Below are 57,671 nucleotides of genomic sequence, written 5' to 3'. Positions count from 1 at the left end.
TTAAATATAGATTTTGCGTACTATGATTCTTCTGTTCAAGAAATTAAAGAGCTAAATATGCAAAATAGTGATATTTCATCTAAATACTTAAAAGTAGTGGATTGCTTAAGCAAAAGAGAAAAAATAGAAGAAATCATCCCTGTATTAAATAAAATAAATGAGGAGTTAAAAGAAATTAATCAACATTTTGCATTTAGGGTTCGTGATGAGGTTATCTTTTATATTTTATATGCAATGGAAGAGGAATTAATGAACATTTATGATGCTTTAGATCATGCTATAAGACAAAAGATATTACCAAGAGTTCAAGGAAGTAATATTAGTGTAAAGAGCGTATTAATTAATTTGTATAAGTTATTTAGTGAAGACTTTTCTAGTGATTTAGATGTCTATGACAATAGTGTTTCAGAAAAGATATTTAGCCACATAAAAGAAAATAAGGTTAAATATCCCCTCAGCTCAAAAAAGGTTGCTAAAATGATTAGGAGGTTCGATCTAGATGGATTCACAACCTTCTGGGAATAGAAAAGTTGAATTACTTACAGTGGATACACAAAAGCTATCTCTTACCATAAAGGGGAAGTATGAAGATCCACCTAAAGTTTATGTAGAAGAGATATTTGATGATGGTGTCATTGTAAATTGTGTTGCACAAGATGAAATAATAGATGTACATTCATATAGCAAATCTCCTCTTTTTTATGAGTATGAAAATTATGAAATAGTTATAGAAAGTAAGGGAGATTATAATATAGAATTTTTTCATGAAAATAAATTAATAAGAGAAAGTGTATCTTATCTCACAAAAAGTAAAAGAATTTTATCTGGTGTTATAAACTTTTATAGTGATATTGGACTTTCAGATATAATAATAAAGGTTAATGGTAAGGAATATGTAATATTAAGAATTGAAGTCTTTCCTAAAAAGCTTGATTATAAGAAGGATTATTATGAGATACTTTTAGATGTAAATGAAGAGGTTCATAATCTAGCCTTTGAATTTTTGAAGAGAACTTATTTAAATGTTGGATACACAAGTAAAGAAGGAAATAGTCTTGCGGAATATTATAGCATTTTAAAAACTATATTTAATAAATTAACAACTTCTATAAATATAATAATTAGTAAGCCTCATCATCTATTACAAAAGGAAGCGGATATAGTTCCTTATCACAAGATAAAAAAGGTAACAAATGAAACTATAAAGTGGTTGAGTAAAAATAGTAGTAATTTAGCAAGGATCAATGATAGAGTAGTTCCTATAAAAGCTCTTCAAGTTAAAAAGAGTGTAACCTTAGATACTCATGAAAATAGATTTTTAAAATATTTAATACTATCCATAATATCAAAACTTAAGGAGATAAAAAGAAAGTATTATAAATTAGATAGGAAAAAGGATAATGCTTTAATAGGCAACTTTGATAATATGATAGGTATATTAAATGGATATATAAACAATTCATTTTTAAAACAAATGGGGGAATACAAACCTAAACAAAGTTTATCTCTTGTGCTCCAAATGGGAGCTGGATATAAGGATGCTTATAAATGTTATTTAATCCTGAAAAAGGGGCTGACCTTATATGGAGATGTATTTAAGCTTTCCATGAAGGATTTAGCTTTATTATATGAATATTGGTGTTTTATAAAAATCAACAATATACTTAGAAAAAAATACAAAATGATAAAAAATGATATGATAAAAATAAGTACCAATGGAATATTTGTGACTTTAGAAAAGGGAAAGCGATCTGAAGTAATCTATAGGAATCCTAAAAATGGAGAAGAATTTATCATAGCATATAATAAATCAATGGGATCACAAACGGTTTCTCAAAGGCCAGATAATATCTTTAGCATAGAAAAGGAAGGAAATAGTAAAGTCAGATATAACTATATTTTTGATGCTAAATATAGATTGAACTATGCTAAAGAAGGAACTTCTTATAAAAAGGCATATGGTAAACCAGGCCCAGAAGAAAGTGACATCAATACAATGCATAGATATAGAGATGCTATTATATTTAATAATAAAAATGATAATGAATATGAAAGAGATATATTTGGAGCTTTTGTATTGTTCCCATATAAGAATGAGAAAGAATATAGAGAACATGATTTTTATAAAAGTATAGATACTGTAAATATTGGAGGTATCCCATTGCTTCCATCTTCTTCAACAATTTTAGAAGAGTTTTTAGATGAATTAATTGAGGAGTCTTCTTACTCATCCTATGAGAGAAGCCCTAATCAGAGGGGTAAGGAATATTACCTTAAGGATAGCTATTTTAATAATAGAACTGTGTTTGTAGGAGCTTTAAGAAACAAAGATCAATTAGAAGTAAATCTCAAAAACAAGTTTTATCATACTGCACTATCTAATGTTAATCTTCAAAAACACAGCATAAAGACTATAGCAATTGCACAATCAAAGACATTGTTTAAAGAAGATGCTGGCATTAGATACTATGGCATAGTTAAAGATATAAAAATTGTTCCAAGAAAAGAAATAAAAGAACTCCCTAAAAACTCAGATGAGCTATATGTAAGATTTGAAGTTGATCAGTGGAAGGAATTAAAGATTCCTCTGAAGGTAGAAGGATATCAGGTAAGAAAAATCTTATATACAACAGATTACTTACTACACAATTCAGAGATAGTGACAGAGCTTTTAATAAAATCAAAAGATGAATTTAGAATATGGAAAGAGCTAAAGAGAATAAATGAAGAAATAAGTGGAATAACGGATTCACAAAATATTGGCGATAACACTAAGCTAAGTGGTTTTAAAGTGAAAGACGCGGATATCTATGTGGATAGTGATAAAATCATAGTAATTAATAAAGGGAATATTTGTGGAGAATATACCTTGGAGGAGTTTAGGAAGTATCCTGGGGCAGTGGTGAAGGATATTAGGGGGAAATGCTAAGGAAGAAGTTTTTGCCTTAAGAATAAATGATGGCAAATTAATAATTTAAAGTACAAGTGGCGATAAAAGTTTTTTATCGCCATTTATATTTTAAACTATTAGATTATAAGTAAATTTAATTTAGATAAAGTTAAAGAAAAATGTATTTAAAATATTAATAAAATAGGACAATAAATAAGATAAATTATACTTATATATTACCATTAAAGTTAAAATGAAAAAGCTTGCAATAAAAAAAGGGAAGTCTTTAGTGGTGTGCATATTTATAATCTTTAGTCCATAGGAGGTTTTATCGAAAGGGAAAAAGAATTTTACTCCATTTCTAGTAAAACTATCAGCTACTAGATGAAAGCAATATCCTAATGCAAATGCTGATATAACAGTTTTATTCATAAAGTAAATTGGTATAGATGCTAATATTAATCCTAAAAAAGAATGAGCTATATTTCTATGACCACTACTATAGAAAGTTATAATAGTTATAAAAAATATAGAAAGACCTAGTATAAAACTTTTACTAAAAGTAAGCAGATCTAAATAGTAGCATAGTGTAAAAATAACAGCTAGTATTGGAAAAATGAATTTGTTAGCAATGTATTGGTGGTCTATATCCACAATAATGGAACCCATGGTTGAAAATAGTATACATGGAATAAGACTTGTTAAAGGTGGGTGGATTATTAGTACTACTGCCGAAGCACCAATAGCACTATGTGTTTGAATATACAAATATAATTACCTCAAGAAATTGATTCACTATATATTTATTATTTTTTATAATTCAATATAACTGAAATATATATAAATTACATTATGGGTGGTTTTAGAATAATATATTTTATTGTAATTCATATATCCAAAATTATTTTAATAATTATAGTATGTAATTAATTTTTTTGGAGCATGAATTGCAAGTAAGACTATATGAATTTTTTAAGGCTTATAATAATGATCTAGTCAAAGGTAAAAACATATATTATGCTAGAGGTATTTCTGAGGCTAATGGAATTATCAAAGAAAGTTTTATGAGAGGTAGTAGAGAACCCGTAGATGAGTACATTTATAATACAAGTACGCAGATAGATATAAGAGGAAGTAGTTGGAGAAGTATTCCATTAAACTTTTTGCAAAATTTTTTACAGATATACTCAACAAACTATAATAGTGGCTTTAGTGACTTAAATTATCTTGAAACTAGAATTAGTATTGAAAGATCAATGTTAAATACCACACGTAGAGTTAATGGACTTCAAGTATTGATAGAATGCTTAATAGATGTAAATGATAATAAATTAATTATTCTAGCTTTTGGCAAGAATTACAACTTAGATCTAGAAGCAAGTATAATAAAAGGTCTGTTAACAGAATTTAATACTGAAGATAATATTACAACACACGAAATTGAACAGTTTACCTATTGGGAGCTAACTAAAGGACATGAAGAAACAATCAATTTTAATCAAGTAAATCCTATATCTAGAAATAGTTTAATTGAGGTGGCAAACAGATTAGTAAATAATAAGTAATTTCTTCAATAAATTATAAACACAAATAAGCATCAGCTAAAATTAAAGCTGGTGCTTATTTTCAGTTGAATATAACAAGTATACATAACAAATGATACATCTTTTAGTATATAAATTTAATATTGTAACATAATACTAAATAGTACCAAATTGTGTTATATATGACAATATATCAGGGCGTTAATTTGCACGTATAGAAAGCTTATTTTTTTATTTGACAAAATATAAGGAGATGCATGAAGTGAGAGACAAAAAAGTTATTGCTGAGAATTTAATAAAGTATGGGCACGTTGAAAAAGTGTGGAATGCTAATCGCACTAAGATATTGAAATTTCAACAAGAAATTTGGCATGATGGATTGAAAGATCACAAAGTAATTACGGCTCCGGAAATAGATATACTTAAAAATAAAGTTAGAATACAAGTTGATAAGTGGAGAGAAAAATGGAATGTAGTACTAGAGAAAAAACGGATAGAAGAAATAAAAAATACTAAAACAGAAGAAGCTATTAAAAGAACAAAAGAAGTAGAAGAAAAATTATCAGAAATAGAAGATATACTATTTAGTACTTTAAAAGTTAGCCATGTCATGGAATGGGAACAGCTTAAGATTAAGGGTGAGTTTACTGAAACTTATCCAGTAAAACCAAGTGAACCTGATTATGATATAATACCGGTTGCTCCAGATAAATATGGTATAGAATTTCAGCCAAAATTAAATATTTTTACGGGTATGTTTAGATTTTTGGAGAAGAAAGCAATAGCTGAAGCAGAGCAGATTTATAAAGAGGCTTATAATAAGTGGCAAATAATCTATGATGAGAAAACTCAATTTAATAATAAATTAAAGGCAGATTATCAAAAAAGTATGGGTGATTTTACTGCTAAAGTTGATGAGTGGAACAAGAAAAAAGAGGAGTATGTGGCAAAACAAAATGAAGTCAATTCAAAAATTGATAGGTTAAAATTACATTACTTATCTTATGATATTTCTGCAATTCTTGAATATTGTGAAATGGTATTAAATAAATCGGTGCTTCCTGATATTTTTCAAAAGGATTTTCAATTGGATTATAATCCGGATACAAAGATTTTAATTATTGAGTATATGCTGCCAAGTATTGAAAGTTTTCCGCGTTTAAAAGAAGTTAAGTATATATCTTCAAAAGACGAAATGAAAGAAAGTTATCATAATGATTCCTACATAGAAAGACTCTTTGATACTACTGTTTATAGATTAATTTTAAGAGTATTACATGAAGAATTTGAGGTAGATGTAATAAATGCAATAGATGCAATTCAATTTAATGGTTGGATTAACTATTTAAATAAGGCAACAGGAAATCGAGAAGATGTGTGTATTGTAAGTATCCAAGTAAAAAAAGAGGATTTTAAAGTTATAGATTTAAAAAATGTAGACCCTAAATCTTGTTTTAAAAATCTTAAAGGTATAGGTAGTTCTAAGCTTGCAGGTATTATACCTATTAAGCCCATCTTAACATTAGATAAGAATGATAAACGCTTTGTTGAATCATATGATGTTGCTCATTTAATAGATGACTCAACAAATTTAGCTGCAATCCCGTGGGAAGATTTTGAGCATCTTATCAGACAGTTATTTGAAGATGAATTTTCTGTTAATGGTGGTGAAGTAAAGGTTACTCAAGCAAGTCGCGATGGAGGTGTGGATGCAGTTGCCTTTGACCCTGATCCTATTAGAGGTGGAAAAATTGTAATTCAAGCAAAACGATATACAAACACAGTTGGTGTATCTGCTGTTCGAGATCTATATGGAACATTAATGAATGAAGGTGCAACAAAAGGTATTTTAGTAACTACTGCAGATTATGGACCTGATGCGTATGAGTTTGCTAACAATAAACCTATTACTCTGCTTAATGGTGGAAATTTATTATACTTACTTGAGAAACATGGACATAAGGCAAAAATAGACTTAAAAGAAGCAAAAATTTTAAATGCAAATACTTAATAAAGTTAATTTTTAAGTGAATTTATGAAAGCCAATGCTTGCTCAAGCACTGGCTTAAACTTTTCACATAATAATATTAACAATAATCAATATTTACATATTTTAATGTGTTTCCAATTTTATTTCATGGGGTCAGACCCCATGGCGAGAGGCTTGCCTCGAGCTTGCTATTTAAAGCCTTTGGAGTACAGCAGAAAAATATTAGGAGCAGCGGAGTCATTAATATGCTACTGGCAATATACATAATTTACTAGTTTATAAGACATACTAATTTTGTATAAAAACAGAAGGAGTGTGGCTTATGTTTAAAAAAATAAATCCAGTATTTTATCTTATTTTAGCAATGGTTATTTTAAGATATTTTAAATTATCAATTATTATAGCTCTTATATATATGATATATTGGAGGTATAAAAAATATGGCATTGACAAGGAATTGTCAAAAGGGATGCGTATATTTGTTTCTGGTATAGAAGGAGAGCATGATGTAAATGATATTCTAAAGCAAGTTAGATTAGAAAATGTATTATTATATGATACTAACTTAAGCTATGATAATTGCGAAAGTCAGATTGATCATATTTTGATAACCAAAAAAGGCGTTTTTAATATAGAAACGAAGAATTATGCAGGAATTATAAGCATAGATGGTAATGATATATGGAAACAAATAAGTAATACAGGTCAAAAAAATATAAAAAGTTTTGCACGTCAAGTATTACAACATAGACACACTTTAGAAAAAATTTTAAATAATAAATATAAAATTAATGATTTAATAGTTATTGCTAATAAAGATACTCAGATTATAGGTCCAGAATATTCAAAGGTTCCAATAGTGAAAATTGATAGACTTAATGAATATATAGAAAATTTTCAGGGGTATTATGATGATTATAACTTAAATGAAATAAGTGAAATTATCAAACAATATCGGATATCATTTTTAAAGAAAGTTTTGAAAAAGCTTAGATATATTATTATAAATAACAGACAAGTAGCTTATTTCATAATTTCAAGCATCATAATATTTTTCTGGATTATTTCATCAATCCCTAATAGCCTAATTGAGGATAATAAAAGTAAAGATGTGTCTAATAATGTCATTAGCGTATCTAATATAAACAAAAGCATGAACTTAAATGATTTAAATACTAAAGTTGATATTATAAAGCTATCAAGATATGAGAACAAAATTGTAATTAATCTAGATATTACAAATAATGATACAAAAGAGCCTATAGATTTGTACTTTTTTAAGTTTTTTGTTTCAGATAATAACAATCAATGTTATGAACTTGATTGTTATGTAGATGATAATTTTACGATGTATGGTGAAATAATACCTTCAGAGAAAAAGCAATTAACATTACAATTACATAATGTTAATGACATTAATGTTAATAAATTAATAATTAAGTATGACGATATTTTAAGTAATAAATTTGAAAAAGAGATTAAAATTGCCGGTATGTAATAAATACCAATTATTAATTTATATCAAATATTGAATAATATATTAAAAAGTTTATATTCAGAAATACTAATAAAGTAGATAGTTACTTAGGGTAAATTCTGAAGTAACTATTTATTTTTTATATAAAGAAGCTTAATCTCTGCTCTCGGTCGCAAAGCTATCTGGCTCATCTTGTAAAATTTTATAAATTTGGAAGTTGTCCTAAAGATTAAATACTTATCATCAATTTTTTAATAATGCAAGGAAAGCAGCAGATTTCTCTATTTAGGAGTGATTACAAACTCATATACAATTTAGATGTATTTATATAATGGCCACAAGTTCTCAGAAGAGAGCTTGTAGTCTTGCGTAGGTTTTATAGTAACCAGTGGAATAGGTTTTGCCTTTCACAACCATCCAAATTTTCTATCAAAGTATGCTTTTTTTCTAAAATAAATTATCTTTGTGTTATCTTCAGCTATATCTAAATTAAATTTAGATAGCCTTTTCTTTAAGCCACTATAAAAGGACTTTGCTTCATGTTCATACTCAAAACAGCACACAAAGTCATCTTACAAGGCCAATAATATGTTACATCCTTCCCTCTACAGAAATTACTCTGCTTCATTAGTACTATGATGTAATCCGACTACTTATCCGCCTTCTGGTTTCTTTATTTATTCATACATCATACTTATCTCTGAGTATAAGAACAGATGAGTTTTCCGAAGTTGACGTAATATAACGATATCTAACGTGTCATGGACTCCAGGTAAACTGATACAATATTGCCAATAACAATTATATATTTAAAGGAAAAAATATAAGTCCATTAAGTTATAAACAAAAGTTTAATTTTTGTAAAGAAAACTTAACGTGAATATTGAACTATAACTTAAGCATTTTTATTTATTTGAGAAGGAGAGTATATATTTTCCAGTAGGTGCAATAATAAAAATGGAGGTGGTTTAGTTGAAACAATTTATTATAATAGCGTTAATATTTGTCGCTTTAAAAATTTATAGTAAACTTCTTAGGATTCTTAATGAAAAACTAAATAGTTTTCATAAAAAAGAATGGTTTAAGTATGCTTTCCTTTCAAGAAAACATTTAGTACAGCTATCTATAGGGGATTTTGAGGATTGGTGTAGTGATTTTTTAGTCAGATTGGGTTATGCAGGTGTTACTATTACACATACATGGGATGATAACAAATTTAAAACAATCACATGTGAGAATAAAGGAAATAAAGTTTATGTTTGGTGTAAGTTAACAGATGAGATAAAAGAGATAGAAGATGATTATGCTATATTAGGTAGGCCGGAACTCCAACAATTTATTGGAACTATGGAGCACGACAATATTACTGAAGGTATAGTTATTACAACCGGAGATTTTAATAACGGAGCATTAGAGTATTTAGAAAAGCTGCCAGATAGGTTATCAGTTACTTGGTATGATGGAGTATCTTTGACTAAGGCTCATAGAAAGCTAAGAGAGCAAGAAGTATCTTTGATACTACAACAAGAAAATAGTATATAAGGGGGGAACTGTATGAGAACTTGGGATGAAATAAAATTAATTATTGTAATATCTGTTATAGGATATGCAATATTTTTAATCATAGAGACCATTAAATATAGTAGATTAAGAAGATTATTTACCTTAGATATTAATAGGCTAAAACATGGTATTGTTCGAGTAAATGATTTACATGATAATCTTACACCTAATGAATTTGAACATTGGTGTGGAGAATTCTTAGAAAAGGAAGGCTTTTTAGATGTATTTGTAACTGCTAAAGGACCTGACGGTGGAAAAGATATTATTTGTAGAAAGGGCAATGATAAGTGTTATGTAGAATGTAAAAGATATGCCTATAGTGACAATGCAAAGTTTAAAGTAGATGACAATATAGTCAGAAAGCTTATAGGTGCTATGGTTGGTGATAATATAACTAATGGTATTATAATAACAAGCGGTGTATTTACTGATGAAGCTATAAATTATATAATAACTTTACCTTCAAGATATAAATTTGATTTTTATGATGGTAAGGATTTAGTTGAAGAGTATGAAGTTTTAAGGACTTTAAAACTATGTAGATAAAGTATTCCTTAGAGAAATCTAAGGGATATTTTAGTACAAAAAAATTTTTACAAACCAATTAAGTGTTATCAATGGTTTATAGATTTACTTGCCGAATTGAAGTTGTTTTTAGCAAGTGTGTCCAGCAAAGCATGTTCACATAAAAGTACTTGGTTCCACCCTCAAAATGTCACAATTTTAGAAGATGTCCATAAATAAAAGAGGTAGCCCCTGGTGCAAAATCCCAAGGGACTATCTCTTTTTTTTTATAAGGCTGGATTATAAATTTAAATACAGTTTAGGAGATATTTATATAATGGCAGCACCCCCCAGTGAATGGACTTACTGCCTTGCATAGATTAAAAAGGGTCACTATTTTACTTCAGGATAATTATAATGTTATTTCAGTTTTTTCTCTGTCTACTACATAAGCACCGCTTTTACTAGCGAGATCTCCGTCTTTTGTTTCAAAGACATTTTGGGCAATTATAGTGTCCATAAGGGTATTAGCTTCAGCAGCAGTTACTGCATCTTTTATATTGTTTACTGTGATGCTGGTCTTCTTTCCTCCAACATTCACAAAGGATAAAACTAAACTCTTAGCCATAAATCATTCCTCCTTTTTATTAGCCTAAAACACTGTCTTCTTGTTTCTTAGTATATAAAACTGGATTTTTAAGTACTGGAGATATTGCCTGTGCAACAGCATTTAAAGCATCATCAGTAGCAGTAGTTTTAATTTTGGAGAATCTTTGACTTCCAATGACATCCTTGCCCTCGTCATCAGTTCCCACTACATATTCAAGAATTAAAGACTTTTTAACCATATCAGCTGTAACAGCCATACTATCAACTCCTTTCAATTGCATGATTTATAGAAATCTGTGATTTCGTTATAAATCAGTACATCTCAATTCGTTTGAGATGTTTCACTATTTAATATGCAGAAAGAAGAAAAGTGAGAAAAAATTAAATATTATTTTAAATCTTCTCTAAGCATTTGCAGCACCTTGTGCATTTTATATCTTCCCTGATGATAAGTAATTCCTTTTAGCTCTGTATATTCTTTTAGGCTTTTCTTATCAAAATACACCCATTTTATTAAGTCCTTTTCTTCTTTATTTAGGAGTTTTAAGGTTTCTTTTAACCTTTTTATATCTTCCTTTTTTACATAGTCCTCCTCTAAGTTAAATTTATCTTCTATGCTGTCAGCTAGAGTTAATCCACCACCAGTTTCAAAATCCATACTGTATTCTCCGTTATGCCGAGCTTCTTGTCTTATAAGATAATAAAAGTTTCTTTTGATTGAAGCTAGAGCATAATAATTGAAATTTTTATTTAACGGCTTGTACATCTTTATGGCTTTCATAAGACTTACATAACCTATTTGAATTAAATCATCTATATCATACCCCTTTACATATATACAGTGGGCCTGCTTTACAATGTAGGGCTTAAAATATATAAATAAATCTTCTAAAGATTTTTTATCTCCTCCTTGGGCTTTAAGAGCTGATTCTTCTAAATCCATATATAAATCTCCTTATATCTAGTTATTTATTTTTTATATAAGAAAATACTTCAGGAATTAACTTAGCTTCTTCTGGATGACTTTCCTTCCATAAAAGCATTCTATAGGAGATATGTTCTCTAAATCTGGTTATTCTTTTTTTAGAGGTTTCCTCATCAATTTTTTCAACAGCTGCATAAAATTTTGTTGAAATATCTCCATAATGCAAAATAAAATTTAGTACATCCTTATCAGTACTCGTAAGTTTATTCATTACAGAAGTTGGAATGGGGTTGTAGGATATATAGTCCCATAGAGATTTTGTGTAATGAGCCATTTGAGCTATTTTATCCATATATATTTCCTGTGCATAGGAGCTCTGAAGAGGTTTATATATACGTTTGCATAATCTTAAATATAGTGCTCTTTTTTTATTTTTTATAAAGTTATTAACAGCTGTCTTTGAATAGCACAATATTTCTACAAAGCTTTTAGGTTCGGTTTTATTTAATAAACCATAAACTTTTAAATATATATCAAGTTTTAAATCCTCTTTATCATAATAAGTAAATAAATCTTTATTATATTCTCTATTAACTTTAGCATTAACAAACTCAATCATTTGTTTAGTGTAATCTAAATACTCATCTTCTTCTAACACTACTAATTCTTTTACAATTGATTCAATTTCACCATAATTCATAATTAACACCCCTCAGCTATAATTTTACAAATTAAAATAAAATTCTCATATATAACTATATAAGACACTTCGGCTTTAAAAAAAGGGACAGAATTATAAAAAAAGAATAAAAAAAATTAAAAAGAAGTTTTTTTAGGTTTTTTGTCCCATTTTTTCTAAGTTAAGTGTCATATATATACAAATAGAAACAATTGAAATGGATAAGAGCTGTGATAAGTACTAGGGAGAATATAAAATGTGCAAAGAAAAGTCATTAAATAAATTCATGGAGAAAAGCCTATAACAGTTTGTCTAAAATTAGAAAGTGAAGTGATGAATATCTTATATGTAGAATTTAATAAGAAGGTGTAGAGTATATACTAGCTTTAATTAATAGTACAAAATCCAGCTTATAGTAGATGCTAGGGCATAGGTATTAATACCTATGCCTAATTACCATTATGATTAGCCACCATCGTTTTCGTTTGTGTATTTATAGGTTCCATTTTTGTTAGTAGTTCTGTTTGTTTTTGCTTTCATTTCTTTATCGCCACAATCTAGTGCATCAGACATTATAGGAATTAAATTTTTGTCGCCCACAGCTAGTGGCTTACCTAGCATCGAATTTGTATCTGCGTTCCGGGAAAAATTATTAGTATCCATAATAAAACCCTCCTTATAAAAGGCTTCTTTTATAGTATGGAGAGTGTTGATCAAAGTATTAGTTGAAAGTTATTGATAAGTTACTAATTTTTGGGTGATGGTGTAAAAAATTATAATTTAAAACTTAGGATTAATTTAAAAAGAAAATTTATATAACAGATATTTTATTGAAAAATTTTAACTTTTTACAGCAATCTTTATATTTTTGCATATTAAATATATAGGTAGAAATTTTTTGGAGGTGGATTACTTATGGCACTATATAGACAATTACAATTATCATTTTGGGGAGATGCTTTTGTTATGGATTTGACACCAGAGGAGAAGTTTTTTTACGTTTACTTGCTTCAATGCACTAATACTAAACAATGTGGGATTTTTGAACTTCCTAAAAGAACTATTGAATATGAGACAGGCTATAATAGGGAAACTGTGAGCAAGCTACTAGAGAGATTTATCACCTATGGCAAAATAGAATACTCAGAGGAAACAAAAGAAATAATGATTTTAAACTGGATAAAATACAATTTTATAAACAGTCGAAACACAATAAAATGCATAAATAAAGAAATAAAAGAAATTAAACATAGAGAATTTGTGGATAAGCTCTATGAGCTATGTGAAAAATTAGGATATCCTATACATTTAATTTTTGATGGAGTAGAGGACTTTCAGGAAAAAATAAGGGGCTTGCAAGGGGCTTATAAGGACCTAGGGGAAGAAGAAATTAAAGAAGAAATTGAAGAAGTAGAAGAAAAAGAAGAAGCAGAAGAAATAATAGTGAGCTCTGCTGCTGATGTTTATGGGGATGAGGCTCATGAGGAAGAAAATACAGGTATCGGTGAAGTTGTACAGGTGTTTAATAACAATATTCACCCAATAACTCCTATAGAGTTTGAAAGTCTTAAGGGTTGGAGTGAGGACATGAGCTGTGATTCTATAATTTTGGCAGTTAAAGAGGCAGCCTATCATAATGCTCGAAGTATGAAATACATAGACTCTATTTTAAATAATTGGTATAGTCTTGGTCTTACAACGGCAAACAAAGTTTTAGCTTATCAAAGGGACTGGAAGGACAAAAATAAGGATAAGTGCAGTGAAATTAAGTTCCAAGGCGCTAATGCTGAAGCTTATGTATACGTAGAGTAGGGGTGACTTAGGTGGATATCAATAGGTTTTATAATCTAGAGGCAGAGGTGAACATTTTAGGTGCTATTCTTAAGGACAATGAAGCAATTTTAACTGTTATTGACCTTTTAGATAATGATGATTTTTACAATACCAGGCATAAGCTTATTTATGGCGCGGCGGTGAATTTATATGAGGGGGACATCCCTATAGACTTAGTTACTTTAAGTGATAAATTAGGTGAAAGCCTCCCAGAAGCAGGCGGAATAAGTTATTTAAGCGAAGTTTATACATCTTATCTGCCAGTATATAATGCAAAATATTATGGGGAAATAATTAAGGAAAAGTCCAATTTAAGAAGGATGATAAATCTCCTTGAATTTAAGAAAAAAGAACTTCAGGATAAAGATAAAAGCTGTGATGACATTGTGGATTCATTAGAAGATGCATTTTTAAAGCTGAGAACAAAAGATAATGTTCAGGATGGGAATACAGAAGAAGCATTAATGCAGGTTACTGAAATGCTTCAGCGAAGATATGAAAATGGAGGAGATATTCCAGGCATCAGCACAGGCTATAGAGTAATTGATAAAATGCTTGGAGGACTTAATAAAGAGGAGTTTATAATACTGGCTGCAAGACCATCCATGGGGAAAACAGCTATGGCACTAAACATTGCCTTAAACACAGCAATAAATGAAAATGCAAAGGTAGCATTCTTTAATTTAGAAATGGGAAAAAATCAAATTCTTGAAAGGGCATTATCTGCCTTAGGTGAAATAAACTGCAGCAGCATAAAAACTGGAGCCTTAAAGGATGAAGAATGGTCAAAAATTATGAAAGTATCTAATGATTTATCAAAGTCAAGTCTTTATATATACGATAAGGTGTTTACCCTTAGAAGTATCATAGCTGAATGCAAAAGATTAAAAATACAAAAGGGGTTAGATATTGTTATAATAGATTATTTGCAGCTCATAAACACTGAGGAAAGGTCAGAAAGCAGAAATTTAGATATATCTAAAATTTCAAGACAGTTAAAATTACTAGCTAAGGAGTTAGAAATTACAGTAATTGCTTTATCTCAGCTTTCAAGAGCACCAGAAGCAAGAGCAAACCATAGGCCAATGCTCTCTGATCTTAGGGAATCTGGAAGCCTTGAACAGGATGCTGATGTGGTTATGTTTTTGTATAGGGATGCCTATTATAATCCAGATGCAGAAAATAAGGATATCCTTGAAAATATAGTTGCTAAGAATAGAAATGGACAAGTTGGTATAGCAAGACTTAAGTGGAAACCAGAGTACCAAAAGGTTATTTAAAAGTGCCACCCACATGGCAAGTGGCAAGATTAAATAGAATAAATATATAAAGGGCAACTAGTATCTATTCAAGAGTTACTGCTTGCTCTCATTATAGCAATATTGTAATATAAGCTAATAAGTAACTAATTTTATAATTTGAAAAGATTAAAGAAACATTTATACATCGGGATAAGCACCTGGTGTTTTTTTATTGCATTTTGAAGGTAAATCCCCATTTTCGTAGAATAATAAAATTATGATATCTAATCATATATACAAACTTAGATATGAGGTAAGATACATGAATAATATAGCACAAACTGTTATTTCTAAAAGTGGAAACTTAGAGATAAATATCTTTATTAAGCAAGCATATCTTTATTAAACAAGCATATTTTGATTATACATAAAGCCAAAAAAGATTCATGGAGGTTATAAATATGATGTTGGACAAGTTATATTATTTTTCAGTTGTTGCCAGTGAACTTAATTTTACAAAAGCATCAGAAAAGTGTTATATTGCTCAAACAGTAATGAGTCGACATATTGCCAGCATAGAGAAAGAAATAGGATTTAAGCTGTTTTACAGAAACAACAGAAATGTGAAGTTAACTCCTGAGGGAGAGATTTTTTATAAAGGTGTATCACAAATACTTAAAGATTACGATGCAACAATAACAAAAGCAAAGAACCTTCATATGGAAGAAAACAGAAGGCTCAAAATTGGAATAGGTCAATATGAAAAGGCCCTTGTGGCAAAAATAGTGAAAGATTTTCACGCAATTTTTTCAGATTTTGAAATTACGGTAGAACAATACAGTTATAATGATCTTATGAATAATCTTAATAACGGAACTATAGATATTGCCTTTACTCTTCCTTTAAACTCCATGAATATTGATGAAAATGCTTTTGATGTTAAAACTGTTTTCCCAACGGAATATTTACTTATCATGAATAAGAATCATAGACTTGCTAAAATTGATAATATTACAATAGATGATGTGAATAAGGAAGCTTTTGTTACCATGAGTGAAAAAACTGGGCCTTATTCAGGTGAAGTCTTTAATAAGCTTTGCAATGAAATGGGAATTAAGCCAAGTAAATTAATACAGGCCAATAGCTTGACAACAAAGCTTTTAATGGTAGAAACAGGCATGGGCATTGCTACCATACCACGTTTTTTGAAGAATCAATTATCGCAAAATATTATCACTAAAGAACAAAGCTTATTATGTCCTAGTTCATTTATTGCTATAACTTTGCCCAATAATAAAAAAAATGGATTAAAGCTATTTTTAAATATGCTAGAAAACTCTGAGATTATGGAAAGTGATTTGATTGAAAATAAATCTGAATAGGGTAGTGTTTTTAAAATTATAAGGTATTCAATATCCACGCTTGAAAGGTGTGGTTATTTTTTTATTCACTCATAAAATATAATTACAATTTTGTAATTATTCAGAAAAATTTTTGCATTGTACTTTTTTAACATTTGACGATAAAATAAATGTAAAATATATGCAATTATAAAATAAGCATTTAATATTCTAAAAAGAAAGGAGTATTCTTAAGAAAGAAATTAGAAGGGGTTGAAATAATGGCAGAAAATATTGAATTACTTATTGATCGAGCGGTAAAGAATCATCATTCAAAGGCTATTGAACTAAGTGATGATTTAGCAGCTCATCCCGAGCTTTCTAATAAAGAATATGAATCCAGTAGAAAAATTGTAGAAATATTAAGTAAAGGAGGATATGAAGTTGAATACCCTTATTTAGGTTATGAAACAGCATTTCGAGGTAGTTTTGATAATGGAGATGGTCCATCTATAGCAATACTTGTGGAGTATGATGCACTTCCGGAAATTGGTCATGGTTGTGGACACAATGCACATGGCTCCATGTCAGTGTTAGCAGCATTGGCAATGGTGGAATTAAAGGATCAATTCAAAGGGAAAGTATATGTAATAGGAACACCTGGAGAAGAAGATGATGGTGCTAAAATAGGAATGGCTGAAAAGGGTGTATTTGATGAAATGTCTCTTGCAGTGATGATGCATAGCTGGAGCGGGAAAAGCTGTATCCCTAACATGGACGTGTTAAGTCTTAGAAATTATATTGTGGAATTTTACGGACAAACAGCACACGCCGTTGCAGGTCCATGGCAAGGAAGAAGCGCACTAGCCGCCGCCCGAAAGTTTCTTGACTTAATTGATGCGCGTCGAGAGTGCTTTACTCCAGACATTCATGTTAATGCGGTAATTTTAGATGGTGGAAAAGCTCCTAACATTATACCTAATTATGCTAAGATACAGTTAGAGTTTCGAACAGATTCCATAGCAAAACTAGAAAAAGTGAATGATATGATTATGAAATGCATGAATGGTGCTGCATTAGCATTAGACTGTGAAGTTACAAAAAAACATGGATTTGATGACTTTGCCGATATGGTACGAGTTGAAACCCTAGAGGATGAAATGACAGGAATTCTCAAAGCCTTAGGTAAAGAGGTTAGTCCGGTGCTAACACCAAACGGTTCATCTGATATGGGAAATGCAAGCTATCATTGTCCTTCTATTCAACCTTTATTTTCCATAACAGATTATAATTTTGCACTGCATACAAAAGAATTAGCAGATGCAACAACAAAACCTAAAGCTCATGAAGCTATAGCTGATGGTGCAGATGCAATTGTACAATTATGTCTAAAGGTTCTTAAGGATGATATTTTTAGAAAAGAAGTCTACGATTCATTTATTAAGCAGCGAGATATCAAACAAACTCCGTAGTAAAACTATGTAAACACTAAATTTGAAAGGAGAATTTATATGAGTGTTAAAACAATAGAAGTAAAGAAAAAAGGCATAAAAATGCCGCATATTTATGTACTCTTAGTGATGATAATATGTGTTAGTGCTATAGCATCATGGATATTACCAACTGGAGAATTTAAACGTGTAGCAAATGAAGCGGGAAAAATGGTGGCAGTGCCAGGGACTTATCATTTAATAGATAAAAGTCCAGTGGGGCCATTTCAAATGATACGTTCTATTTATTCAGGAATGGTGGATGCAGGCCCAATTATATTTTTCGTATTTATTTCTTTTTCATCTATTGGCTTAATAATTTCAAGCGGTGCATTTAATGGACTTGTAGCATTTTTATTAAGAATATTAAAAGGTAAAACTCGTACTATTATTATACCAATATTTATTACTATAATTGGTGCGGCTTCCTCTACAATTGGATTATTTGAAGAGTGGATGCCATTTATACCGGTTTTTGTAGGAATTTCTATAGCAATGGGATATGATGCCATTGTTGGACTTGCTATTGTTGCTCTTGGAGCAGGAATGGGTTATAGTGGTGCTGTTATGAATCCATTTACAGTTGGTATGGCGCAAAGCATTGCTGAAGTACCACAGTTTTCGGGCGTAGGTTTCAGAATATTTTGCCATTTGTCCATGATTATTGTTGCTTCAACACTTACTATGAAATATGCACTTAAAGTAGAAGCTGATCCGACAGCCAGTCTAGTATATGGTGATGATTTTAGCCATGTATCTATGGGTAATGCTGATTTAGAAAACCATCCTTTTGGTATACGCGAAAAAATGGTTTTATTAACATTAGTTATAGGTATAGGAGCAATCGTATATGGCTCAAAGGCTTACGGATGGTATTTTGAAGAACTTAGTGCCATATTTCTAATAATGGGCATTATGAGTGCGATTTTTATGGGTTGGGGACCAAATGTTATTGCAAAAAAAATGGAATCAAGTATTTCAGATATTGCCATGGCATGCATTATGATAGGATTAGCGCGCGGCATTTTAGTGGTTTTATCCAACGGAAAGATAATTGATACTATAGTTTATGGTATGTCCATTCCTCTATCTCATTTACCAAAATGGTTATCAGGTGTAGCTATGTTATTAGTGCAAACATCACTAAACTTCTTGATTCCATCCGGTTCAGGGCAAGCGGTTACAAGTATGCCAATTATGGCACCTCTTACAGATTTACTTGGATTATCAAGACAGATTGCAGTTCTTGCTTTCCAATTTGGGGATGGCTTATCAAATATTCTTTGGCCTACAGCATTTGCTCCTATAGTTTGTGGTATTGCAGGAGTAAAACTAGAAAAATGGTGGAAATGGTTTGTTCCAGTGTTTGGTGCCTTATTCTTAACTCAAAGTGTATTAATTATTATTGCAGTTTTAATGGGTTGGCACTAAGAACTAAATGTAATAATTTAATTTTTTATAACTTAAGGAGTGTGCCCAAATGGATTTTTTAAATAAAGCAACATTAATAAAAGAAGAAATTATTAATTGGAGAAGAGATTTGCATAAGATTCCTGAAATAGGATTGATTTTACCTAAAACAGCAGCATATATAAAAGACAAGCTTGATGAAATGGGGATAGAATACCAGACCTTTGAAAATCATTCAGGAATCGTAGCTTTGATAGGAAAAGAAAAGAATGGAAAGACCATAGCATTAAGAGCAGATATGGATGGATTGAAAATAAAAGAAGAAGTGGACATTCCCTATGCCTCCACCAATGATAATATGCATGCATGTGGACACGATGCTCATACTGCTATTTTACTAGGAGCAGCTAAATTACTAAAAGAAAATGAAGAGATATTAACAGGAAGAGTTAAGTTAATATTCCAACCAGGAGAGGAAGGTCCTGGTGGTGCAGAGCTTATGGTAAAGGATGGAGTTCTCCAAAAACCAGAAGTGGATAGAATTTTAGCTCTTCATGTAGGTACTATGATACCAGGTGCAAAAGGGGGTACTATTTCCTTAAGTTATTCCAATATGTTTGCGGCAGATGATCAATTTTGCATTAAGATAAAAGGAGTAGGTGGTCATGGGTCTATGCCTAACTATACTATAGACCCGGTTGCAATTGCTGTACAAGTTATAAACTCATTACAGTATATAGTAAGTAGAGAAGTATCTGCACTAGATTCAGCGGTAATAACAGTTGCCAGTATGGTTGCGGGCAGAGAAACCTACAATATAATTCCTGAAAGTGCTGAGATAAGAGGAACTATAAGAACTCTAAAGCCTGAAATTAGAGAGTTTGTATTTAAACGTATGGAAGACATTGCGCTCGGTGTTTCAAAAACTATGAGGGGTGAAGCTGAAATTGAATTCTTAGATGGATATCCAGCCTTAATTAATTCTAAGGAGTGCACACAGGAATTTATAGAATCTGCTAAGAAGATTATTAAGGAAGAAGATATTATAGTATTGAATAAAAGTTTCATGGGTGGAGAAGATGCAGCCTTCTTCTTTAGAGAGGTGCCAGGTACCTACTTTGTATTAAATACACCAAAAGAAGAAAATGGAGTAATTTATCCACATCATAACCCTAAGTTCCAAATAGATGAGTCTCCATTGCATTTAGGTACGGCTTTATTGGTACAAGCCGCTGTAGATTTTTTAATGAATAATTGTTAAAGTAGGGAGGATTTTGCGATGGCAAAATCCTTTTTTGGTATTCAAAAGTGCCACCCACATGGCAAGTGGCAAGTTAACCTTTCTGTAAACATAGTAATGCAAATCATATATAACAAAATATACCAAGAATTAAGTTAATTATTGTAAATACATGTTTTATATTGTATAATTATACCTGTTGTTGAAAATAACTCATGATATGTATTTAAAAGGTGGGCGCATATTATGTATGATAAATTAAATAGTGGAGAAACAATGATAAATTTCTTGTACTTGGGCACTTGAGAAATTTGGAGTTAGTAGTGCAACCGGCTAGTTATTATAGGCATATTTCAAGGAATGTGCCGTAATAGTTAGCCTTTATTTTTTGAAATTTTAGGTAAACAAGTAGATCTAATTTTAAAGATTAGTAAAGGTGATGCTGATATGGACTTAATAATAGATAAATGTTTTAAAGATGTGTTTGATAATGTCAACATAATGGTTGCAGCTATTTCAACAAAGTATACATTGATAACTGCAAATCAACTTATGCTTGATTTTGCAAAGGTAGATCTCGAAGATATAAAGGACCTAGTGTATTGGGAGTTACCCTGGTGGAATCATTCCTTTGAACTTCAGAATATGGTTAACTTTGCAATGGAGAATGCATTTTTTGGAGAAACCAGCAGGTTTGAGGCTACGCATGTAGATTATAAAGGGAACCTTTGCGAGGTTGATTTTATTGTTAAGCCAATTATTGAAAATGGTGAGGTACAATATCTTTTAGCCATGGGATATAATGTGACTGATTTGGTTCATGCTAGAAAAGCGTTAACCAAGCGAGAGAAACAAATAACAGCTTTTTTCGATCATTCAAATGAGGGCTATTTTTTCTTTATGCTTTTATCACCGATTAAAATTAATTCAATTAATAAAAGCTCTATTATAGATATAGTTACCAGTCAGCAAGTTACAAGTTTTAATAATAAGCTTAGTGAAATTGTAGGAGAAAAAGATATTGATCATTTAAACCTATTTGAACTTATTGGTATCGAAGAGGATAGAATTATAGATTTATGGGCAGAAATGCTTGAGGTTGGATATGTAAATGTAAAAACAAGAATAAACAATAACGAAAAATATCTTAATATTACATTGGTTGGCATTTTTTCTGAAGATGGAAGGTTTGAAGGAAACTTTGGAATTGTAAGAGATAATACGCGGGAGGAGCTGCGCGTTAAGGAAATAAGTTTTTTTGCAAATAAGGATCCTTTGACAGGTCTCAACAATAGAAGAAGTTTTTATAAGAATGTAAATACTGTTTTTGAGCAAATCATACATAGCTCAAGTGAAGGCTTTATTGCAATGATTGATATTGATTACTTTAAGGGTGTGAATGATACTTATGGGCATGACACTGGTGATATGGTTCTTAAATCCATAGCAAAACAGATAGAGGAAATTCAAACTCCAAAGTGTGTTTCTGCCAGATTTGGCGGAGAGGAATTTGTAATTTTACTGCCAATGAATGAGCATGAGGCAAGATATAGAATGGACGAGCTTCGTAAAAACGTTGAAGAAACAGTAACCTGTTGTGATGAGAAGATGATACAAATAACAATCAGCATAGGTATGAGTCGTATAGAAGCTAACTGCAGGAATATAGATGCTGCTATTTCACAGGCAGATAAAGCCCTTTATGATTCAAAGGATACGGGTAAAAACAAAATAACTATGTTTACTGATGAACTGCACGGTGAAACAGCCTTAGATCCACTTACAAGAGCATTTACGGAGAAAGCAATCTTATATAAACTTAATTATTTAGTAAAGGAAGGGGAAAGAAATAATGAGATATTTTCTATAATTTATTGTGAATTAAAACCCATATCAGATTACGGTAGACAAGAGATAAATAGATATATTTCAACTTTAGCTTTAGCTATTTCAAGGGGAATCAGAAGATTAGACAGCTTGGGAAAGTATGGTGAGTTTGGCTTTATGGCATTGATGCCCGGTGCTTCTCGAAATCAGTTGAAGATATTGGCTGAAAATATACGAAGCAATATAACTATTGGATTTAATTATATTATTGATAAGGATTATGAAATAGAATTTAAAGCAATTGAATTTAGAGTTGGGAATAAAACTATGCAGGAAATACAATTTGAAATGAAGAATGATTGTGAGCGCATAAGATTTGATGAATACATATAAATTAGGATGCTAGGTTTTCTAATAAGCTCTCCTGCAAAGTAGCAGGAGAGCTTTTTGATGTTATTTATTATGAGATTTTTCCGTTTTGCACCTCAAAACGGAAGCTGCTAATAAATTTGTTCTGTTTTTATTTTTTTAAAATTTAGAAGAAGAGGCAGATATTTTAAGTGAAAGCAAACTTACTAGCATAATAAATCATATGTGCAAAATAATAATGGTGACTAAATAAAAAATATAATACAATGCAAATTGGTAAATATGATTTTACTAATATATTAATATAACATTGATTTTTACTCTATATAGTAATATAACATTTACTATATTAATAAAGAGGTATTAAAGATGAACGAAGAAATTTCTAATGATACATTTAAAAAATTAATACAAGAAATGGGCAATTAATGAAAATAACCCAAACCCCACACTATGCGGGATTTGGGTATATTTTATGCACTATAACTTCTGCAACTTGAGTTAGTAATTCTAAAATGCAAATTCCTGTAAATTTAATAAACTTCACTTCCTGCTGTTTCTTGCTTTAATCCATTTTGAAGGGTAAAAGATAATATAAAACTAACTATAGTAATAACAATTAATAAAATATATATTACATAAAGCCCTGAATTTAAGGAGAGCTTTATTTGTTCAAGAGATACACCATTATTTAAGCTTGACGAAGTGTACAAGTTACCTGGGTCCACTCCTTTAATTCCTAAATTATTAAAATACTTAACTATACTTTGATTAAATATACTTCCAAAAATGCTTACTCCTATTGTTTGTCCAAGAGTACGAACAAGTGAGTTAGAGGCTGTTGCTGCACCTCTCTTATCATAGTTAACGTAGGATTGTACTGCTATTGTCAATGTTGTAAAACTTCCTCCAAGTCCAAATCCCATTATAAAAACATATATTATAACTAAAATCAACGGAGAAGTAACATGTAGTGTAGGCAAGAGTAAGCAGCTAAGTAAGACCACAGAAGAAGATAAAGCTATTACTACTCTTTCACCATATTTAGGTATAGCTCCTCCAAGAATAACTCCAGATAAAAGCCATGCTATGGACATAGGAGCCATCGAAAGCCCGGATATAGTTGCTCCAAAGCCTAAGACATTTTGCATGTATAGAGGAATATACACATCTGCTGCAATTAACACAGCAGAAGCTAAAAAGCTAATTACATTTATAATAATATTAGTCTTTGTAAAAATATCAAAGGGAACAATAGGCTCTTGTACCTTTTTTTCTATGAAATAAAATATAACTAAAAGGGCCATAGTAATAATTAAGGATATTATTATAGAAGCTAAGCCTCTGCCACCTGACATAAAGCTATATAATAATATTATGATGGAAGCTGATAATGTTATAGCACCAGCATAATCTATCTTGTGTCTTTTCTTTTCTAGGTTTTCATCAAGATTTTTTTCAAGAAGCACTATGGAGAGTATTCCAAAAGGTATATTTATATAGAAAATCCAGTGCCATGATAGATGGTCTATTAAAAATCCACCTAATAAGGGACCAATAAGACTTGCTATTCCCCAGGTAGAACTTATCCATCCTTGAACCTTTGGTCTTTCTGAAAGATCAAAAACATCACCAACTATAGTATAAGTTACTGTAAATATTGCTCCTGCCCCTAAGCCCTGCAAGGCACGAAATGCTATAAGCTGATGCATGGTTTTTGATAAACCACAAAATGAGCTTCCTATTAAAAAAATTATTATACCTATAGAAAGAATACGCTTCCTTCCATATAAATCAGAAAGCTTACCATATATAGGTGTTGTGATAGCTGATGTCAGTAAGTATAAAGAAAAAACCCAGCTTATTAATTCAAAGCCATTTAGTTCTTTAACTATAGTGGGTACAGCAGTAGTAACAACCGTTCCTTCAACTGCCCCAAGAAACATTGCCACCATTATTGATATAACTATATTTCTTTTTTTAGTATCCAATTTTTGTCACTTCCTCATCATAAGTTACGCATTATCAAATGCCAGATAAAATTCTACCATTAGTGCCACCCACATGGCAAGTGGCAAGATTTAAAGTAAAGGTATTAAGACTGGAAAATTATCTAAAGGATAAAATTGTTTTTAATTTTATTCTATTTAAAAGTTTTGTAGGAAACTATCTGAAGTTAAGTATGATATGTTAGGATAATTATGCAAGGAAGAAATAATATTTAAATAACCACCAATTAGTAAGAACTAGCTGGTGGTTATTATTTTATGCCAAAATTACTGACCACACTATAAGTAGCTATTTTTGAAAACTTTTGCTTGTATTTATATAAATAACTCCAGCAATTGTAACAAGGATAAATACAATGTTCACACACATTACAATAAGTTTTAAATTATCAGGCTTCAAAAGGCTAGCAATTGGAACGACTAACTGAATTAAGCCTAAAATAAAAAGAAACTTTCCCATAAATTTAGACAGTGTTTTTTCATCTACCTTATCCTTTTTCTTTTGCGGTGCAGTATTGTATCCTGCAATTAAAAAGTTTGCTTTTCCAGTATTAATTATTAAAGCCAAAATCCATAACACAATTGGAACAATGAACAAAGTTATATTCATAGGTATGATCTCCTTAAAATATTAATATATCATGTGCCTAATATAATTATAATATAGTTCTGATGTTATTTCATTAAATATGGTATATAATATAAGTATTGGAATAAATAAAATTTTATTTTACAAAGGTATAGTCTATAATCTTTGCAATAAGTGTTTTTGCGCTATTGAAGGTACATTATTCAAAAGTGGGTGAATTAATAAGTGGATAAAGCATATGATAAAATAGAGATAATAGAGAAGCTAAAGTCAGAAGAGGTATTTAACTTCATGAAAAAATATAATGTCACAACCATGCTTATATTTGGAAGCATTGTTAGTGATGACTTAGATAATGAGTTCAATGAGGAATCAGATGTGGACATAGCTCTTTTAGCTAGTAAATCAATTGAACTAGATAGTATTTTAGAAATAGAGCTGTTCTTTCAAAATCTTTTAAATAGAGAAATAGATGTTTTAGACCTTAGAAGTGAAAGCTTAGATATTTTTGTAAAGATAAGCATTTTAAATACTGGAAAGATTATTTTTACTGAAGATAATGGGATGTCTTTAGAGATTTTGTATAACGAAACTGATAGAATATATAGGGAAAATGAGAACTTTATGTATTTTAGAAAGGTAGATGTATTATCATGAATCAAGAAAGATTAAGGAAAGTTGTAGAAGACATGCAGGAGTGCATTGCGGACATGGACGAGTGTTTAAATGTGCTCAAGAATAAAAAAGATGATAACCTAATTATTAAGCTGGCAAAATCAAGCTTAAGGCAGTTATTCGTTAGTTTCCATACTATACTAGAAGACTTTTTTTCAATACTTCTTAAAGATATGAAAAAGTATAAGATAGGAATATCAATACATGAAAGCTTAAATATACTAAAAAAAGATAGAATAATAAACGAAGATATATATTTATTTCTCGAAAAATCAAGACTTATTAGAAATAGAATCTCTCATAGGTACAAGGAACCTAAACACGAAGAACTGCTTGAACATATTTTAAGATATAGAAATAACTTTGAGGATATAGTTAGAATAGCTAAGTTATATATAGAATAAAGAATTATTTAAAAATCCGCAGCCGCCAATTGTTAACTAACTAGTTGGTGGTTATTATTTTGCCCTTTTATTATGATATACTAACTAATAAAAACTAAAATATTAAAAAAATCCCATAACAGGGACTTTATATATTTATAAGTTAATGAAATGATGAAAAATATGTTATAATTTTTGTATAAGTTAAGCAAGATTTATAAGATAATATATACTGATTTTTACTTTTATAAGTTAGTTTTGCAAAAAGAGGATTAATTAAATTTAGATAAGGGGGAGTAAATAAGATGTCTACTTATAGAATATCCTCGTTTTTCACAATCATTTTTTTAGTTTTAACAGCTCATAGCCTGCTTACAAGAAAAAAAACAATAAGATTCTGCATAGTTGCTTTTATATTAAATACATTATTTGTTTTTTTAAGTGGCTCTTATGTAACAGAACATACACATAACGATGGAATGGCTAAGGTTATTGTGTATTTTATCTGCTTTTCTTACATAGTATATTTAAACTTAGTCTTTAAAGAATCCCTATCAAAAAAAATATTTACCTTGTTTAGTATTTGGCTGTTTTCTACAATGGCATTTTTTATTGCGATACCATCTGCAGAATTAGTTTCAGGTACTGATGATGTTAATTATACTCAAAATCTTATATATATTTTTAGAAATTGTATTAATATTTTATTGTTATTAGTGGCTTATTTCGGGATAGGTAAACATTACAAAACAATTCTTAACTTAGTGTCTGATAAAACCATAAGATATATGTTTTTATACCCAGTTCTTTCATTTTTGTTGTTAATTACTAACTTTACGACCCCCACACGCATTTCACATTTAAGAAATTTTAATTCTATATATGATATGATATTGTTTTTATTATTCATAACCGTGGGATATGTGCTTGTATTTGTTGGGATATTTTCAGCATCTCAAATAGCTTCCATGAAATGTAACATGGAGAGGTTGGAGTTGATTTCTAAAACAGATTCATTAACTGGGTTGTACAATCGAAGATATATTATGGAGAAACTTGAAAATGAGATTATAAATTATAAAAAAACTAAAAAGAAATTTTCACTTATCGTTGCAGATATAGATTATTTTAAAAAGATAAACGATAGCTTTGGACATGACTGTGGAGATCAAGTGCTGAAAGCAGTAGCCCAAAACTTACAGGATGCGGTTCGAGAACGAGGGTTTGTATCCAGGTGGGGAGGGGAGGAATTTCTTATCTTGCTCCCAGAAACAGAAATCGAGGATGCCCGCATACTGGCGGATAAAATCAGGAAAGTTATTGAAGAAGAAATTATCGAGTATAATGGAATTCAAATATCAATTACATTGACCTTTGGGGTAACCGTTAATGAAGATTATGAAATAATTGATGATACAATAAAAAAAGCAGATGATGCATTATATGAAGGAAAAGGTCAAGGAAGGAACTGTGTTGTTTTATCATAATTTTTCAATTCAATTTACAAACTGTGATGATTTTACACAGGATCTCTTACAACATATCATTAAGGATATAACCATTAACCCAGACAGAACAATTCAATGTTGAGAAACACTAGTACTATAACTTATAATAAACATATACTATTAAATTCTATGGGGGGGACAAATTTGAATAGAAGATATTTACTTGAGCAGTGTAATAGATTAAGAGCTATAGATAAAGATGAAAATTTATTACATAATCACCAGAAAGATCAGTTGTGGCTGGATCATAATGCAGGTCACGAATTTATTTTAAATATGCTAGTAGATTACATTGATGATAAAGAGTTTCTAAAAAAGAAAGAATTAATCAGGTTACTTAATAGAGAAATAAGAAAGGCAAACTCGGTAATTAAAGAGCTTGACATTAAATATAATCATTTTAAGAATGATGAAGATATGACTCCCGAAGATAGTTATATATATTCTTATAGTGATGGAACTTGTTGTGAAGCTATGACCTTAAAAGATATTATAAAAAGAGAAAGACATATTAGTAAAAATGCATATATTTCTACTAAGTGGTTTTAAAGGACGTTATCAGCAATGTGAAAACATTTGCTTAGTGTAATATTCTTAAGTCACATTTGTAAAATATGACGACTTAACTATATCAAAGTATTAGAATTAGGAATGATAAACCGTACCACAAGTAACGGAGGCTTTTTGTGCTAGGGGATTGATGTGCTCCGTCTTCAGCATCCGTCATATGTTGAGGCGTTTTTATTTAACAGTTTTTATCCCGCTCATAATAAAACTAAGTGTTTTTTCAATAGCGTATTCTTTATCATTTTTATTAATATAACAATATTGAGCACAACTATATATTGATGAGGCAATTATTTTAACTAGTATATTTGTGTCTTTAAAATCTAGCTCACCTCTACCTGCCATACTTTTTAATATTTTTTCAATAAGATTATCTATTTTATACTTTAATAAATTATCTACAGTAGAAGCGATAGATGTAGAATCAATCTTACGCGTTTGATAAAAGTTGATATTGTATTCATAAAGGAACAAAATAAGTTCCTTTATAATATCTTCATTTAAATTTATAGCGCTTGAAATTTCTATTGGTAACATTTCTTCAAAGCAATCTGCAATGAGTTCTTCCAATAAAATATACTTATCCATATAGTGAGCATAAAAAGTTGCTCTATTTATAGTTGCCTTTGTTGTAATATCTTTAATTGTGATGTATTTAAAGTCTTTTTCCTCAAATAATTTGGCAAATGCTTCTTTAATCAAATTTTTGGTTCTTATTGATCTTGGGTCCTTTTTATTCATAATTTATCATTAATCTCCTTTGATAAAAGAACAGATTTAATAAAATGTTGTTTATACAACACCGCTAAAAATCTATTGGTTGTATTTAGATAAATAATTCAATAATATATTAACATACACTTGTATCTTAGACAACACATGTTTGATAGGAGGCGATATAATGAAAATTTTAATGATAGGTAGAGGAGTAATTTCAACACAATATGGCTGGGCTTTAGAACAAGCAGGTAATGAGGTAACATTTTATGTTCGTCCAGGAAGAATTAATCAGTATGGCGATATAGTGAATTTAAAAATATTAGATGGTAGAAAGAATAAAAAGGGTGATTTAGTAAATAAAGCTTGGAAAATTAAAATGATAGAAGAACTGTCACCTAACCATGATTTTGATTTGATTGTGATTAGCGTAAACCATAATCAATTAAGTAACATAATAAATTGGTTAGAACCACTTGTTAATAGTTCAACTGTTTTAATATTTAATAATATTATTAATGAACCATTAAATTCAATTGGATCAATTCCAAAGGAGCAAGTTGTTTGGGGATTTCCTGGAGCTGGTGGATCTTATATAAATCAAAACACATTAGAAGGTGGGGTTATGAAAAATATCTTTATGGGATTCATTGATGACAGTACTAATAGAAACAGGTATGATAAAGTAAATCGCTTGTTTAAAAATGCAGGTTTTGGTATTTCTGAAAAGAAAGATATGCGTAATTGGCTATGGTTTCACTTCATTACTAACGCAAGTATGATGGCTGCAGCCTCAAAAGTTGGTTCGTTGAATGATCTATTCGATTCTACAAGTGCTCTTAAAGATTTTACTTTAATATTAAGGGAACTAATTTCATTGATGGGTGCTAAAGGCTCTAAGGTTAGTACAATAACAAATATTGCAGTAAATTTACCTGCAATATTTGTGGCTTTTGCAATGAAATTAGCATTAGCTAAAGGGAATTTACCTAGAGAAATAATGAGAAGTGCTAGTGGGAGTGAAAATCTAAAAGCCGAAAATAATATGATATTTGTGCGCGATACTCTTGCAGAATCAAGTAGACTAGGGATATCCCTTCCTCGGCTTGAACCTTTAGATTCACCTATTTATAAACAACTTTTGTAGTTCTTAAACACAAATAATTAGACAGTTTTTAGGCCGTATAAAATAATAGCATTGAACTTTACCACAAAATTTAAAAGAATATATAATACTTAAATAACATTTAGTAACGAATTCTTTGATATGGTTGTATTGGGAACGGATAAACGCTAGGGTGTAATAAATTTATCTAAAGAACTAGTAGCAACTCAAAGTTAAAATTGATAATAATTTTAAAATAGCTTAGATATACATCTAAAAACCTCCGATAAAGTAGTTACGGTGAACCGTACCATAAATGACGCAGACTTTTTTATATAGTCATTGCAGACTAGAGGCTTAGCAAAATACCAATATAATAAGTAATAATAATAAAGGCTAAATAAAGGAGGACTTACTATAAAGTAAGTCCTTGATACATTTTTTCTGAATATTATGAAACGTGCTAACTGTGGTGGAGGGAGCATCTTAACCAGGGCAAAGTAAATCTGGTGCAGTCGATATGTGTAAAAATATACCACATGGCTGAGTAAGTTTCCATAATGCAGCCTATTCTTATCTCATTAGTAGTTGGTGAAAATTATAAGAAAAAGCGAACTTAAATAATTAAATTACTACTGCGTCATAAGAAATCTCCGCTTGAAGCATTTCAGTTTTTACTCTTCGGATACCCCATAACCCTCAGGTGCAGGGATACCTTTTTCAGCAGCTCGGCTAACTGTTTCCCATTCCTCCCAAGTAACTATTCGTTCTGTTAATGTGTTTATAGCTAAATCATAGACCACGCTGCCAAGGATAAGCCTAAGAGGGGGATTGTCACTATTTACTAATTTCATAAGAGCTTCTGCAGCCAATGAAGGGTCGCTATCTACAGAACCTTCTGAGTACTGTTTAGCCAATTCTTCACGTAGCGTTCCGTATGAGTCTAATGGATTGCTGTAACCCATTGAGGTATATAAGTCTGTCCAGTACCCGCCAGGTTCTACTATAGTGAGTTTTATGCCAAAGTGAGCTGCTTCTTTTGCTAAGGCTTCGCTCATTCCTTCTATAGCAAATTTACTTGCACTATAAATACCACTCATAGGACCTGAGATTATTCCACCGATACTGGAAATTTGTATGATATGTCCAGAGCCTTGAGAACGCAAATAAGGCATTGCTGCCTGACATACCCAAAGAGCTCCAAAAAAGTTTGTCTCCATCAGGTTTCTAGCATCAGATTCGCTTAGTTCTTCAATCATACCTAAAGTCATTATGCCCGCATTGTTAACAACAACATCAAGCTTCCCAAAATGTTGGACTGCTGCTTCAACCGTGGAAAAAACAGCTTTTCTATCTGTGATATCTAGTTTCAATGGCAATAAAGTATCTTGATACTCTTCTTTTAGCTTTTCCAATTTGTCGATAGTTCTTGCGACTGCTACAACCTTATCCCCAGCTTTCAGAGCAGAAAGGGTGAACGCATATCCGAGACCTTTACTTGCTCCTGTAATAAACCATATTCTTTTATTTTCATTATTATATGTCATAATATCTAATCTCCTTTACTATTAAATACTTGTTCGAAATTGAAATAAAGCATTGTTAATGCCAAACTTTTTAACGCATTTTTTGCACCTCATTTACATATTAAATACAAAAAGCACAGGCTAGCTACCTGTGCTTTAAGTAAACGGAAAAAAATGACAAAAATCACAGGAATTCCTTATTCTACAATAGCAAAAAAAGTTATCCTTGCTGATTTAGCCTATAATCACATAACAAAATACTTCTCACTAATCTAAGAACTTAAGTATAAAATACACCCCTCTTATAAGCTTACACAGCAAAAATAAAGAAATGAAACCTTAAATTCATCTTGATTAAGAAAGTTTTATTTGTTTTTCATTAAGTACCATTCTATCTTTAAACAAACGCAAAAAGGATAGATTTGTCTCTATCCCTAAACGCATTACATAAACTCCGTTAATAAGGGTTCTTAAAAATAGATAGACTAATCCCGATTACCCTACACATAGGTAGAGCCTTTAAGTACTATTCAATTAGTTACATAAAGCATATAATCGAGATGAAATCCACATTTTTAAGCATCCCTCCATTCATTAAAATCAAATATAGAGTATCATACAAATTAAACTCTTGCAATACCTTTTTATAAAATATCAATTAAAAGTTCTTTACAAACTAAATGCATTAAGTGATATCAACACCAATTTTTCCACCTTTGTTTCTTATTCTAATTCATGGTCTCTTACAGCAATAATTTGATGTATGTATATAATAGATAAACTCTATTGTTATGATTAGTACATAATATTTTTATATGACAAATTAAGTTTATATTGAGGTACAATAGCAATATATGGCTAACAAAAGATATTGTGTTTAAGGAGGATCGAAATGAAGTATATAGATAAGTTGAAGGTTGGTGACGCTATTGGTATTTTTTCACCATCTTCACCAATAACATATTCATGTCCTAACAGATTTTCACGATCAAAAAAATATTTGCAAGATAAAGGGTTTAAGGTTATAGAAGGAAATCTTACAGGGAAGCATGATTTCTATAGGTCTGGAAGTATTAAAGAAAGAGCAGAAGAACTAAATGAGTTGATTAGAAACCCAGAAGTAAAGTGCATTATGTCTACAATCGGAGGAATGAACTCAAACTCTATCCTTCAATATATAGATTATGAGGCGTTTAAAACAAACCCTAAAATGATAATAGGATATTCTGATGTTAGCGCAATTTTACTTGCTATATATGCACAAACTGGGATCAGCACATATTATGGACCTGCTTTAGTGGCTTCTTTTGGGGAATTACCACCTTTCGTTGACTATACATATGAGTATTTTAAAGAAGTTACTATGGATAATACAATAATTCCTTATGTCTTTGAAATGCCTAAATATTGGACAGACGAGTACATTAATTGGGAAACACAAGATAGAAGTAAGGAAAAAAGGGAAAATAAGTGGATAACAGTTTATGACGGTGTTGTTAGTGGCAGGGTCATAGGGGGAAACTTGAATACAATTCAAGGAATATGGGGCAGTAAATATATGCCTGAAATAAAAAATGGAGATATCCTCTTTATAGAAGATTCTCTAAAAGATGCTGCCACAATAGAAAGAAGTTTTTCTCTTTTAAATGTAAATGGAGTCTTTGATAAGATTTCTGGAATAATTCTTGGAAAACATGAGTTATTTGACGATTTAAAGACAGGTCGAAAACCATATGAAATACTATTAGAAGTGTTAGGAGATAGGATTATACCATTCATTGCAGATTTTGATTGCTGTCATACACATCCAATGTTGACGTTACCTATAGGATGTGAGATTGAACTTAATGCTACTGAAAAGAAAGTATCGATTATAGAAGATTGGTGTAAATAATAGATTACTTTCCAATTTTCTTATATGACGAATTAAAACTGATTACGCAAAAAGGAGATTTATTAATTATGATTGACAATAATGATTTGAAATTAATTGAGGAAGCAAAACAAGTTATCAATAAAAACTTTGATGAAGTTGATGAAAATCACACAGTAGGTGCAGCATTACGCTGCAAAAATGGTAACATCTATGTCGGAGTAAACGTATATGCGGTGCATGGTTCATGTGCTGAATATATAGCAATGGGCACAGCAATTACAGCAGGAGAACGTGAATTTGACACTATTGTTGCAGTAAGGTCTCCAGAGAAAAACAATGCCTTAATTTCTCCATGTGGAAATTGTAGGCAGATGCTTATGCAGTATGCTCCTGATATTAAAGTTTTAATACAAACTGAAGATGGGATACAGAAAGTTTGTATAAAAGAATTATTACCTTATTCACCATATTAAATATGTTAAGATAATTCATGGGTATAATGTATAATGAATATATACATATAATTTTAAAGAGGGAGAAAAGTTATGGGCATTAAAGAAGTGATGAAAAAGATATTTAGTCCTGGCGAAGATACGAAGGAAGACACAGCAGAGGTTAGTAACCTTGAACCTGTGAGGATTCACATAAAGCAGCAGCTAAGAGAAAAGGGTTTAAAAAATAACCAGATAGAAATAGATTTTTCAAATGTTTGCACTAAAGAAGAAGTTGTAAGGGTAGCGGAAGAGCTGGGATTTAATTTGGAAAGAGGAGAAAAGGAAGGAGTATGGTGGCTGTTTAGGTAGCGCCAAAAGGTGCCACCCACATGGCAAGTGGCAAGATATAGAGTTATGAAAATTTAGAAGAACTTGATAGAAAGGGTGAAATCATGGAACATTCATTAAAAACTACAAAGCCAGAGCAGTTCATAGACATAACATCAATTGTACAGGAAGAAGTAAATAAAAGTAATGTAAAGGATGGAGTAGCTGTAGTTTTCATTCCTCATACCACTGCTGGGGTAACAATAAATGAAAATGCAGATCCAGATGTTGTACACGACATTTTATTAGGTTTAGATAAGGCTTTTCCTGAGAAAAATGGATATCTACATATGGAAGGAAATTCTCATGCCCATATAAAAGCTTCACTTATGGGTTCATCCTGCAGCGTAATTGTTAAAAATGGAAAGTTAAAGTTGGGTACTTGGCAGGGCATATATTTTTGTGAATTTGATGGACCGAGAAATAGAAAGTTTTATGTAAAGGTAATTTAAAAGCAACCAAAAAGAAGCACCGGATTTATCTGCAGCGTCTTGCGTTTTGAAGTGCAAAACAAAAAATATCTAAAATAATAACGCAAAAACAGCAATAAAATTCACAGGAATTATTGCTGTTTTTATTATATTGCATGTAAGGTTTACTTGACATTATGTGAAGGCAATACTATACTAATAATGTAAGGTAAACATTACAGGAGTGATACTTAATGAAAAATAAAATAAAACAATTTCGTGAACATTTAGGACTAACCCAAGAACAATTGGGTGAACTTATAGGTGTATCGAGACAGGCAATTAACGCTATTGAAACAGAAAAATTTGAACCTTCTATATGGTTGGCCTACGATATTGCAAAAGTATTTCATAGTACCATAGAAGAAATTTTTCTATTTGAAGAAAGTGAAAGAAAATCAAGAGCTGAGCAAAGTAGAGGTGTAGTTTAAATGGCATTAAGGCAAATAAGGTTGTATGATGATGAAATATTAAGGAAAAAGAGTAAGGTAGTTGAAGTTGTAGATGATAAAATAAGACAAATATTAAATGATATGGCTGATACTATGTATAATACGGAAAATGGTGGCGGATTGGCCGCCCCACAAGTAGGTATATTAAAGCGATTAGTTGTAATAGATATGGGACAAGGACTTATAAAATTAGTAAATCCAAAGATAATTAGACAAGAGGGAACCCAAGAAGTTGTAGAAGGCTGTTTGAGTATTCCAAATAAATGGGGTAAGTTAATAAGACCTGCAAAAGTAACAGTACAAGCATTAAATGAAAATGGAGAGAAAATTATATTGACAGGTACAGGAGATTTAGCAAAATGCTTCTGCCATGAAATAGATCATTTGGAAGGTATTCTTTTTACTGATTTCGTTACTGAATATATAAAGTAATATCATTTAATGAATATATATAATTCTTAGGTTCATCCTGCAGCGTAATTGTTGAAAATGGAAAGTTAAAGCTGGGTACTTGGCAGGGCATATATTTTTGTGAATTTGATGGGCCAAGAAATAGAAGGTTTTATGTAAAGGTAATTTAAAAGCAACTCAAAAGAAGCACTGGACTTATCTGGTGCTTCTTTTATTTTAAGTAAGCATTGATTTTAAATAGCTTAGTTATTTTATTCATTATTATAATCACATTTCTGGCATTGAGCCATTATATGTTCACTTTCATTTTTATGATAAGCCCCAGACCATCTACAAATACTTTGTAAAATAGGCACAACAGATTTACCCTTATCCGTTAATGAATACTCTACCTTAGGGGGAATTTCATTATATTGTTCCCGTCGTACTATGTTATCTGAAATTAACCTTTTCAAAGTTGACGCTAATACTGCATCAGTTATATCTGTCATTTCCTTACGAATTTCACTGTAACGCAGGGTATGTTTTTCAGCCAGCACACATATAATACGCGAATTCCACTTACCACCGAATATATCCAATCCGTACTCTAAGGGGCATCTAATTTCCTTTTCTAATTTGGGTTTATACATCTTCCATCCCTCCAATACTTTTTATATATAAATTATATTCTATTGCTATGAATTTACAAGTTACTATGAAATTTATTAGTTACTCATAAATTTGTTGATATCTTTTACTTATGTAGCTTTTTTAATAAAATTTGACTATGCAATAAACAACTATAAGAATATTTAGGGAGGAATTTTATTATGGAAGTAAAAGCTTATCTTGAAATCACAATGAAAATTACTAGCGAAAACAGAGGTGCTGCAGGAAAGATTTATGCGGATTATCGCGCTCCATTTTTAAATAACATACCTGGTGCCCTTACTAAAAATCTTTTAATTCGCGATGAAGACGTTCAGGTACTTCACGGATTTGACAGCGTAGAGCATGCACAGGCATATTTAGATAGTGAGTTATTCAACAAGGATGTTTTTGTAGGTCTTAAACCATTATGGGATGCTGACCCTGATGTGAAGATATACAGTGTAGCATAATTTTTAATTATCACAAAGCCGTACAACTAGTAGCTTGTACGGCTTTTTACATATTTCAATAATAATCCCTCTCTAAGTTACAGATAGCATGTTGTATAATTTCAACAATCGTATATCATCTTTCGAAACCTTAAGCTGATGAATCAGAGCAGAATCTTCTTTTAAACGGGTTTTTGAAAACAGCATTTTAACAGCAATTGGCATCATTGGTCTGGACGAGAATCCGTTAAACAATCCCCATTTAGTGCCGGAATCTAAATAGGAGGCTAGTATTTGAACGCTGGCCTTTTCCATAGGTGTATCCTTGTTAACAAGGGAAATGCGTGTAAGAGCATCATAATGTTCAATGTATCCCCAATAAGTATTCTCACAGTTTTGATAATTATCAAAGTCTTTATAGTTCATATACATCATAATTTTATATTGGTTATTTTCTGTTTTAGAGAGAACGTCAAATACACAACGTATGATATTATTGCTTCGGCCGTCATAAAGATAGGAGTAAAATTGAGATGCTCCACTGAAAAAGGCAGGGCTGTTATTTTGGGGAGAGATAACAGTGCGTTTGGGACGAAGGTAGAGCAATTGCTCAACATGAATTTGCAGAGCATCAGCAATTTCATATAGTGTTTCTATATCAATGGAAATTTCTCCTTTTTCATATTTGGAAATTGTGGATTTACTTTTATGAAGCAAATTAGATAGCTCATCCAGTGTTAATTTTCGCATTTTTCTAAAGGCACGAATTTGTTTGCCAACCTGTGTACTAATCTCAGACATAGATTTCCTCCCTATAAATAGTTTCGTATAAATACACAAAATTTAAAAAGTTCTATAAGTTTTTATTATATACAAAAATTTTAGCATAAAAGAGGCGGCAAATCCATTGGGAGTAGAAAAAAATAAAAAAAAGTCCACTCACAGGAAACTTTGAGTGGTTTGATATGAAAAATTTTAGTTGCTAAAATAAGGTATAAGATAAAGGAGGTGTATTTAATGAGTTTAAATAAGCAGATTTTAGAACTTGCTAATGAATATGAAAATTATATTATTGATTGCAGGCGAAAAGTACATACATTTGCAGAAATTGGCATGCATGAATTTAAAACTAAGGCTTTTATTATAGAAGAGGCTGGTAAACTTGGTTTATCCTATGAAGAAGTACCAACAACCAGTGTCATAGTTAAATTAGACACAGGCCGTCCTGGTAAACATATTGCCCTTCGTGCTGATATTGACGCATTACCAATGGAAGAATCGCCTACCAATCTGGTTGGCACAAGGACATGTGTTTCTGAACATCCCAAAACCTGCCATGCTTGTGGACATGATGGTCATACGGCTATGTTACTAGGCGCAATGCAGATGCTATACCGTTTGAAAGACTCATTAAACGGTGTTATCTATTTTTGCTTTGAGGAAGGAGAAGAACCTAATAGTGGAATTGATGCCATCCTTGCAGCATTAGATAAGTATGCAATTGACCGTGTTTGGGGAATTCATGTTTATGCGGCACTAGAGGAAGGCAAAATTTCTGTACATGGACCACGAATGGCAGGTTATTGTACTGCAAGAGTTGATTTTATAGGAAAAGCAGGACATGCTTCCAGACCGGATTTGGCCATTAATCCATTATTTTGTTCTGCAAATTTCTTAAATAATCTTTGCGTGGCATTTTGTAATCAAATCACAGCTGGTGAAACTGTTACAATGGCTATTCCAATGATGCATGTTGGAAATGAATCCAATATGATTGACAGTAAGGCAGAGATTAAGGGAACTTTCAGATTTTTCAATAATGAAGAAGGTAAAAAGGCACAGAAATTATTCCGTACTGTTGCTGAGCACACAGCTGCTATGCATAAATGTAGAGCAGAATTTCCATTAGAGACTATTAATAGTGCTGTAATTAATGATGAGGAAAGCTCTAGGGTCGCTGAACGTGTATTGTCGGAAATATTGCCAGAGGGCAGTGTTGTTCAGTTTGATCCATGGTATGCCGGAGAGACATTTTCTAAATGGTTAGAAAAATATAAAGGGGTATTGGCCTTTTTAGGCATTAAAAACGAAGAAGCTGGGTATGGGGCAGGTCATCATAATGAAAAATTTGATTTCAATGAATCTGTGATGAAAACAGGTGCTATTTCAACTGTACGCTATGCAGTAGAATGGCTTAGAAATGATATATAACTTATAGATTTTAAGTAATGAATAGGAGTGATAAAATATGTATAATTTTGATGAAATTATTGACCGTAGAAATACAAATGCCATGAATACGGATGGATTCCGCAGCTATATTTTTCATGCAGATGACACAATGATCTTTCCTTATAAAGATGAAGAATTTATAAGGATGTGGGTTGCAGATATGGAATTTGCGACTCCAGATGTTGTAATTGATGGCATTAAAGAACGTTTGGAAAAACGTATTTTTGGATATACAAGAGTATTCGAAAACAGTTATTATGAAGTTTTTGCTAATTGGTGCAAGAAGCGTTATGGATGGACATTTGATAAAAAGGAGCTAGTTATGTCAAATGGTATTATTCCAGCATTGTACGAGCTAGTGGATTATATTTGTAAAGAGGATGAAAAGGTTCTCTTCTTAACACCATCCTATGCATATTTCAAGTATGCAGCTGATTTTAATCATAGGGAGTGCGTATGCTCAGACTTAGTTAATGAAGATGGATATTATACAATAGACTTTGAAGATTTAGAAAGAAAAGCTGCAGATGAGAAGACAACACTCCTTATTCTTTGTAATCCTCACAATCCCACAGGCCGTGTATGGAAAGAGGATGAACTTAAGAAAATGGCAGAAATTATAGAAAAGCATCAGCTTTGGGTTATTTCCGATGAGATCCACTGCGATTTAATACGCCTTAATCAAACACATATTCCACTAGGGAAGGTTATGCCAGATTATAATAAACTAGTTACCTGTATGGCACCTAGCAAAACATTTAATATGGCTGGCCTTATGATTTCACATATTGTTATCCCAGATGAAAAACTGAGAGAAATATGGCTTAGCAGACATTATAATTTTGATAATCCTTTAAGTATTGCAGCTGCTCAAGCGGCCTATGAAAAAGGAGAAGCTTGGCTTGAGGAATTACGAGCTTATTTAGATGAAAATTTCAGATTTACTAAGGAATATCTTTCAGAAAATTTACCAAAGGCAAAATTTAAAATATCGGAAGCCACTTATCTTGCATGGGTAGATTTAAGTGCTTATTTTAAGGAAGATGAGAATTTACCATTGTTCTTTGCATATAAGGCAGGAGTTCTGCTTGAAGGTGGAAATATGTTCGTTCAAAATTCCGACGGTTTTATTAGGTTAAATTTAGCATGTCCGAAGTCTGTCATAGAAGAAGGTTTGAAACGTATATGTGAGGCAGTTAATACAAAACATAATGAAAAATACACAGAAATTTGTTAATTTTAGAGGAGGCAAAATTATGAAGATTATTGAAACAAAAAATGCACCAGGAGCAATTGGACCTTATTCTCAGGGATTTGTGGTAAACGGGATTGTATATACTTCCGGACAGATTCCAGTTAATCCAGAAGATGGTACTGTAGCAGAAGGAATTGCTGCTCAAACAGAACAGAGCTGTAAGAATGTTGGAGCAATTCTTTCAGAGGCAGGATCAGGTTTTGATAAAGTGTTTAAAACAACATGTTTTTTAGCTGATATGGGAGACTTTGTGGCTTTTAACGAAGTTTATGCTAAGTATTTTGTATCAAAGCCAGCCAGAAGTTGTGTTGCAGTAAAGACACTTCCAAAGGGAGTTCTTTGCGAAATCGAAGCAATTGCTATCGAAAAGTAAAAAGGAGACGTGAATAATGAAGGTTAATGTAATTGGAAGTCATTTATGTAAAGATACTTTATATGCGCTATACAAGCTAAAAGACCAAAAAGCAGAGGTTCAATTTCAGGATATTTCCTCAAGTTTCCCTGCACTTAAGGTTTTTCTGGAGGCACGTGAAAACAATCCAATTTACGATAATGTCAAAAAGAATGGTGGGATTGGAATTCCGTTCTTTACATTAGAAGATGGCACACAAACCTTTGAACTGGATGCAGTTCTGAAGAAAATTCAGGAGGACTAGTTTTATGAATAAGCAGGAGTTTTTAGAAAAATATTTGATTGAGAGACGTGGGACAGACTGTTTTAAATGGGATGGTTTAGAAAGTAGATATGGAGATCCTAATCTGATTCCAATGTGGATTGCAGATATGGAATTTAAAACCTGTGACCAGGTTACTGAGGCCATGATTCAAAGAATCAAGCATGGGGTATTTGGATATTCCTCTGTTTCAGATGAATACTATAAAGCATTCTCGAATTGGATGGATGAGAGATATAATTTTCCAATTCAAAAAGAGTGGGTACGTTTTTCAACAGGTTGTATAACCGCAATTGCATGGGCTATTCATGCATTTACAAATCCAGAAGATGCTTGTCTGATTTTAACACCAGTTTATTATCCATTTCATAATGTAGTTACAAACAATGGAAGAAAGCTAGTGGCTGTTGATTTGGATTACAATGAAGGATATTTTACCATGAATTATGAAGCGATTGAAGAAGCAATAGTGGAAAATGAAGTGAAAATGTTTATCCAGTGCTCTCCTCACAATCCAGTAGGAAGAGTCTGGAGGGAGGAGGAATTAGATAAAGTTCTAGCAATCTGCAAAAAACACAATGTTTTAGTAGTAAGTGATGAAATTCATCAAGATATTGTACTTGAAGAAAATTCGTTCATTCCATCTGCAGTTGTGTCAGAGGGACTATATCGTGACATAGTTATCACAGTATCATCTGCTTCGAAAACCTTTAATTTAGCATCATTGCTTCATTCACATATTATTATTACAAATAATAATTTAATGAAAGTTTTCGATAAATTTGCCAGTGGATTGAATCGAACAGAGATGAATATCATGGGGCTTACCTCTACTGTGTCAGCATATACTCATGGTGGAGAGTGGCTATCAAATCTTATAGAAGTAATTCGTGATAATTATAATTATTTGAAAGAAGAATTGAATGAAAAGCTGCCGGATATAACGGTTTGTGCTTTAGAAGGAACGTATCTTGTATTTCTTGATATGCGTAAATGCATTGAACCGGAAAAATTGGCGGAATTTATTCAAGACAGATGTCATCTGGCAGTAGATTATGGTGAAGTGTTTGGTAAGAACTATAAAGGCTTTATCAGGCTGAACTTAGCAACAGATCCTGAATATGTGAAGCAAGCAGTAGAGAATATCATTACAGAGGCTGGAAAGCTTTAATTGAAATTAAAGGATAAATATGTAAACGGAGGGCATAAATATGGGAAATTTATTATCAACTTTGGCTGATTTTTTATGGGGATTACCGCTTATCATACTTGTAATTGGCTCAGGCTTATTCTTCACAATTGGTTCAGGATTTTTCCAGTTTAGAAAATTTGGGTTTATTATGAAAAACACATTTGGAGCTATGTTTAAGAGTGATAGTAATAATGAAAAGGGTATTGTATCACCCATTCAAGCAGTAAGTATAGCATTAGCAAGTACAATTGGTGTTGGAAATATTGCAGGGGTGGCAAGCGCTATAGCAACTGGTGGACCAGGAGCAGTATTTTGGATGTGGGTAGCCGCATTTGTAGGAATGATGACTAAAATGGTTGAAGTAACACTAGCTGTTCATTATAGGGAAGTAAATCCTGACGGTAGTGCATTCGGTGGACCAATGTATTATATTAAAAAGGGCTTGGGAATAGAGCGCGGTGTGAAGTGGTGGAAGTTACTAGCGGGAATATTTATATTTGGAATGTTTTTTGTAATATTTATTAGTTTGCAGTCATATACAGTAGCAGAATCATTTGAATCAACCTTTGGAATACCAATGATAGTAACAGGAACCATTTATGTTGTTCTTACTTATTTAGTTCTATTTGGAGGAATCAAAAGAATTGCAGAAATGGCATCAAAAGTTGTTCCATTAATGACAGGATTCTATTTAATTGGTGGATTGCTTATTATACTCATGAATATTGAAAATGTAGTGCCAGCTTTTCAATTGATTTTTCATGCTGCATTTAAGCCAATGGCTGCGGTAGGAGGCTTCGGTGGTGCTGCTTTATCAGCGGTAATCAAGAGAGGTGTTTCAAGATCTGTATATAGTAATGAAGCTGGCTTTGGTACAGCGCCAATGGCACATGCAACAGCTAAAGTAAAGAGCCCAATTGACCAGGGATTATGGGGAACATTCGAAGTATTTGTTGATACTATAATCGTTGGTACTATGACATCGCTTGTGATATTAACGACAGGAGTATGGTCCTCTGGAGCTTCAGGTGCAACATTAACGCTAACAGCATTTGAATCAACTCTTGGCTATCCAGGAAGAGTATTGTTAAATGTGGCTATATTTATATTTGCATGGACTACATCAACAGGTCAATGGACGTATGCCGAATCAATCCTAAGATTTATGTTTGGTGAATCAGAAAAGAACGAACAAATTGTTAAAGTTATAAGGTATATCTATCCTTTGTCACAATACGCAATGGTTTTACTTGCAGTTACAGTAGGGCTACCACCAAAGACAATGTGGTTATTTGCTGACGTAATGACTGCTTTGCCTACATTTATTAATGTACTTACCTGCGTGGCACTTAGCGGAGTATTCTTTAAGTTGCTTAAAGATTATGAAAGTAAACTGAGAAATAATTCTGTTGAGCATTTGCAAGAGGATGTTACAGAGTAGAAAAAATGATTGAACATGAGTAATATATTTAGTAATAAATAAAAGTAAATTAGAGATTACTCTATAACACAGAAAAAAGGATTACAGAGTTTTTGGTTAAAAACCCTGTAATCCTTTATATATAAATAAAAATATAAAAAACTTTACTCTAATTTAGATGAAATGGAAGGTGAGAATATGGAAAAAAAGAATTTAGTATGGGAAAACATAGGGTTTTCATATAGAGAAACTGATAAACGATATGTTTCAAATTATAAAAATGGTGAGTGGGACAAGGGGTCACTTACTTCAGATTCAAATATTATTTTAAATGAATCTGCAGGTGTTTTTCAATATTGCCAGTCAATATTTGAAGGATTAAAGGCTTATACAACAAAAGATGGGAGTATTGTAACATTCCGTCCTGATTTAAATGCAGAACGAATGATAAATTCTGCAAAAGGTTTGGAAATGCCGCCATTTCCGAAAGAACGATTTTTAGATGCAATTGATCAGGTAGTAAAAGCAAATGCTGCCTGGGTTCCACCCTACGGAAGCGGAGCAACACTTTACTTGAGACCTTATATGTTTGCATCCTCTCCGGTAATTGGTGTGAAGCCAGCAGAGGAATATCAATTCCGTATATTATGTACTCCAGTTGGGCCTTATTTTAAAGGTGGTGTAAAACCATTAACAATTTGTGTCAGTGATTTTGACCGAGCTGCACCACATGGAACCGGACATTTAAAAGCGGGGCTAAATTATGCAATGAGTTTGCATGCATATGTGGAATCACATCGAAAAGGATTTGATGAGAACATGTTTCTAGATTCTGCTACGAGAACCTTCGTGGAAGAAACCGGCGGAGCTAATTTCTATTTTGTAACAAAAGATAATGAAATTGTTATTCCAAAATCAGAGTCTATTTTACCATCTATTACAAGACGCTCTATGATGACTGTGGCAGAGAAATATCTTGGTTTGAAAGTGACTGAGAGACCAGTTAGATTGTCTGAAATCAATTCTTTTGTAGAATGTGGCTTGTGTGGAACAGCAGCGGTGATTTCTCCAGTAGGGAAAGTGGTAGATCATGAAAAAGAAATTTGTTTTTCTGGCTGTCAGAAGACTATGGGACCTGTTACCCAAAAGCTTTATGATACATTAACTGGAATTCAGTTAGGAGATGTAGAGGCACCAGAAGGATGGATTAGGAAGATTTGCTGATTGTTATAATAAAATAGTAGTGAAATAGTTAAATGCAACATATAACTATTAAAAATAATAGTTACTAATAAATTGGCTTATATATTGATTGCTTGAAGCATTTTCCATAAAATATGCTTAGGAGTTATAGTTAAATTGCAATAGGATATGAGGAGGTTTAATAAAAATGCAGATCATATATCTGGCGGTTGTATTTCTTGTAATCATTGGCCTGCTGGCAATTCGACGTCCGTTGTATCAGGCGATTCTGGGAGGGTTAATTGTCACAGCATTCTTTTACCAGATTCCACCTGTGGAGATTGGAAGACGGACAACCATGGTAATTACCAAGTGGTCATCGTTATCCGTGCTGATCTCCCTGTATCTAATTACTTTTTTACAGCGCATTTTAGAATCCCGCAGCCAAATTAAACTAGCGCAGCAGGATTTGGACGGAATCTTTCATAACCGCCGGATCAATACAGTGGGAGCAGCTCTGTTTATTGGACTGCTTCCGTCGGCGGCATCCATGATCCTGTGCAGTGATATCGTAAAAGATGCCACGGATGGATACCTGGAGCCCAAGGAACAGGCCGTTGTTGCCAGTTGGTTTCGACATATTCCAGAGAGCGCATTACCTACTTACACTGGTGTGCTGCTGATGTTGACATTGTCAGAAGTACCTATTTCTCAATTTCTTATGGGAATGATTGTGCCGGTGATTGTACTGGTGGTGTTGGGATATGTGCCATATCTAAGGAGACTTCCAAAAAATCCGGGTACACCGGGGAGTGATTCCCGCGCAAAAGATGTGCTACATTTATTTGAGCATTTATGGTCGCTATTGCTGATTTTGGTGTTGATTCTGGGATTTGGGTTTTCGGTTGTTTCATCGGTGCTGATATCCATTGTTGCATCCATACTGGTTTATCATATTGGAGCTGTAGAACTGTCAGCTATGTTTCGTTCAGCTTTTGAAGGAAAAATGCTGTCTAATACATTTCTGGTATTGGTTTTAAAAGAATTTATTGATTATACCGGTGTTCTTAAACTGCTGCCGGAAGCCATGGCAGCATTGCCGCTTCCGACCTATTTGGTGTTTGCACTGCTGTTTTTTGTGGCCACTGCAATCAGTGGCACAACGGGAGCCATCGCCATGGGAACTCCGCTGGCGTTTGCTGCCATTCCGGGCGGCATGCCACTGATGGTATATCTTATGTGCATCTGTCATGCAGCTAGTCAGGTATCCCCAACCCATATCTGTCTGGTAATAGCAGCTGATTATTTCAACGTAACTTTAGGCGAATTGATTCGAAAAACATTACCTATGGCACTGTTGTTTTGTATTTTAATGACTATTTACTATAATATTTTATTGATTATATAATAGGCTGCCTTTTTAAGGCAGCTAATTTGTTTATATATAATTGTAGAGTTTAGGGATAAAAGAATAACAATAAAATTATTAAGAAAATTATCTGTGAAGAGATTTAAACAAACATAACCAAGTGAATTTTCACTTGGTTACATCTTGTATAAAGATATTTAATTACCAAATCTATTAAAGTGTTGACTTTTAAATCCCTGATTCTTTATAGACTTGTGCTTTGCATTAGGATTATGGTTATGTCCTTCTTCAGTTATTGGAGTTTGATAATTACATTTTTCCATTCTTGCTACCTTATTATCTGGTTGACTATCTTTTGGCATAAGAACACCTCCTCAGCATAATATCTTTACACAGTTAGTTTGTACATCGCTACATAAATTATTCTAGCTAAATTCATGCCCTGGTATTCCATTATTAACATAGGTTTTACCTTCCAATGGCGCAAAGCCAGATATCATCATGTCTGTTACAACAGGATATGCTCTATGATTATTTGGAAATGTAAAATTAAGGGTATAATTTTTTCCGTAAAAAGCAGCCTTTGTTCCATCTCCTATAAAAACCGCTGTATTTGTAAGGAAAATAACTTTTTTATTTTCTGTTTTTCCATCCACTTGATATATGGTAAAATCAAAAGAATTATCCCTCACATTGGAAATGACAACTTCGCAAGAACTTTCCAAGATATTATCTCCAAAACGCCTGTCGTCAAAATAAGTGCCTTCATATAATTTAACCTTACCACTTACCTTAGCTTTTTCTGGAGCGATATTATTTTCGTCTTTTCCTAACTTTTTAGTTGAATTTACTTCCTTAGAAGAATTCTTTGATGTTTCTTTTTCTTCGTCCTGTGATATTGAAGAGTTTTCTTTATTGGAATAATCAATTGTAGATTTATTAATAGAGCAGCCAATTAATATATTTGCAAAGAACAAGGATAAAATAACAAGAATAAATTTTTTCTTTAAAAATTTTGACTTCATTATTTAAGGATCCTTTCTTTAAATATTGTTGATTTGTCATTAAAAATATTATAGCATAAAAACATGAAATAGGGGTCAGGACCCTGGCAAAAAAAGTAAGGGGCTTGACCCCTGGGTTAAAAAGGAAAAAGTATTAAAAGAAGCAATGGATAGTCTAACGAATTTACTTTAGGGGTGCAAAAGTGACTGTAAAAGTTATAGTTAAGTATATATAGTTTTGAATGTATTGGAATTATCTTTGTGATTAAGGTACAATAGTAATGAATACTTGTATTTTTTACGAAGTAAGGATTATTTATTAAGCAGACAGATAAATGTTAACTTGTAGAGTTGAATTAAATATATCATATAGTTAAAATAATAAAATGAGGTGAATAAGATGGACAAAGAATGTAATGTTAAACATAAATGTGATGGTGAACTCTTTGAGGCTGTTGAAGGTGGTTATGTATGTAAGGCCGCAATAAACGAACAAGCTCTAAATAAATGTAAATGGTGTGGAAAGTATGGACATGAAAGTGTGATGTGCCAAATTGAGAATACTGGACTTTATGAGTGCAGGTATGGGTTTGGGTGTAAAGATTATATAGAAGAAGACCTTGAAGAAATGCTAGAAATACACCATTTCTGCTTTGGGTAATAGGAGCATGGCTTACATACAAAAACCAAAATTAATGTTAATAAATTGAATTTTATTGAGAAGTAAAAAGGCATGATAATTTCATCTAATTATCATGCCTTTTCCTTTACAAAAGCTATTGTAAAAATCCCTTTAATTTTAGTTTTTGTACCTCTAAAGTAAACTCGTTATAGATATTTTACTGCTTTTTTATATTTTAATCCAAGGTTTTGCTGAACTTTTTCATAGTAATAAAGACAATAATAAAAATTAAAAGCATTAGGGAACTAATTGGTTTTATTAAATAAGAAAAACCAACTCCCTTTACAATTATTCCTCTAAGTATTTGCAGAAAGTATGTTATAGGTAAAATGTTGCCCATGTAGTATACAACTTTTGGCATTGCTTCTCTTGGAAACATAAATCCTGAAAGAAGTACACTTGGTAAAAGCAGCCCAATGGAGGCCTGCATGGCTTGCAGTTGAGTTTTAGCTACAGTCGATATAAGCATCCCCATGGCCAAGGAACATATCAAAAATAGCGTACCTAACAAAATAAGTAAAAGCATACTGCCCTTTACCACAACTCCAAATATTAAGTATCCTAAAGCAAGTGCTATCAGCATGTCCACAAAACCTATAATAGTATAAGGAATTAATTTTCCTAAAATCAATTCAAGGGCTGTAACGGGAGTCATAATAAGCTGCTCTATGGTTCCTTTTTCTTTTTCCCTTACCATGGTAAAAGAAGTTAGTATCACCGTTATGTTTTGCAAAATTAATCCTATAACTCCAGGTATGTTAAAATTGCTGCTTTCCATAGTTGGGTTGTATAAAGTAAAAGGTTTTACATTAACGCTGCTGCTTGGGCTTATTTTCTTTAATTTAAGAGAATAGTTATTCCCAATTAATAAAGAGTAAGACAGTGCAGTTCTTGCTATGGTTGGATCTGACCCGTCTACCAGCACCTGAATTTCTGAAGGGGTGTTTTTTCTAAGATTTTTTGTAAATTCAGGTGGAATTACAAGTCCAACCTTTGCTTCACCCATATCTATAGCTTCTTGCACTTCCTTTTGAGAATTTACCATATCATATAGGGTAAAATAATAGGAATTTGTGAATTTATTTACTAATTCTCTACTATCAGAGGTTTTATCTCCATCATAAACAACTAAGTTTACATTATTTACATCTGTGTTTACTGCAAAGCCAAATAAAAACAGCATCATAATTGGCATAACCATGGCTATGGCTAAACTGGCTTTATCTCTTCTTATATGAATAAATTCTTTCTTTGTAATAGTAAATAGTCTTTTCCACTTCATTAAATTTTCCCCCTAATCCTTTGACAGCTTTAGCTCATCAAAAGATGATATAACATCTCTATTGGAGAGTTTTTTTACATAATCAATAAATATATCCTCTAAATTATTTACTCCATGCTTTTTATATAAGTTATCCGTGGTATCAATGGTAATAAGTTTGCTATTGTATATAAAAGCTGTAATGTCGCATATAGAGGCTTCATCCATATAGTGGGTGGTTACTAGGACAGTTATGCCGCCCTTAGCGAGCTCTGTTATTGTATGCCAAAATTCTCTTCTTGAAACAGGGTCAACTCCTGCAGTAGGTTCATCCAGCACCAGTAGGCTTGGACTATGTATAAGTGCACAGCCTAAAGCAAGTCTTTGCTTCCATCCACCGGATAGGGTACCTGCCAAACTTTTTTCCTTACCCTTTAAATTTGCCATTTCAATGAGTTCTAATTTTCTCTGGGCCAATCTTTCCTTAGGTAACATATAGATATTACCGTAGAAATCAAGATTTTCCTCCACAGTTAAGTCTTCATACAAACTAAACTTTTGAGACATATATCCTATATTTTGTTTGATTTTTTCAGATTCCTTTATAATATCATAGCCAAGCACTTTTCCTTCACCAGAGGTAGGTCTGAGCACTCCACAAATCATTCTTATGGTGGTGGATTTTCCGGAACCATTTGGCCCTAAAAATCCAAATATTTTTCCTTTAGGTATATCAAAGGATAGGTCATCCACCGCTGTAAAGTCATTGAATTTTTTGGTTAGATGTTTTATTGAAATAGCGTATTCCATAATAAACCCCCGTTATTTTAAATTTACATCAAAGAGCATTCCAGGTTTAACTATATCTAAGTTATCCATTATTTTTATTTTCACGCCATATACAAGTTTTGCTCTATCTTTCTTAGTAACTATGTTCATTGGGGTGAATTCTGCTTCTGAGGAAATATAGCTTATCTTACCCTTTATAGTTTTACCTTCAAGAAAATCACTTTTCATAGTTACTTCTTTATCCAGCTTAATGCTAGGAAGTACTTTTTCTGGCACATATATTTTTACCCACATATTTTCAGTATTGAGCAATGTAACTATAGGGCTTCCTGGTGCCACATATTCTCCCGTTTTATAATTGATAGTTTCTATGGTTCCAGAAGCTAAAGATATTACATTGCTTTTATCCAGTGCAATTTTAGAAAGTTCATAACTATTTTTAGCTTTTTCTACTTCATAAGAGGCAGAGGTTTTATCTCTATTGGTAGCTCCATTTATAAGTAAGTTTAACTTTTCCTTTGCAGCATCCAGCTGTGCTTTATAGCTATTTAGCTGAGCGTTGGCAGAACTTATGGAACTATTAACAGTATTTAATGTATTTGAAGTATTATCAAAGAGGTTCTTAGCTGCATCCATATTGTATTTTGACTCTATTCCTTCTTTATATAGAGCTGCAGTATCATCATAAATCTTTTTTCTATAATCATAATTTTTCTTTGCAGCATCAAGGCTATCCTTAGCTGATTGAACTGAGGCTTCTCCTTGAGCAACAAAAGCTTGGGCTTGTCTTACTACAGCTTCTTGAGCTTTTATTTCTTCTGCTCTGGTTCCTTCTTGCACCTTTCCTAATTGATTTTCAGCACTTTTCACACCAATTTCAGCACTCTGTAGTTTTAGTTCACTTTCACTTGGGTCTATAATTGCAACTAAGTTTCCTGGCTTGATCTTATTCCCTTCTTTAAATTTTAGCTCTTTAACTTTCCCATTGATTTCTGCAGAGAGGTTTATCTTATCTGCTTCAGCTGAACCATAGTATATGTATTCATCATCTTTATCCTTATTAGCATTTTTCATTATAAAAAAGGTTGAAAGGCATGCTAATGCGAGTATGGAGGCTATAATTTTGATATTTTTCTTTTTTGCCAAAATAACCACTCCTTTTTATTCCTTAGATAATATGCCATTAAGCAATATATCTACCATATTTTTTATATCTTCTTCTTTGCCTTCTTTTTTATGGAAAAACTCAGGGAACATACCCGTTAGAGAAATATAACCCATAAGCATACTAATCATGGTCCTTGTTATAACACTTGGATCTATGTCATCTCTAAAATTTCCTTTTTCTATGTTTCCTTCCACAAAGGCACTTATAAAGGGGATGACCTTAGGTGCAATATCCCTTTGAATAGTTTCTAATAACTCTGGATGATACATGGCTTCCACAAAAACAGTTTTAATAAGTGGAAAGTTTTTTTCTATAAGAGTTAATCTATCTATAAATAAATCTTTTATTACCTCGTCTATAGGCTTATCTTTTTCATTCTTTATAATTGCTTCTGCAGATTTAATAACTAGGGGCCTAAAAAATTTAACAATTATAGGTAGTATAAGTCCCATAAGTAAATCCTGCTTAGTCTTGTAATACCTAAAAATAGTTCCCTCTGCTACTTCTGCCTCTTTAGCAATTTCACTGGTTCTGCTTTGACCAAAACCTTTTTCAGAAAAGACCTTCACTGCAGCCTCTATTATCTGCCACTGCCTTTTTGTAATTTCTTCTTCAGAGAAGTTTCCTTCTAAAAATAGGCTTTCTATTAAACTTGCATTTTCATCTTTTGAAAAGTCCATAATATGATTTATTCCTCCTATATGTAAATTTGTATAAGTGATAACTTTTTAATAATGAGTGTTTACTCATTATTAGCTTACAACATTTATATTCTTTTGTAAAGGGAAAGAAAGTAAAGGGTCAGGCCCTTGGAAAAAAATGCAAGGGACCTGGCCCCTGGAATAAAAAACCAGAGTAGAAGTTTTAAGATAACTTATGTATAATAAAATTAGTAATATAGGGAAATTAGGTGTTAATATGGAGAATAAAATACTTATTGTTGAAGATGATGAAAATATAAGAGAAGTTGTAGCTGAATATTTAAAAGAGTCAGGCTTTGTTGTTATAACAGCTGAGGATGGACAAAAAGCATATGATATTATAACAAAAGTAGATAATATAGATTTATACATTTTAGATATAATGCTGCCAGAGATAACAGGTCTGGAGCTTTTAAAAACAATTCGTGAATTATGTGATACACCAGTGCTTATGTTAACTGCATTAAGCGACGAGCATACACAACTCATTAGCTTTGATGCTCTTGCAGATGATTATGTAACAAAACCATTTTCTCCAAAATTGCTTGTTAAAAGGGTAAAATGCTTATTGAGAAGAACGGGGAAAATGTATAATTCCTTTCAAGTTGGACCAATTTATATTGATGTGGACAGCTATTCTGCTTTTGAAAATGGAGAAAAGGTTATATTGACATTAAAGGAATTTGAATTGCTAAGGATACTTATGAAAAATTGCGGAAAGGTTCTTTCAAGACAGCAGCTTTTAAATTATGTATGGGGATATGACTATTTTGGAGATGAACGTATTGTAGATGTACATATAAAAAATGTCCGTAAAAAATTCAAAGTAAATATTATTCAAACAGTCAAAGGTGTTGGATATAAAATAGAGGATGAATGGAGTGGTGTTAAGGATGTTTAAAAAAAGAGGAATTATCCTTGATACATTCATATTTACCTCTATATTAATTTCTTTGGTTATTATAATATCATTTGGGATTTTGTGTACAGTTTTGCCTGATTATTATCATTATTCAAAACAGAAAAACTTAGAAGCTAATACAGAAGTTTTAGTTGAAAATATAAAGTCTGCAAAGGAAGATGAAGAAATCTCTAAATTAATAGCAGAGTTTTCTACCTTAAATAATGCAAATGTTATGGTTTATGACGAAAAGGACGAGCTAATAGTTGAGCTTTCAACACCATTTAACTTATACTATAATGCTAATGAAGATGCACCAAGGGTAAGGATTAAGGTTGATAAAATAACTGAAAATCAAAACACAAATAAAAAAAGAGAAGTATTTATTTTTCGTAATAAGGCTTCTTCAATTGAATTTAAAAAATATATAGGGACTAATGCTATAGGCTATATTAGAATTAATGGAACAATGCAGCCTATTAATGAGGCTAAGGGTGTGATAATATCTTTAGCACCTTATTTATTAGTTGTGGATATTCTCATTGCGCTTATAGCAGCGTATCTTTATTCAAAGAAAATTACAAATCCTATTGTTAAGTTGTCGGATACTGCCAGGCAAATGCAGACCTTAACACCGGATATTAAATCCGGCTTGAGGGCAAAAAATGAAATAGGGGAATTGTCGGAGAATTTGGATTTGCTGTATGAAAAACTTTGTTCAAACATTGATAATTTAAAAATAGAAATGGATAAAGTATCTGAACTTGAAAAATCAAAAACTGATTTCATGCGAGCGGCAAGTCATGAATTAAAAACTCCAATTTCTGCATTAAACGGTATTATAGAGGGTATGATTGATAATGTTGGAGTATATAAAGATAGGGATAAATATCTTTTAAAGAGTAAAAAATTAATTGATAGTTTGACGAGCTTATTAAATGAAATATTAAACGCATCAAGATTACAAATAATTGAAAACACTGTAAAACAAGAAGAAATAAAGCTTTGTGAATTAGTAGAGTCAACTTTAGAGGATAATCAATTATTTATTGATGAAAAAAAGTTGAATGTTATTTTGCCAAAGTTAGATTTTACTATACAATCAGATAAGGTTATTTTAAAAACAATTATATCTAATGTTATATCAAATGCTGTTAGATATACTGTTGAAAAGGGAAACATCAATATAGCTACGATGGAGGAATCAAATTTATATTGTTTTTCAGTTGAAAACCAATGTGATAATATACCAGAAGGTGAATTGCAAAAGCTATTTGAGCCATTTTATACCCGTAATTACAGCAGAAATAAAAATAAAAGTGGAACGGGTTTAGGTTTATATATTGTAAAACGAAATTTTGAAAAGTTAGGTCTATCTTATAAACTGGAAAATACAGCTTTGGGTTTAAAATTTAGTATATATTTTGAAAAAACTGCTCATTAGAGGCAGTTTTTTTGTTTCTAATTAACTTCATATGAACTTCATATTAATTTCACAGTAACTTCAAACGCAAATTATATACTCAATTCAAATGAGTTGTTTTAATTAAACAAATTTGAGGAGGAGAAACAATGAAAAGGATTATTTCAATTATTTTGTTACTATCCATGTTAATTTCTGTTACAGCATGCAGCAGTAAAGTGGATAGTAATATCAATACTAATGAAGCTCAAAAGGGAGCTAATAAATCTGAAAATATGGACAAAGTAGCTGAAGCTCTTAAGGGAGAAATATCAGGAGAAATAAATGTTTCTTCTTATGATTCTGTTATGTATAAAAGCTATTTAGAAGCAGCAGCAAAAGCTTTTGAAGCAAAATATCCAGGTACAAAGGTTAATGTTAGTGCGTTCTCAAAGGCACCTGATGTTAAAACTGCTGGCAAAGGCAAGAAAATGATTACTGCAACCATAGATGAAAAAAGCCAAAGTGATTACATAAATCAAGTCAACACAGAACTTATGACAGGTAAAGGAGCAGATGTTCTTGCCATGGATATTTTGCCATACTACAAATATGCTGAAAATGGTCAAATAGAGGATTTAAGCTTGTATATGGAACAGGATAAAGCATTTAATAAAGATAATTATCGTAAGAATATATTGGATGCTGTAAGTTATAAAGGAGGTCAATACATTTTCCCTTTAGATTATTCCTTTGATTTTATAAGTTATGATAAGACATTATTAAACCCTAAAGATCAAAATAATTTTAATCCATACGATGGCTATACTTACGATCAATTAGCTGAAATAGGTAAGAGTTCTTTTGATGAATATAATAGCAAGAACTCAGCAAATCCTATTAAAATGTTTAGTCTTTCTAGCGGTTCTGCTGGAACTAGTTCTATATTTAATCAGCTATTCAATTTAAAATATGATGATTTTGTGGATATTGAAAATCGTACTGCAAACTTTAATAATGAAGAGTTTATAAATATTCTAGAAAAATCTAAAGAATATGAGAAAAAAGGGTATTTAAATTTATCTGCACAAAAAAGCATGGCTGATATATCGAAGAAAAATGCTTCAAAAGAGAATATATACAAGACTGTTAAAGATGCAATGCTTCTTCAAGCATTTGACGACAGCAAAACTAATAAAGGTGTCATTAATGTTGGAGGAAGCGGGATTTTTGGAAATAATGATGCAATAGCAGGTATTTTAAAGAATGATGAAAATGAAGTTATATTTGATTTTTCACAGGCTTATGCATTAAATTCTAACTCTGATAATAAGAAAACAGCTTGGGAATTCATTAAGTTTCTTGCAAGTGAAGAAATGCAGACCTCCTTTTATTTAACAGGTCGTCCTATTAATAATAAAGCAAGCGAAGAAAAATCAAAGCAGCAAGTTACAGGTGAATTATATTCTCCTGATAAAGCTACACCAAAATTGAATGAAAAGCAAACTAAAACATTTAATAATTTAATGAATGCAGTAAATAAGTATTCTGATATGCTTAATAAATATATGCTACAGGACACAGTTATAAATCAAATTATAAAGTCAGAAGTAAAATACTTCTTTGATGGAAGTAAGACTGCAAAAGAAGTTTCCGAAATAGTACAAAGTAAAGTTGAGTTGTATTTAAATGAATAAAACAATATTTTCTAAGAAAAGAAGTTTAAATCCAGCATTGCTGTTTATTCTTCCAGGTCTTTTAGGATTTATTATATTTTATATATGGCCGTTTGTATTATCTCTGGGATATGCTTTTAGTGATAAGGCAGTTAATGGAAGTTTTGTTGGACTAAGAAATTTCATAGACTTGCTTAATAATAAACCATATCTCAGAGGATTAAAAAATACATTAGTATTTATTTCTATATGCGTACCCCTAAATATTTTTATGTCTTTAGGGGTAGCTATGTTAATAAAGAAAATAAAAAGGTATAAAAAACTTTTTATTTTGATATTTTTAATTCCATTAGTTATTCCATCAGGCTCAATGGTGTTCTTTTGGAAAATGTTTTTTGACTATAGTGGAGTTTTAAATAGTATTTTATGTCAATTAGGATTTGAAAAAATCAATTGGCTGGAAACATCTAACGTAAGGTATGTGATTGTTCTTATATTTATATGGAAAAACCTTGGATATAACATGATATTGTTTTTATCAGGCTTAAGCTCAATTCCAAAGGAATACTATGAAGCGGCAAAGGTTGATGGTGCTGGCCCGCTAAATGAGTTTGTTAATATTACCCTTGCAAATTTGATTCCTACTTTTTTTATTGTGGTTATTATGTCTATTATCAATTCCTTTAAGGTGTTTAAAGAAATATATTTAATTACAGGCAGCTATCCTCATGAGAGCATATACATGCTGCAGCATTTTATGAACAATATGTTTAGCTCTCTTAATTATCAAAAGCTAACTACAGCAACATGTATCTTAATACTAATCATTGGGATACTGACACAATTTCTTTTTAAAATTGAAAAGGAGATATCTAAATGAAAACAAAGTTTGTTAAAAACTATTCTTATATAATTTTATTTATATTAGGATTTATATTTCTTTTTCCCTTGATAATAACATTTACAAATTCTTTTATGTCGGAAACGGAAATAGGCCTAAATTATGCAACTAAGCTTTCTTCTTTTGACATAGCAGCTGGTATAAAAGATAATTTGGTTGATATGAAATTAATACCAAATGAAGTTACATTTGAACAGTATAAAGAAACTCTTATTAATCAACCATCATTTATGATTTTATTAATGAATTCATTGAAAATCACAGTTCCTGTAGTGATTGGAAATGTAGTTATATCCTTGCTAACAGCATACGGATTTACAATATGGGATTGGAAATACAAGGAAGTGGTATTTTTTATCTACATAATTGTTATGCTTATGCCTCTGCAGGCGGTTTTAGTGCCTAATTATATAGTTGCAGATATGATTAATATAAAAGATAGCTATTTAGCTATTATTTTGCCAGGTATATTTTCTCCATTTGGAACATTCCTGCTGCGTCAAAGTATGAAGTCAATGCCGATAGAGTATTCTGAGGCAGCTTCTATTGATGGAGCAGGTCCCTTTTACATATTTTTTTATATTGTAATACCTCAGATAAAATCAGGGATAGCTGCACTTTCTATGCTTGTTTTTATAGAGTATTGGAATTTAGTTGAGCAAGCCATTATATTTATTAAAGATTATTACCGAGAGCCATTATCCGTTTATTTATCAAGAATTGCAGAAGGTAAGATTGGA

58 protein-coding genes, 1 pseudogene and 1 riboswitch (2 of these 60 running past the window's edge) are annotated in these 57,671 nt (G+C 31.6%); of the genes and pseudogenes, 41 read left to right on the top strand and 18 right to left on the bottom strand.

The window, feature by feature from the left end; all coding sequences use genetic code 11:
- Both BSD9I1_RS06510 and BSD9I1_RS06505 read left to right on the top strand, forming a co-directional pair.
- On the top strand, positions 1-525 hold the end of the coding sequence (locus BSD9I1_RS06510; protein WP_207653885.1) for an MrcB family domain-containing protein. It extends 2,148 nt beyond the left edge of the window; 525 of the gene's 2,673 nt are visible here — the last part of the coding sequence; its start codon lies beyond the left edge, outside the window; its stop codon occupies positions 523-525.
- Positions 500-2,929, top strand: coding sequence for a DUF2357 domain-containing protein (locus tag BSD9I1_RS06505; RefSeq protein ID WP_186429654.1), 2,430 nt, complete (start codon positions 500-502; stop codon positions 2,927-2,929). Before BSD9I1_RS06510 ends, BSD9I1_RS06505 begins: the two co-directional genes overlap by 26 nt.
- Positions 2,930-3,049: 120 nt before the next feature.
- Here BSD9I1_RS06505 and BSD9I1_RS06500 read toward each other — a convergent pair whose 3' ends face one another.
- Complete coding sequence (locus tag BSD9I1_RS06500; protein ID WP_186429653.1) at positions 3,050-3,658, bottom strand: metal-dependent hydrolase; 609 nt, start codon at positions 3,656-3,658, stop codon at positions 3,050-3,052.
- Positions 3,659-3,837: 179 nt separating this feature from the next.
- Between BSD9I1_RS06500 and BSD9I1_RS06495 the strand changes: the two genes are divergently transcribed.
- From BSD9I1_RS06495 to BSD9I1_RS06475, 5 genes are all read left to right on the top strand, one after another.
- Entirely contained in the window at positions 3,838-4,455 is a 618-nt protein-coding gene (locus BSD9I1_RS06495; protein WP_186429652.1) for a hypothetical protein, read from the top strand.
- A gap of 241 nt (positions 4,456-4,696) precedes the next feature.
- A complete protein-coding gene (locus tag BSD9I1_RS06490; RefSeq protein ID WP_242966431.1) occupies positions 4,697-6,445 on the top strand; it encodes a restriction endonuclease in 1,749 nt (582 codons plus the stop codon).
- Positions 6,446-6,746: 301 nt separating this feature from the next.
- Complete coding sequence (locus BSD9I1_RS06485; protein ID WP_186429651.1) at positions 6,747-7,922, top strand: nuclease-related domain-containing protein; 1,176 nt, start codon at positions 6,747-6,749, stop codon at positions 7,920-7,922.
- A gap of 951 nt (positions 7,923-8,873) precedes the next feature.
- Entirely contained in the window at positions 8,874-9,443 is a 570-nt protein-coding gene (locus BSD9I1_RS06480; protein WP_186429650.1) for a restriction endonuclease, read from the top strand.
- Positions 9,444-9,455: 12 nt separating this feature from the next.
- Complete coding sequence (locus BSD9I1_RS06475) at positions 9,456-10,010, top strand: restriction endonuclease (protein ID WP_186429649.1); 555 nt, start codon at positions 9,456-9,458, stop codon at positions 10,008-10,010.
- A gap of 370 nt (positions 10,011-10,380) precedes the next feature.
- Here the strand turns inward: BSD9I1_RS06475 and BSD9I1_RS06470 are convergent, their stop codons facing one another.
- The 5 genes from BSD9I1_RS06470 to BSD9I1_RS06450 form a co-directional block, all read right to left on the bottom strand.
- The gene (locus BSD9I1_RS06470; RefSeq protein WP_035311170.1) at positions 10,381-10,596 is read right to left on the bottom strand and encodes a DUF2922 domain-containing protein; all 216 of its coding nucleotides are present in this window, start codon (positions 10,594-10,596) and stop codon (positions 10,381-10,383) included.
- A gap of 19 nt (positions 10,597-10,615) precedes the next feature.
- The gene (locus BSD9I1_RS06465) at positions 10,616-10,834 is read right to left on the bottom strand and encodes a DUF1659 domain-containing protein (RefSeq protein ID WP_186429648.1); all 219 of its coding nucleotides are present in this window, start codon (positions 10,832-10,834) and stop codon (positions 10,616-10,618) included.
- A 131-nt stretch (positions 10,835-10,965) separates the two neighbouring features.
- Positions 10,966-11,520 carry a sigma-70 family RNA polymerase sigma factor gene (locus BSD9I1_RS06460; RefSeq protein WP_186429647.1) on the bottom strand — a complete coding sequence of 185 codons (555 nt, stop codon included), beginning with the start codon at positions 11,518-11,520 and terminating at the stop codon, positions 10,966-10,968.
- Positions 11,521-11,542: 22 nt separating this feature from the next.
- Entirely contained in the window at positions 11,543-12,202 is a 660-nt protein-coding gene (locus BSD9I1_RS06455) for a hypothetical protein (protein ID WP_186429646.1), read from the bottom strand.
- A gap of 444 nt (positions 12,203-12,646) precedes the next feature.
- Positions 12,647-12,844: a hypothetical protein gene (locus tag BSD9I1_RS06450; protein WP_186429645.1), complete on the bottom strand. Its 198-nt coding sequence runs from the start codon at positions 12,842-12,844 to the stop codon at positions 12,647-12,649.
- Between the two features lie 252 nt (positions 12,845-13,096).
- Here BSD9I1_RS06450 and BSD9I1_RS06445 point away from each other — a divergent pair, with 252 nt between their 5' ends.
- The 7 genes from BSD9I1_RS06445 to BSD9I1_RS06415 all read left to right on the top strand — a co-directional run bounded on the left by BSD9I1_RS06445 (position 13,097) and on the right by BSD9I1_RS06415 (position 22,955).
- Positions 13,097-13,993, top strand: a complete 897-nt coding sequence (locus tag BSD9I1_RS06445; RefSeq protein WP_186429644.1) for a DnaD domain-containing protein — start codon at positions 13,097-13,099, stop codon at positions 13,991-13,993.
- Between the two features lie 11 nt (positions 13,994-14,004).
- Positions 14,005-15,294 (top strand): replicative DNA helicase, encoded by a 1,290-nt coding sequence (gene dnaB, locus BSD9I1_RS06440; protein ID WP_186429643.1) that lies wholly within the window; start codon positions 14,005-14,007, stop codon positions 15,292-15,294.
- A 422-nt stretch (positions 15,295-15,716) separates the two neighbouring features.
- The gene (locus BSD9I1_RS06435; RefSeq protein ID WP_186429642.1) at positions 15,717-16,637 is read left to right on the top strand and encodes a LysR family transcriptional regulator; all 921 of its coding nucleotides are present in this window, start codon (positions 15,717-15,719) and stop codon (positions 16,635-16,637) included.
- 239 nt (positions 16,638-16,876) lie between these two features.
- Positions 16,877-18,067: an amidohydrolase gene (locus BSD9I1_RS06430; protein ID WP_186429641.1), complete on the top strand. Its 1,191-nt coding sequence runs from the start codon at positions 16,877-16,879 to the stop codon at positions 18,065-18,067.
- 39 nt (positions 18,068-18,106) lie between these two features.
- On the top strand, positions 18,107-19,516 hold the full coding sequence (locus BSD9I1_RS06425; protein ID WP_186429640.1) for a YfcC family protein: 1,410 nt from the start codon (positions 18,107-18,109) through the stop codon (positions 19,514-19,516).
- Between the two features lie 49 nt (positions 19,517-19,565).
- The gene (locus tag BSD9I1_RS06420) at positions 19,566-20,756 is read left to right on the top strand and encodes a M20 family metallopeptidase (protein WP_186429639.1); all 1,191 of its coding nucleotides are present in this window, start codon (positions 19,566-19,568) and stop codon (positions 20,754-20,756) included.
- A 241-nt stretch (positions 20,757-20,997) separates the two neighbouring features.
- A riboswitch (cyclic di-GMP riboswitch) is annotated at positions 20,998-21,079 on the top strand.
- 103 nt (positions 21,080-21,182) lie between these two features.
- The gene (locus BSD9I1_RS06415; protein ID WP_186429638.1) at positions 21,183-22,955 is read left to right on the top strand and encodes a diguanylate cyclase; all 1,773 of its coding nucleotides are present in this window, start codon (positions 21,183-21,185) and stop codon (positions 22,953-22,955) included.
- A gap of 509 nt (positions 22,956-23,464) precedes the next feature.
- Here BSD9I1_RS06415 and BSD9I1_RS06410 read toward each other — a convergent pair.
- Positions 23,465-24,922 (bottom strand): MDR family MFS transporter, encoded by a 1,458-nt coding sequence (locus tag BSD9I1_RS06410; RefSeq protein ID WP_186429637.1) that lies wholly within the window; start codon positions 24,920-24,922, stop codon positions 23,465-23,467.
- 307 nt (positions 24,923-25,229) lie between these two features.
- Entirely contained in the window at positions 25,230-25,550 is a 321-nt protein-coding gene (locus BSD9I1_RS06405) for a DUF3784 domain-containing protein (protein ID WP_186429636.1), read from the bottom strand.
- A gap of 204 nt (positions 25,551-25,754) precedes the next feature.
- On the opposite strand from BSD9I1_RS06405, the gene BSD9I1_RS06400 reads away from it, so the two are divergent.
- From BSD9I1_RS06400 to BSD9I1_RS06385, 4 genes are all read left to right on the top strand, one after another.
- Complete coding sequence (locus BSD9I1_RS06400) at positions 25,755-26,186, top strand: nucleotidyltransferase family protein (protein ID WP_242966430.1); 432 nt, start codon at positions 25,755-25,757, stop codon at positions 26,184-26,186.
- Complete coding sequence (locus tag BSD9I1_RS06395) at positions 26,183-26,608, top strand: hypothetical protein (protein ID WP_186429635.1); 426 nt, start codon at positions 26,183-26,185, stop codon at positions 26,606-26,608. Before BSD9I1_RS06400 ends, BSD9I1_RS06395 begins: the two co-directional genes overlap by 4 nt.
- A gap of 284 nt (positions 26,609-26,892) precedes the next feature.
- On the top strand, positions 26,893-28,074 hold the full coding sequence (locus tag BSD9I1_RS06390; RefSeq protein ID WP_186429634.1) for a GGDEF domain-containing protein: 1,182 nt from the start codon (positions 26,893-26,895) through the stop codon (positions 28,072-28,074).
- A 165-nt stretch (positions 28,075-28,239) separates the two neighbouring features.
- A complete protein-coding gene (locus BSD9I1_RS06385; protein ID WP_186429633.1) occupies positions 28,240-28,644 on the top strand; it encodes a transporter in 405 nt (134 codons plus the stop codon).
- A gap of 192 nt (positions 28,645-28,836) precedes the next feature.
- On the opposite strand, the gene BSD9I1_RS06380 is transcribed toward BSD9I1_RS06385, so the two are convergent.
- Positions 28,837-29,403, bottom strand: a complete 567-nt coding sequence (locus BSD9I1_RS06380; RefSeq protein WP_186429632.1) for a TetR family transcriptional regulator — start codon at positions 29,401-29,403, stop codon at positions 28,837-28,839.
- A 160-nt stretch (positions 29,404-29,563) separates the two neighbouring features.
- Here BSD9I1_RS06380 and BSD9I1_RS06375 point away from each other — a divergent pair, with 160 nt between their 5' ends.
- Entirely contained in the window at positions 29,564-30,526 is a 963-nt protein-coding gene (locus BSD9I1_RS06375; protein WP_186429631.1) for a ketopantoate reductase family protein, read from the top strand.
- 632 nt (positions 30,527-31,158) lie between these two features.
- Here BSD9I1_RS06375 and BSD9I1_RS06370 read toward each other — a convergent pair.
- Positions 31,159-32,031 carry an SDR family oxidoreductase gene (locus BSD9I1_RS06370; RefSeq protein ID WP_186429630.1) on the bottom strand — a complete coding sequence of 291 codons (873 nt, stop codon included), beginning with the start codon at positions 32,029-32,031 and terminating at the stop codon, positions 31,159-31,161.
- Between the two features lie 871 nt (positions 32,032-32,902).
- On the opposite strand from BSD9I1_RS06370, the gene BSD9I1_RS06365 reads away from it, so the two are divergent.
- The 7 genes and pseudogenes from BSD9I1_RS06365 to BSD9I1_RS06335 form a co-directional block, all read left to right on the top strand.
- Complete coding sequence (locus BSD9I1_RS06365) at positions 32,903-33,904, top strand: S66 peptidase family protein (protein WP_186429629.1); 1,002 nt, start codon at positions 32,903-32,905, stop codon at positions 33,902-33,904.
- A gap of 68 nt (positions 33,905-33,972) precedes the next feature.
- On the top strand, positions 33,973-34,359 hold the full coding sequence (locus tag BSD9I1_RS06360) for a cytidine deaminase (protein WP_186429628.1): 387 nt from the start codon (positions 33,973-33,975) through the stop codon (positions 34,357-34,359).
- A 72-nt stretch (positions 34,360-34,431) separates the two neighbouring features.
- The gene (locus tag BSD9I1_RS06355; RefSeq protein ID WP_186429627.1) at positions 34,432-34,689 is read left to right on the top strand and encodes a hypothetical protein; all 258 of its coding nucleotides are present in this window, start codon (positions 34,432-34,434) and stop codon (positions 34,687-34,689) included.
- An 83-nt stretch (positions 34,690-34,772) separates the two neighbouring features.
- Positions 34,773-35,159, top strand: coding sequence for a secondary thiamine-phosphate synthase enzyme YjbQ (locus BSD9I1_RS06350; protein ID WP_186429626.1), 387 nt, complete (start codon positions 34,773-34,775; stop codon positions 35,157-35,159).
- A 212-nt stretch (positions 35,160-35,371) separates the two neighbouring features.
- Positions 35,372-35,608: a helix-turn-helix transcriptional regulator gene (locus BSD9I1_RS06345; RefSeq protein WP_035310500.1), complete on the top strand. Its 237-nt coding sequence runs from the start codon at positions 35,372-35,374 to the stop codon at positions 35,606-35,608.
- The gene (gene def, locus BSD9I1_RS06340) at positions 35,609-36,061 is read left to right on the top strand and encodes a peptide deformylase (RefSeq protein ID WP_035310499.1); all 453 of its coding nucleotides are present in this window, start codon (positions 35,609-35,611) and stop codon (positions 36,059-36,061) included.
- A 26-nt stretch (positions 36,062-36,087) separates the two neighbouring features.
- Positions 36,088-36,210 (top strand): annotated as a pseudogene (locus tag BSD9I1_RS06335) (YjbQ family protein); the annotation flags it as partial.
- A gap of 81 nt (positions 36,211-36,291) precedes the next feature.
- Here the strand turns inward: BSD9I1_RS06335 and BSD9I1_RS06330 are convergent.
- The gene (locus BSD9I1_RS06330) at positions 36,292-36,672 is read right to left on the bottom strand and encodes a helix-turn-helix domain-containing protein (protein ID WP_186429625.1); all 381 of its coding nucleotides are present in this window, start codon (positions 36,670-36,672) and stop codon (positions 36,292-36,294) included.
- Between the two features lie 180 nt (positions 36,673-36,852).
- Between BSD9I1_RS06330 and BSD9I1_RS06325 the strand changes: the two genes are divergently transcribed.
- Positions 36,853-37,143 carry a hypothetical protein gene (locus tag BSD9I1_RS06325; protein ID WP_186429624.1) on the top strand — a complete coding sequence of 97 codons (291 nt, stop codon included), beginning with the start codon at positions 36,853-36,855 and terminating at the stop codon, positions 37,141-37,143.
- 72 nt (positions 37,144-37,215) lie between these two features.
- Here the strand turns inward: BSD9I1_RS06325 and BSD9I1_RS06320 are convergent, their stop codons facing one another.
- Positions 37,216-37,923, bottom strand: coding sequence for a helix-turn-helix domain-containing protein (locus tag BSD9I1_RS06320; RefSeq protein WP_186429623.1), 708 nt, complete (start codon positions 37,921-37,923; stop codon positions 37,216-37,218).
- A 216-nt stretch (positions 37,924-38,139) separates the two neighbouring features.
- Between BSD9I1_RS06320 and BSD9I1_RS06315 the strand changes: the two genes are divergently transcribed.
- The 8 genes from BSD9I1_RS06315 to BSD9I1_RS06280 all read left to right on the top strand — a co-directional run bounded on the left by BSD9I1_RS06315 (position 38,140) and on the right by BSD9I1_RS06280 (position 46,485).
- Complete coding sequence (locus BSD9I1_RS06315; RefSeq protein ID WP_186429622.1) at positions 38,140-39,333, top strand: amidohydrolase; 1,194 nt, start codon at positions 38,140-38,142, stop codon at positions 39,331-39,333.
- A 37-nt stretch (positions 39,334-39,370) separates the two neighbouring features.
- The gene (locus BSD9I1_RS06310; protein ID WP_186429621.1) at positions 39,371-40,591 is read left to right on the top strand and encodes a MalY/PatB family protein; all 1,221 of its coding nucleotides are present in this window, start codon (positions 39,371-39,373) and stop codon (positions 40,589-40,591) included.
- 19 nt (positions 40,592-40,610) lie between these two features.
- Positions 40,611-40,982, top strand: a complete 372-nt coding sequence (locus BSD9I1_RS06305; protein ID WP_186429620.1) for a RidA family protein — start codon at positions 40,611-40,613, stop codon at positions 40,980-40,982.
- A 16-nt stretch (positions 40,983-40,998) separates the two neighbouring features.
- Positions 40,999-41,265 carry a glutaredoxin gene (locus tag BSD9I1_RS06300; RefSeq protein ID WP_186429619.1) on the top strand — a complete coding sequence of 89 codons (267 nt, stop codon included), beginning with the start codon at positions 40,999-41,001 and terminating at the stop codon, positions 41,263-41,265.
- 4 nt (positions 41,266-41,269) lie between these two features.
- Complete coding sequence (locus tag BSD9I1_RS06295; RefSeq protein WP_186429618.1) at positions 41,270-42,454, top strand: MalY/PatB family protein; 1,185 nt, start codon at positions 41,270-41,272, stop codon at positions 42,452-42,454.
- Between the two features lie 40 nt (positions 42,455-42,494).
- On the top strand, positions 42,495-43,916 hold the full coding sequence (locus BSD9I1_RS06290) for a sodium:alanine symporter family protein (RefSeq protein WP_186429617.1): 1,422 nt from the start codon (positions 42,495-42,497) through the stop codon (positions 43,914-43,916).
- 162 nt (positions 43,917-44,078) lie between these two features.
- Positions 44,079-45,119 carry a branched-chain amino acid aminotransferase gene (locus tag BSD9I1_RS06285; protein WP_278281158.1) on the top strand — a complete coding sequence of 347 codons (1,041 nt, stop codon included), beginning with the start codon at positions 44,079-44,081 and terminating at the stop codon, positions 45,117-45,119.
- A 166-nt stretch (positions 45,120-45,285) separates the two neighbouring features.
- Positions 45,286-46,485 (top strand): DUF401 family protein, encoded by a 1,200-nt coding sequence (locus BSD9I1_RS06280; protein WP_186429616.1) that lies wholly within the window; start codon positions 45,286-45,288, stop codon positions 46,483-46,485.
- Positions 46,486-46,643: 158 nt separating this feature from the next.
- Here BSD9I1_RS06280 and BSD9I1_RS06275 read toward each other — a convergent pair whose 3' ends face one another.
- Together BSD9I1_RS06275 and BSD9I1_RS06270 are read right to left on the bottom strand one after the other, a co-directional pair.
- On the bottom strand, positions 46,644-46,808 hold the full coding sequence (locus BSD9I1_RS06275; RefSeq protein ID WP_186429615.1) for a hypothetical protein: 165 nt from the start codon (positions 46,806-46,808) through the stop codon (positions 46,644-46,646).
- A gap of 63 nt (positions 46,809-46,871) precedes the next feature.
- The gene (locus BSD9I1_RS06270) at positions 46,872-47,471 is read right to left on the bottom strand and encodes a hypothetical protein (RefSeq protein WP_186429614.1); all 600 of its coding nucleotides are present in this window, start codon (positions 47,469-47,471) and stop codon (positions 46,872-46,874) included.
- Between the two features lie 379 nt (positions 47,472-47,850).
- Between BSD9I1_RS06270 and BSD9I1_RS06265 the strand changes: the two genes are divergently transcribed.
- The gene (locus BSD9I1_RS06265; protein WP_186429613.1) at positions 47,851-48,111 is read left to right on the top strand and encodes a hypothetical protein; all 261 of its coding nucleotides are present in this window, start codon (positions 47,851-47,853) and stop codon (positions 48,109-48,111) included.
- Positions 48,112-48,307: 196 nt separating this feature from the next.
- Here BSD9I1_RS06265 and BSD9I1_RS06260 read toward each other — a convergent pair whose 3' ends face one another.
- The 4 genes from BSD9I1_RS06260 to BSD9I1_RS06245 are packed head-to-tail and all read right to left on the bottom strand — an operon-like array spanning position 48,308 to position 52,030.
- Complete coding sequence (locus BSD9I1_RS06260; RefSeq protein ID WP_186429612.1) at positions 48,308-49,414, bottom strand: ABC transporter permease; 1,107 nt, start codon at positions 49,412-49,414, stop codon at positions 48,308-48,310.
- 12 nt (positions 49,415-49,426) lie between these two features.
- Positions 49,427-50,203 carry an ABC transporter ATP-binding protein gene (locus BSD9I1_RS06255; RefSeq protein ID WP_035310448.1) on the bottom strand — a complete coding sequence of 259 codons (777 nt, stop codon included), beginning with the start codon at positions 50,201-50,203 and terminating at the stop codon, positions 49,427-49,429.
- Between the two features lie 12 nt (positions 50,204-50,215).
- Positions 50,216-51,337 (bottom strand): HlyD family secretion protein, encoded by a 1,122-nt coding sequence (locus BSD9I1_RS06250; protein WP_242966429.1) that lies wholly within the window; start codon positions 51,335-51,337, stop codon positions 50,216-50,218.
- Between the two features lie 6 nt (positions 51,338-51,343).
- Positions 51,344-52,030, bottom strand: coding sequence for a TetR/AcrR family transcriptional regulator (locus tag BSD9I1_RS06245; RefSeq protein WP_186429611.1), 687 nt, complete (start codon positions 52,028-52,030; stop codon positions 51,344-51,346).
- Positions 52,031-52,268: 238 nt separating this feature from the next.
- Between BSD9I1_RS06245 and BSD9I1_RS06240 the strand changes: the two genes are divergently transcribed.
- The 5 genes from BSD9I1_RS06240 to BSD9I1_RS06220 all read left to right on the top strand — a co-directional run.
- The gene (locus tag BSD9I1_RS06240; RefSeq protein ID WP_186429610.1) at positions 52,269-52,952 is read left to right on the top strand and encodes a response regulator transcription factor; all 684 of its coding nucleotides are present in this window, start codon (positions 52,269-52,271) and stop codon (positions 52,950-52,952) included.
- Positions 52,945-54,396: a HAMP domain-containing sensor histidine kinase gene (locus BSD9I1_RS06235; protein ID WP_186429609.1), complete on the top strand. Its 1,452-nt coding sequence runs from the start codon at positions 52,945-52,947 to the stop codon at positions 54,394-54,396. Before BSD9I1_RS06240 ends, BSD9I1_RS06235 begins: the two co-directional genes overlap by 8 nt.
- 128 nt (positions 54,397-54,524) lie before the next feature.
- Entirely contained in the window at positions 54,525-56,051 is a 1,527-nt protein-coding gene (locus BSD9I1_RS06230; protein WP_186429608.1) for an ABC transporter substrate-binding protein, read from the top strand.
- Positions 56,044-56,910, top strand: coding sequence for a carbohydrate ABC transporter permease (locus BSD9I1_RS06225; RefSeq protein WP_186429607.1), 867 nt, complete (start codon positions 56,044-56,046; stop codon positions 56,908-56,910). Before BSD9I1_RS06230 ends, BSD9I1_RS06225 begins: the two co-directional genes overlap by 8 nt.
- Positions 56,907-57,671, top strand: the 5' portion of a protein-coding gene (locus tag BSD9I1_RS06220; protein WP_186429606.1) for a carbohydrate ABC transporter permease. Its footprint extends 105 nt past the window's final position; only the first 765 of its 870 coding nucleotides appear in the window; its start codon is at positions 56,907-56,909; the stop codon falls past the right edge of the window. The genes BSD9I1_RS06225 and BSD9I1_RS06220 overlap by 4 nt, the downstream gene beginning before the upstream one ends.

The organism is Clostridium sp. BSD9I1 (assembly GCF_900185645.1).
Lineage (GTDB): Bacteria > Bacillota > Clostridia > Clostridiales > Clostridiaceae > Clostridium_AK.
The sequence above is the reverse complement of the archived record's forward strand: the minus strand, read 5'-3'. Positions and strand labels throughout refer to the sequence as shown.

Excerpts from the sequence above, each read along its gene's own strand:
- BSD9I1_RS06505 (WP_186429654.1), top strand. The coding sequence starts at position 500 with ATGGATTCACAACCTTCTGGGAATAGAAAAGTTGAATTACTTACAGTG.
- BSD9I1_RS06485 (WP_186429651.1), top strand. The coding sequence starts at position 6,747 with ATGTTTAAAAAAATAAATCCAGTATTTTATCTTATTTTAGCAATGGTT.
- BSD9I1_RS06475 (WP_186429649.1), top strand. The coding sequence starts at position 9,456 with ATGAGAACTTGGGATGAAATAAAATTAATTATTGTAATATCTGTTATA.
- BSD9I1_RS06470 (WP_035311170.1), bottom strand. The coding sequence starts at position 10,596 with ATGGCTAAGAGTTTAGTTTTATCCTTTGTGAATGTTGGAGGAAAGAAG.
- BSD9I1_RS06465 (WP_186429648.1), bottom strand. The coding sequence starts at position 10,834 with ATGGCTGTTACAGCTGATATGGTTAAAAAGTCTTTAATTCTTGAATAT.
- BSD9I1_RS06460 (WP_186429647.1), bottom strand. The coding sequence starts at position 11,520 with ATGGATTTAGAAGAATCAGCTCTTAAAGCCCAAGGAGGAGATAAAAAA.
- BSD9I1_RS06455 (WP_186429646.1), bottom strand. The coding sequence starts at position 12,202 with ATGAATTATGGTGAAATTGAATCAATTGTAAAAGAATTAGTAGTGTTA.
- BSD9I1_RS06450 (WP_186429645.1), bottom strand. The coding sequence starts at position 12,844 with ATGGATACTAATAATTTTTCCCGGAACGCAGATACAAATTCGATGCTA.
- BSD9I1_RS06445 (WP_186429644.1), top strand. The coding sequence starts at position 13,097 with ATGGCACTATATAGACAATTACAATTATCATTTTGGGGAGATGCTTTT.
- BSD9I1_RS06435 (WP_186429642.1), top strand. The coding sequence starts at position 15,717 with ATGATGTTGGACAAGTTATATTATTTTTCAGTTGTTGCCAGTGAACTT.
- BSD9I1_RS06430 (WP_186429641.1), top strand. The coding sequence starts at position 16,877 with ATGGCAGAAAATATTGAATTACTTATTGATCGAGCGGTAAAGAATCAT.
- BSD9I1_RS06425 (WP_186429640.1), top strand. The coding sequence starts at position 18,107 with ATGAGTGTTAAAACAATAGAAGTAAAGAAAAAAGGCATAAAAATGCCG.
- BSD9I1_RS06420 (WP_186429639.1), top strand. The coding sequence starts at position 19,566 with ATGGATTTTTTAAATAAAGCAACATTAATAAAAGAAGAAATTATTAAT.
- BSD9I1_RS06415 (WP_186429638.1), top strand. The coding sequence starts at position 21,183 with ATGGACTTAATAATAGATAAATGTTTTAAAGATGTGTTTGATAATGTC.
- BSD9I1_RS06405 (WP_186429636.1), bottom strand. The coding sequence starts at position 25,550 with ATGAATATAACTTTGTTCATTGTTCCAATTGTGTTATGGATTTTGGCT.
- BSD9I1_RS06395 (WP_186429635.1), top strand. The coding sequence starts at position 26,183 with ATGAATCAAGAAAGATTAAGGAAAGTTGTAGAAGACATGCAGGAGTGC.
- BSD9I1_RS06390 (WP_186429634.1), top strand. The coding sequence starts at position 26,893 with ATGTCTACTTATAGAATATCCTCGTTTTTCACAATCATTTTTTTAGTT.
- BSD9I1_RS06380 (WP_186429632.1), bottom strand. The coding sequence starts at position 29,403 with ATGAATAAAAAGGACCCAAGATCAATAAGAACCAAAAATTTGATTAAA.
- BSD9I1_RS06375 (WP_186429631.1), top strand. The coding sequence starts at position 29,564 with ATGAAAATTTTAATGATAGGTAGAGGAGTAATTTCAACACAATATGGC.
- BSD9I1_RS06370 (WP_186429630.1), bottom strand. The coding sequence starts at position 32,031 with ATGACATATAATAATGAAAATAAAAGAATATGGTTTATTACAGGAGCA.
- BSD9I1_RS06365 (WP_186429629.1), top strand. The coding sequence starts at position 32,903 with ATGAAGTATATAGATAAGTTGAAGGTTGGTGACGCTATTGGTATTTTT.
- BSD9I1_RS06360 (WP_186429628.1), top strand. The coding sequence starts at position 33,973 with ATGATTGACAATAATGATTTGAAATTAATTGAGGAAGCAAAACAAGTT.
- BSD9I1_RS06355 (WP_186429627.1), top strand. The coding sequence starts at position 34,432 with ATGGGCATTAAAGAAGTGATGAAAAAGATATTTAGTCCTGGCGAAGAT.
- BSD9I1_RS06350 (WP_186429626.1), top strand. The coding sequence starts at position 34,773 with ATGGAACATTCATTAAAAACTACAAAGCCAGAGCAGTTCATAGACATA.
- BSD9I1_RS06345 (WP_035310500.1), top strand. The coding sequence starts at position 35,372 with ATGAAAAATAAAATAAAACAATTTCGTGAACATTTAGGACTAACCCAA.
- def (WP_035310499.1), top strand. The coding sequence starts at position 35,609 with ATGGCATTAAGGCAAATAAGGTTGTATGATGATGAAATATTAAGGAAA.
- BSD9I1_RS06330 (WP_186429625.1), bottom strand. The coding sequence starts at position 36,672 with ATGTATAAACCCAAATTAGAAAAGGAAATTAGATGCCCCTTAGAGTAC.
- BSD9I1_RS06325 (WP_186429624.1), top strand. The coding sequence starts at position 36,853 with ATGGAAGTAAAAGCTTATCTTGAAATCACAATGAAAATTACTAGCGAA.
- BSD9I1_RS06320 (WP_186429623.1), bottom strand. The coding sequence starts at position 37,923 with ATGTCTGAGATTAGTACACAGGTTGGCAAACAAATTCGTGCCTTTAGA.
- BSD9I1_RS06315 (WP_186429622.1), top strand. The coding sequence starts at position 38,140 with ATGAGTTTAAATAAGCAGATTTTAGAACTTGCTAATGAATATGAAAAT.
- BSD9I1_RS06310 (WP_186429621.1), top strand. The coding sequence starts at position 39,371 with ATGTATAATTTTGATGAAATTATTGACCGTAGAAATACAAATGCCATG.
- BSD9I1_RS06305 (WP_186429620.1), top strand. The coding sequence starts at position 40,611 with ATGAAGATTATTGAAACAAAAAATGCACCAGGAGCAATTGGACCTTAT.
- BSD9I1_RS06300 (WP_186429619.1), top strand. The coding sequence starts at position 40,999 with ATGAAGGTTAATGTAATTGGAAGTCATTTATGTAAAGATACTTTATAT.
- BSD9I1_RS06295 (WP_186429618.1), top strand. The coding sequence starts at position 41,270 with ATGAATAAGCAGGAGTTTTTAGAAAAATATTTGATTGAGAGACGTGGG.
- BSD9I1_RS06290 (WP_186429617.1), top strand. The coding sequence starts at position 42,495 with ATGGGAAATTTATTATCAACTTTGGCTGATTTTTTATGGGGATTACCG.
- BSD9I1_RS06285 (WP_278281158.1), top strand. The coding sequence starts at position 44,079 with ATGGAAGGTGAGAATATGGAAAAAAAGAATTTAGTATGGGAAAACATA.
- BSD9I1_RS06280 (WP_186429616.1), top strand. The coding sequence starts at position 45,286 with ATGCAGATCATATATCTGGCGGTTGTATTTCTTGTAATCATTGGCCTG.
- BSD9I1_RS06275 (WP_186429615.1), bottom strand. The coding sequence starts at position 46,808 with ATGCCAAAAGATAGTCAACCAGATAATAAGGTAGCAAGAATGGAAAAA.
- BSD9I1_RS06270 (WP_186429614.1), bottom strand. The coding sequence starts at position 47,471 with ATGAAGTCAAAATTTTTAAAGAAAAAATTTATTCTTGTTATTTTATCC.
- BSD9I1_RS06265 (WP_186429613.1), top strand. The coding sequence starts at position 47,851 with ATGGACAAAGAATGTAATGTTAAACATAAATGTGATGGTGAACTCTTT.
- BSD9I1_RS06260 (WP_186429612.1), bottom strand. The coding sequence starts at position 49,414 with ATGAAGTGGAAAAGACTATTTACTATTACAAAGAAAGAATTTATTCAT.
- BSD9I1_RS06255 (WP_035310448.1), bottom strand. The coding sequence starts at position 50,203 with ATGGAATACGCTATTTCAATAAAACATCTAACCAAAAAATTCAATGAC.
- BSD9I1_RS06245 (WP_186429611.1), bottom strand. The coding sequence starts at position 52,030 with ATGGACTTTTCAAAAGATGAAAATGCAAGTTTAATAGAAAGCCTATTT.
- BSD9I1_RS06240 (WP_186429610.1), top strand. The coding sequence starts at position 52,269 with ATGGAGAATAAAATACTTATTGTTGAAGATGATGAAAATATAAGAGAA.
- BSD9I1_RS06235 (WP_186429609.1), top strand. The coding sequence starts at position 52,945 with ATGTTTAAAAAAAGAGGAATTATCCTTGATACATTCATATTTACCTCT.
- BSD9I1_RS06230 (WP_186429608.1), top strand. The coding sequence starts at position 54,525 with ATGAAAAGGATTATTTCAATTATTTTGTTACTATCCATGTTAATTTCT.
- BSD9I1_RS06225 (WP_186429607.1), top strand. The coding sequence starts at position 56,044 with ATGAATAAAACAATATTTTCTAAGAAAAGAAGTTTAAATCCAGCATTG.